Here is a 57,671-nt window from a genome sequence, read left to right on the forward strand (position 1 = left end):
TGTTGCCATCAGTAAAGTCTCCGTTAGTAAAATCTACGGAGGCTATTTTACGGAGTAGCACCGCAGGGAAAAGACGGTCTAAAATGATCGCTTACTTTGTAGGAAATGTCTTACAAACGCTGTAGTAAATTTGGTGTAAAGATTGGAACTGCAACAGGTGAGGTTTTGGTAGGAGTATCACATCGAATAAAAAAGCATCATTTTAGCCTGAACATTACCTCACCGTTCACATGAGAAAGGCCTAGTTGTCCTACAACCTGATAATTGTCATCGTTAAAGAAAGCGCGATGTTTTTCTATGGTCACGAACACCGAAACACCCTCACTTTTTTCATCTTCCTCTACCACACTATCAATAGCGCCAAGTAAAATATGCCCAAGCCCATGATGTTGATAATCTGGATGTACTGCGATGAAACTCAGCATGTGGAAGTTATCGGCGGGAACTAATGCTCGCACTTTTTCCTCTTTCTCTAGCATTTGCTTTGTACCGAACAAACCTGCCGTTAAAAGCATCCGCAGTCTCCAGTGCCAGTAACGTCCTGAACCAAATGCTGCATCGGGCGCGGTCAAGCATGCAACGGCAATAAGCCGCTCCTCATCGAACAGGCCAATCATCGGCTGCTCTGCAACCCAAAATGCATTGAGCTCTTCACGGATAGCTGACCGTAGACGGCTTTCATAACCTTCTTTTTCTGCTTGGAAAATGTCAATGAACAATGGGTCATCTACATACGCATTGTAAAGAATAGAGGCGGCAACTTTGAGATCATCTACAGATAAATAGATGGCTTTGACCGTGTCTTGCAAGGGGGCTATTGCATTATTAATAGCATCAGTATTCATCAGGGGCTCCTTGTACGCAAAGTTATACAGCTGCTTTTACCCATTTAAATAAAATGGGAGAAGTGGACACTACCGCACAACTTTTATCATTGCGCCAACCACCCACTTAAACTGATTAAGCTTTAGCCTACGCGAAAACCCCCTGCATGTTAACTTTTTATTAACATTTAACGATAGTAAGTAATGCCTACTTTCGTAATCAATTACCAACTAACGATTATTAGTGCATTAAGCTATAAGCACTGTCACCCCAGCCAACTAAGTTTCCATTTCTGAATACCAACGGCGTACACTCGTCTTTTGTGGTGATACCATCGCCCATCGTTTTTTGAGTTCGGTAGTAAAGTACGCGATATGTGCCGTCTTGCTTTTCGAACAGTTCGTTGAAATCCGCAACGCCCATTTTTCTCAATACACTTTCGTAAGTTGTCCCTGTTTCAAGATTCGCGATGTGTTTACGATTGTTAAACTCTCTGTCTTCCCAATCAGCACCATAGTGACTATCTGAACCGCCACCTACTGATACGACACAACCTGAAAGCAAAACTGAAGATGCCAAAGCTACTGAAAGAAGAACCGTTTTCATGTGAATTCCTTAATTATGTGTGTTGTTTTTTATTCGATACTACGCCTACTTTGTGAACCGACACTGAATAGACATAAATACGCTAACGTAAGAACCACTGCGTTTATGCGTGATAATGTAAGTTATGATTGGTAAACAAGATTAAGGCCAAAAATTAAACCATTGATTTTTATAAAAATTTTAATAACACCATTCTACGAAGACTTTGAAAAATAGTGAAATCAGTAACTTATTAGTGAAATTGACTACGTAGACAGGCTACACTGCTACTATTCATGACTTTAAACCATTTTCGTATTATGAGTAACGCTAACCTGCAGCAACTTCACGTTTTGTGCCTTCAAATGCATAAAGAAGGAAAAACACCGTCCGTAGGCATTTTACGTGCAAAAGCTCCTTTTAAGGTATCGGTAACCGAAGCTATTGAAGCGATTAAGCGATTTAACGCACACAAACCTAAGCTAGAGGTATCTAACGAAGAAAACGTAGTGCAACAAAATCCTGTCGCCACAACTGATGAGCCGGGCAATTTGCATGCACGGGTAGAGACGTTAGAAAAAGAAGTGGCGGAGTTAAAGCGGGCGCTACATAAAATTATTAACGCCCAATAGCTTTTAGTCTTGCAGGCCGGTAATTTTAGGTCTGATTGACGTCAGTCATAGCGTCAACGTCATATAGCAGGTGTAAGTTGCTCAATAAACACCGCAAGAGATGGCGCAAGAATTTTGGCAGGCTCTCTGCCAACCTGCTCGAGTGCCACTTCGCCACTTTCGTTGACAACGGTTAAAATAAAATCTTCTTCGTCGGTTAAACCAAAAAACAATGTTGGCGCTTGCCTAAGTCTTTGCTTCATCAACAAATGCCCAATCAAGTTTTGCTGTAATCTTTCAAAATCTTCGGTATTGAAAACTTGAAGCAATTCACAGCGACCTTGCGGGGCGTTAGCCTTTAAATTATCGCTGTAGTAACGAGTAAAATACTCGCAGTAGTCAGGATTTAGCTCTAGCGATAATGCCTCTTCAACATTACTGAAAGACTGCACAGGCGATTGAAGCGTAGGAGACCATCTTACAAGTTCACCGTCTTGCGCCGTCGTCTCATAGCACGGCGAGGGCCACTCGCTATCAAATGCTATCTTGAGTCCCTCGGCCTCGGCCTGTTCGACATAAGATGATACAAATTTATCTAATTGTGCTGAAATTGTTAGAGCCATTATGACGTTACCTGCGTATTTTTGGGGTACACTATACAACTAAACAGTTAAGTCAATACTAGGGTTAATTCTACTGCGCCGTAAGACTGTGTGCCGCTGTGCAGTTCAACAATTTAAATCCCGCGTAGATACATAAAAGGTTCTTATGTCGACGGACAACTCACCTCAAAAAATTACTATCTCTGCACCTGATGACCTCTCTTTGGGTAAACAGGTTGACTATGAATTTGAATATAATCCTGGCTTGTTGCAAGGCGTGCCGCGCAGTTTAAGTCGTGATACGTTAAACTTGGCTGGCTCAGGTTTACCTTTTGATGGTATCGACACTTGGACAGGATACGAACTTTCTTGGCTAAATCTAAAGGGTAAACCTAATGTGGCAATTTTAGAATGCCACGTTCCTATTACCTCAAAGAACCTAATCGAATCAAAATCATTTAAGCTATATTTGAATAGCTTCAACCAAACAAAATTCGCTTCAGCAGAAGACGTACAACAAGTGCTTCAAGCGGATTTGTCAGCGTGCGCAGGAGAGCCTGTCGAGGTAAAGCTAATTCTTCCAGAGCAGTTTTCTTCGCTACAATTCCAAGAATTTAACGGAACCTTGTTAGATAGTCTGGATGTAGAAATCGATCAATATTCCCCTAATACTCAATATTTGACTGTTATGAAAAGTGAAGCAGGAGTTCAAGAGACGCTTGTTTCTCATTTACTTAAATCTAATTGTTTAATCACAAGTCAGCCAGATTGGGCTAGTATTCAAATTAGGTATGAAGGAAAAGCCATTGAACACGAAGGGCTTTTGAAATATCTAATTAGCTTTAGGCAACACAACGAGTTTCATGAGCAATGCGTTGAGCGCATTTACAACGACATCATGCAGCATTGTCAGCCAGATAAGTTAACCGTTTGTGCGCGTTACACACGACGAGGGGGTTTAGATATCAACCCTTTCCGTTCAAATTACGAAGCGCCTTATGCTAATCATCGTCAAGCACGTCAGTAATATAACGGTGAAGTACCTACCAACGCTACCTAAGCCGCGGCAGTAATAGCGAATTAGAACAAAGACGAGATTATGGAAGCAAAACAACTACAAACCCTAAAACAAAATAACGCGCTTCTTTGTCAGTTTATTGTGAAACTCTCAGCATTTTATGAGGGCTTCTCGGATAAGATCGATACTGAACTTAAGGTGTTACGAGGCCACCTTTCTGGCACACCTAATTTTAGTCTTGCCGCTGTGAGCATAGAGAAACTCAACAAATCACTTCAGCATCAAGAAATAACGCTTAGAAAATACAGTGTTGATACTGTTTCATCGCTAGAAGATGCAATGAAACAACTACAGAAAATTGTATTTGAAGATACTGAATTAAAAGGGTTAACCACGCAGGAATTGATTAAGCTAAATCAACCTGTAGGTGATATCTTCAGTATTTACAAACTCTATTCAAAAGCCATTGCGCTTCACCGCATTGCGCTCAACAAGGAAATGGTTGGACTTGAGCCATCTGAAACCACAGAAACTAAGTCCACTAACAATGAAACCACATCGGCTCGTTCGATTAAAGATGATAACCCTCACTACCGTTCTATTTTGGTTGAGCTTAATCACCTTATTGCTTCTTATGCGCAAAAAAAACCTAACGATCAGCAACTCAATGATATAAAGCAACGTCTTGATGAAGGCATGGATGAAGACCAGCTGCTTAAAAGCTGCGTTGTAATTTTGCGCATGATCGTTCAAGACGCTATGTCAGAGGCTAGCTTAACAGGAAAAGTGATTCAGAGCCTGCACCGTTCATTAGGTGAAGTGAGTAGCGACGTCAGCAATACGATCCAAGGCAGCCAAGCCCAGTTCGAGCAGCGCCAAGCTGGTAATGAGCAACTTAAACGTGACATTATTCACATCGAAGAAGCCGTATCGGAAAGCAGTTCTCTAGAAGCACTTAAAGAGCAGACACAGTTTCGCGTAGAAAAGCTTGTGACTACGTTAAGCGAGCAACAAAGCAACGATCAGCAAGGTCAAGAAGCGCTAATGGCACTGCTCTCCTCTATGCAATCGCGAATAGATACACTTCAGCAGCAAACCAGCGTCTATAAAAAGAAGCTGGCCGAACAAGCAATGCAAAGCCGCACCGACCCCCTCACTCGGCTTCCAAACAGGCAGGCGTATAATGAGAGACTAGAAGCTGCTTTCACTAAATTTAAAGAAAATGGTGACTTGCTTGCGGTCGCCGTTGTGGATATTGATCATTTTAAGTCAATCAACGATAGATTCGGGCACGCAGCAGGCGATAAAACCCTTCAGGTAGTGAGTAAATTCTTAAAACAAAGCTTGTCCGAAAATGATTTTATTGCCAGGTGGGGAGGAGAAGAGTTTGTAATGCTACTGCCTCAGGCGCAGATGGCAGATATAGATAAAAAGCTTAATGAAGTTAGAACTAAACTTGCTGCAATGCCGTTTAAATTCAAGCAAGAAAAAGTAAAAATCACCGCATCTTTTGGCGCAACCTGTTTCAATGACAATGATACTACTGAAACTGTGTTTGAACGCGCCGATGAGTACCTCTATAAAGCAAAACGAAACGGCCGCAACCTCGTAGTCACTGATTTAAGCACTGACTTATAGGAAGTAAAAATATGAAGAAAGTGCAGCTTAACCCTGTTGGCTGGATGAGCCAGCTATCACAAGTAGAAGTTTCTCGTCTTCAAGACGCCACCAACAGCGAGCTCTTTGCTATGTTCAGAAACTGTTGCCTAGCAGTATTGAACAGCGGCGTTGACGAAGACAATTTCGAAGCACTTTTTGCTCCTTATGAAAATTTTGAAATAAAACTCATTCGTCGTGAACGGGGCGTAAAAATAGAACTCGTGAACCCTCCTGAAGTGGCTTTCGTTGACGAAAAACTCGTTCGTGGTGTACACGAACATCTATTTGCGGTCCTTCGCGACCTGCTTTACATGGGTAACAAGTACGCATTTCTTCATCAAACCGCACCGGCTGAAGGTAACGACATCACAGACATGGTGTTTGACATGCTACGCCACGCTAAAGCGCTTGAAGGGAACGATGGCGTAAACACAATTGTCTGCTGGGGCGGCCATTCCATTAATCAAGTTGAGTACAAATACACGAAAGAAGTGGGCTATCAGCTCGGCTTGCGCGACATGAATATTTGCACAGGATGTGGGCCTGGAGCGATGAAGGGTCCAATGAAGGGCGCCACCATCGGCCATGCAAAGCAACGCCACAAGACAGGCCGTTACATTGGCATCTCTGAGCCGAGTATTATTGCCGCCGAGCCGCCCAACGCCATTGTCAACGAGCTCATTATCATGCCTGATATTGAAAAGCGTTTAGAAGCGTTTGTTAGACTCGGACATGGCATTATCGTGTTTCCAGGCGGTGTAGGCACTGCCGAAGAATTACTTTATCTGCTTGGCATTTTGATGAATGAACGCAATGCGCAGCAACCTTTTCCTTTCATTCTAACAGGGCCAGCTGGTAGCGAAGAATACTTTGAAGCCATAGACGCCTTTGTTGGTGCAACACTGGGTCCAGAAGCACAGTCAAAATATCAAATCATTGTGGATGACCCAGAAGAAGTAGCACGCACCATGAATAAACACCTTGAAAAAGTGAAGAAGTTCAGAGGTGCGATGGGTGACGCATTCAGCTTTAATTGGTCATTAAAAATTGAACAAGACTTTCAACAGCCCTTTATTCCAACGCATGCGAGTATGGCCGACCTTCAACTGCACTTAGATCAAAGTAAAAGTGATCTAGCGGCCAATTTGCGCAAAGCGTTTTCAGGCATTGTTGCGGGTAACGTAAAAGCAGAAGGCATTGCTCAGATCAAAAAACATGGTCCGTTTGAGCTCACCGGTGATAGTACACTGATGGAGAAGGTTGATACACTACTCGAGTCGTTTGTAAAACAGCATAGAATGAAGCTGCCTGGTAGCGCGTACGAACCATGTTACGTTGTAAAGAACGATAAGAGAAACAGCGAATAACACGAGACCGTGGCAAGACGCATTTGCTTACGTTTACTACTTATGTTTAGTAGTCGTTTTGCGGTACACTATTAGAGAGTATTGTTTAACGAATGAATGTAGTGCACATTTAGCCTATGCTCGGCTCCCGAACAATGTCGGGCTTTGGCTTGCAGTAGCATTCAAGTAAAGAAAAACGAGAAGTAACGGTCATGAATACCAAGGTTATTCGTCTAATTTTAGCTGGCATCGCCCTTTATGCGGTGTTTGTTTTTATGGTTATCGCGTTCTATCCCGATAAGCCTGAGAATATGGATTGGAAAGACCGTGAAGAATATAACCGTGTCCAAATAACCAAGTTAAAGTTAGGCAGTACAAGAGAAGAAGTTTTGGCGTTACTAGGCTCACCTGACATTACAGAAGCCAAGCGACAGGGTGCCACAGCTATTCAAGTTATGTTTTTTAGGACACAACATGTGCGCGCTGACGGCTTAACCACGCAAGATGAATGTACACCGTTGCTTTTTGAAAACGACAAACTTATTGCATGGGGTGAAGGGGCTTACTCCAGTTACCAAAAAAGTTAGAAGGATGGGGAGTGAGCGACATCATTTCCACGCTTAAGCGCCTGGTTCAGTTAGGTAACACTGAACTTTCTGTCGAGCAGCGTATAAACCATTGGTTGAAAATCGCTAAACGGATCCTGACCTTAGTAAACGCCAATCCAGCGCTTGCTGCAGCAACGTTACACATCGATAATGACCTTCCCAAAGATACTCAACATCTTTTATTATTGGCGCTGTTTGGCAAGCTTTGCCGATTAAACGACCACTATTTACAACATGTGCTTGCGTCTTTACTCGCATCCCTCTGGCTTTCAAGTAAAGGAACACCAAGCGACCAAACGGCCAATATCATTCGCTTTTTGCGTAAACACAATCTCTCGATTTGGCTGGATATCATTAAACTTCAAAAAGCATTTCGGTCAGACAAGCCAATTAACTACGTTGCAGACATTCGGCTTAATATGGTTCAAAGGCTTTGTCTCCTAGCAAATGTTTTCGCTACTAAAACAAAAAAAGCAGGTTATCGTGAGGTTTTCACTCAGATTGTTTTACGCCTTCCAGCACATCATCGTCACCTTATTGCACCACTTATCAACCTATTTAATGGTGTGCTACCTGGCGCAAAGGTTTACGCAAACGGCGTACCGGGCGCGCTAGTCGACATTCAGCAAAATCACGGCTACGTATTTATGCTTAGCCAAGGCGATGAAGATGGAAAGTGGCTGCCTCTATCGTCAATACGCTCTCCCATTTCACTATCAATGCCGTTTGAGCACTTTGTTGCTCTTTACACTGATACCGCCACTGCGAGAGTAAATCATGGCGGCACACCATTTTTACCTTCTACATTCGCAATTCAGCATCCCCCTAAAGCTCTTATAACTATTATCGATGAGCTGCAAAAGCGCGATGTAGATATTGAACAACTTTGCGAAAAAATTGAAAGCGTGCCCACGTTTAATCACTTTTTGATGCACACTGCGAGTCAGGACAACCGTCTTCAGCTTCCGGTTAAAAGCATTAAACAGGCGGTTTTGACCTACGGCATTGAACGTGTGGGTGACATGCTTATTCAATTTGCGCTGTTAGAACGGCTAACGCAAAACCAATTTCCACTGATGGGCATGTGCAAGCAATTAACTTTATTGGCTTGTTCATTTGCAAGCTATTTCGCACAACTCGCCGATTCGAAATTTTCGCCGCAATCTGCCGCATTGACCATGACCTTTGTTTGTACTCCCTTGTTCACGCTACCAGGGTTTAAAGTGTCACGAGCATTACCCGTCGACCTCAGCAAAGCTGTGTCCATTAATAGCGCATTCAAGGTCAAATCTGACACGCCTTGGCTAGCAATCGCTTCTGAACTTGCTGGAAGTTGGCATCAAAGCTCGACGTGGCGTGCCGTTATACACCAATGCAGTAAAGTAAGTACGGACGTTCCTAAATCACTTCAAAAGGAACAAGTAATTCTGGTGTTGAGCTTCGCAATCGCCAAAGCATGCTTATTTAATCAGGATATTTATTCATTACTTCAGGATATCAATATCAAAACACTTTTAAATATCCTAGGTATTCGACGAGATGATGTGGTAAACGCACTAGACGCTAATGGGTCACTTTTGTTCTGTCCGCTCGCGCAGTAACGTCATTTACTCCTAAACATCGTACTCGGCTATTTAATTAATCTTTACGAATGGCTATAACTTGCGCCAGGTATCGTATAAAATACGGCAACTTTTGCAGTGCTTAACCCTTTTTCCCTACATTTTCCATTATAATAAGTAAGCAGGCAGAAATTGGCTCATAAACGCCAAGCTACAAATTGAATAAACCTAACGATTTTGACAACAGAATTACCAGAGGATCCCTCCACATGACTCAGCAACGTATTACAGTCATTCGCGGTGACGGCATTGGCCCGGACATTATCGATGCAACCACAAAAATTTTAGATAAGGTTGGCTGTGACTTTGCCTATGACTATGCCGATGCTGGCCTAGTCGCACTGGAAGAACATGGCGAGCTTCTACCTCAAGAAACTTTAGACCTAATCGCAAAAAACAAAGTTGCGCTTAAAGGTCCTTTAACGACCCCCGTTGGTGAAGGTTTTACTTCAATCAACGTTAGTCTTCGCAAGCAGTTCAAACTGTACGCAAACCTTCGTCCTGTGATGTCATTCAAAGGCACAAAAGCACGTTACGAAGACATCGATATCATTACCGTTCGTGAAAACACGCAAGGTATGTACTCTGGTCTTGGCCAAGTTGTATCAGAAGACGGTAACGAAGCTGAAGCAATGAGTAAGATCACTCGTGACGGCGCTGAAAAAATCGTTGTTTTTGCTTATGAATTAGCGCGCCGTGAAGGTCGTAAGAAAGTAACAGCTGTTCACAAAGCTAACATCCTTAAGTCAACATCAGGTCTTTTCCTTAAAGTAGCCCGTGAAGTTGGTGAGCGTTATCCTGACATCGAGTCAGCTGAAATGATCGTTGATAACTGCTGTATGCAGCTTGTGATGAACCCGCATCAGTTTGACGTTATCGTTACGACTAACCTTTTCGGTGACATTCTATCTGACCTATGTGCTGGTCTTGTTGGTGGTCTTGGTATGGCACCAGGTGCAAACATCGGTGAAGATTGTGCAATCTTCGAAGCCGTTCACGGTTCTGCACCAGACATTGCTGGTAAGAACTTAGCTAACCCGACGTCAGTAATCTTGGCAGCAGCGCAAATGCTTGAGTACCTAAACATGGGCGATAAAGCAGAGAAAATTCGCGCAGCACTAAAAGACGTTATCGAGTCTGGCGATCGCACAACACGTGACCTTGGTGGTGAAGCAGGTACAACCGAGTTCACTCAGGCGCTTCTTGACCGCCTATAAGCGTTTGAGCTTACACCTTTCAATTATTTCAAAACGGGCTTAATAGCCCGTTTTTTTATGCCTCTATTAATCACTCTCCTGCTTTAAACTGTACTAAAACTGGACTACCGCTTTTCTCGTTCACCTTTATTATTTCCTTTGTACACGTTGAAGTGTGCTGAGCTTTGTAACTTGGTCACAACAGAAGACAGGAAATTTTTAAAGAGGCCTGCTCCGCTTGCATCTAGGTTACAAAAGTCAGCGCGCTTTGGTACATGACTTAAACCCATTTACTTAAATATTGCGCCGATAACGCTTTATGGCGCGCTTAGCAACATACAAGGAAAGATGATGAAAAAATTAATCTCAGGTTTACTCGTACTATCTGCACTAGCCATTCAAACGCCAGCGGTTCACGCTCAACCAGCGGATAGCGAAAATGCGCAAGCTAATGAAGGTACAAGCCAACAACAACGTATCGATTTAAACTCGGCGACCGTAGAGCAATTAATTACCCTACCCGGCGTTGGACAATCTAAAGCGAAAGCTATTATTAAATATCGTGAAGAAGTAGGCCCGTTTCTTGAGGTCGCACAATTAACTCAAGTGAAAGGTATCGGCGAAAAGATGCTTAATAAAATTGAAGGCTATGTACAGGTAAGATAGAAGGACTAAAGCGAATAGGCGGTACGCTGGCTCCACACACAAAAAATGCGCCGCAAGGGCGCATTTTTAATCGTTTAAAGCTATTTAATTGCCTTAGGCCTGCTGTTCTTTCATCTACACTAAAGATCAACAAGCCCTAGTAAGACTATTTAACAACAGAAGCTAAGTATTCTTTAAATTCGTCGCCTAACGATGGGTGACGTAACGCATATTCAACGTTAGCTTTCATGTAACCCAACTTACTACCGCAATCGTGACTCTTACCTTTCATGTAGTAAGCATCAACTTGTTCAAGTTTCATCAATGCATCAATAGCATCAGTAAGCTGAACTTCACCACCGGCTCCTGGAGGCGTGAACTCTAACAGATCCCAGATTTTTTCTGACAGAACGTATCGGCCTACAACGGCAAGGTCAGAAGGTGCTTCGTCGCGAGGCGGCTTCTCAACCATTTTGTGAATCTTCGCTGACTCACCTGGCGCAATTGCCGCGCCGTCTAGGTCTGCGATACCAAATTTAGAGATATCTTCGTCTGGAACCTGCTCAACCATGACCTGGCTTACTCGGCTGGTGTTAAATTTGGCAACCATGTCTGCAAGGTTATCCTTCTTAGGATTACTTGCTGCATCATCAATAATGACGTCAGGTAGTACTACCGCAAATGGCGCATCGCCAATCAGAGGTCGAGCACAAAGTACTGCGTGACCAAGTCCATTCGCAACGCCTTGGCGAATATGCATGATAGTTACATCTTTTGGACAGATTGACTGAACTTCTTCTAACAGTTGGCGTTTTACACGCTTTTCTAGTGTGGCTTCTAGCTCAAAAGAGGTATCAAAGTGGTTTTCAATACTGTTTTTACTCGCGTGCGTTACTAGGATAATTTCTTTTAGTCCTGCAGCAACACATTCGCTTACCACGTATTGGATCAATGGCTTATCAACCACTGGCAACATCTCTTTTGGAATAGCTTTCGTTGCTGGGAGCATTCTCGTCCCAAGGCCCGCTACAGGGATTACCGCTTTTTTTACCTGACTCATAGTTAATATCCTTTTTTAAAATCCTAAATACACGCCTAAGACGACTTTCAGCCGTTTGTTATTCCTTAAGCTGAGATATATTCACTGTTGTTCGCAAGACTAATGCAATCGATGTTCCAATTACCTTTTTAGAGCGTCTGTGTATTGAAAATGGGCAAAACAGCTCAAAACCACCGATAAAAGCACAAAATTAGGGATAAATAATATCTAATGCACCATTATAGTGAAAGCGTTTATTGTTTGTCTTTCTTTTCCTACACATCAAGTGTCGCTTTTTTTCACACTACTTTTTGGAATTAGTGCATGCTCTATGGGGCCGGTTTTGCGTTTTAATCCATCTCTGAGTCCTGCCCACATGAAAGCGCCTCGCGTTTTGCCTTGCTCAAAGCAATATCTGTTTACAAGATACCTCAGAGGTATTGCACAAACATGACGAAGTTTCCAATAAAGAGGTACGTAATGGCGGCGCGCTAAAATGAGTACGTTACGAAACTGATAGTAAAGCCTTATCGGTGCGCCCTGCTTGAATGTCACACCGCAAACTTTCACTCTATCGTCGCCTTGTCGATGAGGCATACATGCACTGAGCGATTGATAGATAACCATGCCCTTGGCTCGAGCACGCCAGCACCATTCGTGATCAACGCCATCGATAAAGAGCTCATTTTCTTTTTCACCCACGCGTTCAAAAGCACGTTTGGAGATTAACATGCCTGAGGCAATGATTTGCTTTACTGTTTTTAACTTTTCGGAAACCTGCTTTCCTTTTTGCAGAACACCCTGATCGACACACTCTGAAAATTGGCAATAGATAGAAGGGCCTATGGCTGCAATTGGGGAACGTTGCTCAAGCTCTTGGAATTGCCTCACTAACTCAACGGCAATATCGGGAGAGAACAAGCTATCTTGATCAAGCAAAAAGGCGTAGTCGCTTCCCTCATTAAAGAGCACTTTCAAGCCGACGTTCTGAGCGTGGGCGATACCAATATTTGAGGGGTAATGAAGATAAGTAACATCAGTTGTTAAAAGAGCCTGCTGAGGACTTGGAGAATTATCAACTAAGATGACGTTCCAGTCAGGGGCAAAAAACGCATCGATGAGACTACGCACGTGCTCAACATCAGGATTAAATAGTATAACAACAACGCCGACGCTCAATGTTTACCAAACCTTTCCAGTAAATGTCTATCAAGTTTATAGGCAAGTTTAACCACTTTTCCAGGCATTAACCTCAATGCTAAAACACCACAAGCGTAAAAAAAGTTATAGGGTGAAAGTTGCTTTAATTTACGTATGGCATATAAACGTGCTCTGAACTCGTTGAGCGACTTACTTAAGCCTCGACGTTTATAAAAGTTATTAACTCGTCTGAACTTCAAAAGTCGATCTTTTAAGTTCCTAAAGATATACCCCTTAGACGCTAAGGTTATCCAGAAAAAATAGTCTTGTGTGTTTAACAAGTCACTGTCGTAACGATGCCCATCATTAAATACATTGTAACGAATAACTACTGTTGGATGGTTTAGCGAGCATCGTCTCGGCAAGATACGAACGATCTGCCTGTGCGAAGCGGGCATTACTCGCGCGCCAACTTTAACACCACTTTCGTTAACTTCTGTTAGCGCTGATCCTAGTACAGAAATATTGCTGTGCTTTTTAAGGTACGTGATTTGACGAAGAAGGCGGTTTTCTTCAGAAATATCATCCGCATCCATTCTTATGAAAAACGATGGGTTAAACTGCATACCGAACTCAGCAACTGAGTTCATGCTACTTGCTAGTCCCACATTGTGACTATTCGACGCTATTATTACCCTGTCGTCTTTACTTGCTACATCCTCTAGTACGCGAGTTATTTTTTGAGGTACAGGTCCGTCGGCGACAATAACGAAAAGAAAATCTGTGTAAGACTGCTCAGTCATGCTTTCAATAGCTTCGCGAAGCCACTTCGCATTGTCAGCTTGGTAAACCGCCATAGCAATTATCGATTCGACATGCTGTTTTTTATTGTTATTTTGAAGAATAGAGAATTGATTTATCAAGAAATTTTACCAACGTAAAAAAGTAACAAAGAAAATAAAAGCGCCTTAATTGTGCGCTTTTATTTGTTGGCATGTTACAGAGATTTTACTAAGCCTGCCACGATTTTACTCAACTATGTGGTTAATCGCTTCACAAAGCGCAGTACACTCCAAATATGTTGGATAACAAGACTGTACACGACGAGTAGCCCAATAAAGCCCCAGAACATGACGGCTTCAGCTACCTGATAGACTTCTCCTAATATACCGATTAAGCAATAACATGCTCCGAGCAAAAGGATAGCAACAAGTGACTTTCTACTGCTAAGCCCTGCACGCATAAAGATATTGTGAAGGTGCTGACGGTCAGGTTTGAGCATTGATTGCCCCTTCCGTGCACGGCGATACATGATCGCGGCCATGTCCATTAATGGAAGGCCGACTAACCACACCGCAGTAATGGGCCTAAATGCGGCAGCTTCACCTTGAGTGTGATCAACAAGCAACCATACGATAGTGAGCCCAACGAACATACTGCCCGCATCACCCATAAATATCTTATTGCCTTTAAACCCTTTCCAACTCAAATTAAAAGCAAGAAACGGAACAATAGCTGCAACGATGATAAGCGGCTCCATGATGGAGGCTCCGTTACCAGTAAAGATCAAAAAGCCCGCAACTGTTAATAGAATAACAAGGCTCATACCGCCGGCTAATCCATCAATACCATCTATCATGTTAAACGCATTGATGACACCGACCACACAAATGATCGTAAAGAAATACCCACCTAGGTCGAGAAATACCTCACCTGTTCCGAAGATATTACCCAAAGATGTAATATAGTTTTGCGCGCTCCATGCCATGATCGCTGCAACACCAAATTGGCACATAAGGCGGCCTTTGGCACTCAGGTCAAAACGGTCATCCAACATACCAAGCAAGACAACAAATGCTGATGCGGTGAAAAACAGAGGATTGTTTTTCATCCACACATCTGTCGCGACGCTGGCAACAAGCACGGCCATAAAAATAGCCACACCACCTGTTAGAGGTACAATTCCGGCATGACGTTTTCGCGCTGATGGTTGGTCAACTAAGCCAAATTGATGCGCTAAAGGCGTCATGACCACCAAAAGGATAAGGGCGACGAAAAATGCAGTAAAAAGCGGGACAAACTGCAAATAAGCTAGCATAAAACACACAACCTCGCGTTACCGACAAAAACACAGCTATTTGTAGTAGTTTCTGTCAATACACATGCAAATTTTGATAAAAAACTAAATGTTGCTTCCATTTATTTACAACTTCCATTTCTTCCAGCGCGATGAGGGCATCTTGTTATGAGTATGCGGATAGAAAACTTCGATATAATATAAAACATTTGTCTAAGTAACCACCCTTCATGCATAAATAACGTATCAAAACGTGTCAAAAACTCATTTGATGCGAGAATAACCTCAATCACCGCTAAAAAGAGAACCTGTTGTGCGTCTTCTCGCCGCCTCTCTCGAACTATCTCAGCTTCCTTTGTAACGATTGAATAACTTTCTTATTCCTTTAACCTGTTAACTTACTCGTCTATTTCCAGTCTTTGCAATGCCAAAAACATATCGAGTTACACTATTGATATGAACTTGTCTTCTATATTGCGGTCTTGGTGAAGACTCAGACAATTCAGCAACTGCGATAGCGAACATGCTTTTTTTAAAACTTATGTTATCCTAGCGCGAAATTGCTATATGGATATGAAAGCTAATGTTCAAACAATTATCTCGTCTAATTTTACCTATCGTAGTTACGGTAGGCGTAGCTGGGTGTTCTAACACTCCTACCGCCACTAAGGCTGACATTCCTTTGGTGCATTCTTCTCTTGCTTATTCCCTTGCACCGGACAAAGAGCTTGCAATAAATATTCCAAAAGCCAACATTTATCATGATACGCAGGAATCATTTTCAATACGCTTCAATGGCCATCAATACGAGTCCTTGAAGCACTATATATCCGCCACAGGCAATAAATGTATCCGATTTTCTTTACAAGACGGTGAAACAGCGTCTTCTGATATTCAGCGTAAAATGACGACATGTCAGCGAAACGGTCAATGGCGAGTTATTACTCCCTTAGTAGCTTCGGCAACAGTGCAAGGTGAATAGATAAATGCAGTCAACCAGCATCAAAAAAACTTTAAAGCGCCTGACGCTAGCGGCTTGTGCAACGTCACTTCTTTTCGCTTATGTGGGCACTGCAAGCGCGCAAAGCGTGGAACAATTGCAGCAATTAAGAGAAAGAGCTCAGCAGAGCCAGAGTAGCGGCATTGCTAATCAGTCCGTATCGCCACTGAGTATTTCAACCCAGCGAACGCTTCCAGGCGCTAGCGGTTCTGCGAATACCATGGGACAGTTTTCAACCCAGCCTCGTAATGGCGTAAACTTACCTGGCGAGCCAACTATTGATACTGTTTTTCCTGCGCAAGCGCCTATGGAAAACCCACCTTTTGCAGCCAACTTATTTATTGGTGGATTTGAGTCAGAACGCAGCACAGGTCTTAATGATAACTATCTCGTTGCACCGGGAGATAAAATTTCAATATGGCTGTGGGGGGCGGTTAACTTTTCTGACGTAGTAACCGTTGATAATCAAGGCAATATTTTTATTCCTAACATTGGTCCTATCCGTGTTGCAAATACACCTGCTGGCAGTGTAAATCAAACCGTTACTGCAAAAATCAGACAGGTTTATACAAACGATGTAAATGTTTACGTTAACCTTCTTACATCAACGCCCGTGTCAATTTTCGTTTCTGGCCCGGTGCTAAGACCTGGTCAATATGCAGGCCTCGCCTCAGATAGCGTGCTGTATTACCTAAAACGCGCTGGTGGTATTGATTTTCAGCGCGGAAGTTTTAGGCAGATAGACGTAGTGCGCAATGGTAAAGTAGTCGCTACTGCCGATTTATATGCATTTTTCAGAAATGGTAAGTTGCCTCAGATGTCGTTTAAAGATGGCGATACCATATTAGTGCACCCAATTGGCAACACTATTGTCGTTGAAACAGGCGCTCGAAATAGCTTCACCTTTGAGTTTCTTAACGAAGAATTGAACGGCGGCGTGGTGAATTACTTTGCGCGACCAGGTGAGTTTTCCTCCCATGCTTCGGTATCTGGTATTCGAAATAACAAACAGTTCGCTCGCTACTTGAGTTTGGATGAATTTGCTTCACTTGAACTAAGTGCAGGCGACACGGTTGAATACCTTGCTGACCACGAACCCCAAATCTATCGCATTAATGTGGCTGGCGCATTTGCTGGCGCATCTCAGATTATGGTTGATAAAGGCACACGCCTTATCGATGTACTAGATCACATCGAAGCAGATACAGCCCTTTCTGATACCCAGAACATTTATCTGTTAAGAGAAAGCGTTGCTGTAAAGCAAAAAGAAATCATCGAAGAAGGTCTTCAGCGTCTTGAGCGGAGCATGTATACCGCTCCCATTAGCTCGACGGGTGAAGGAGCCATCCGTGCCCAAGAAGCTCAGCTTGTCGCTGACTTTATCGCACGTGCTCGCCAAATTGAGCCTCAAGGTAGAGTCGTAGTTTCTGAAAATGGTGATATCGCAAATATTCTGCTAGAACCGAATGACACTATTGTCATCCCAGAGGTAACTGACTTAGTGCACGTAGGTGGTGAAGTGTTACTTCCTCAGTCAGTAGTCTTTAACCCAGAAGCCACGACTGAAGATTATGTTGCTTGGGCCGGCGGATTCACTGAACGTGCTGAAGACGAACGAATCCTTATTGTTCGTAAGAATGGTAATGTTACCTTTACTAGCATCAACAGCTCATTCCTAGCTAGCAACGATAGTAAGTTAGAACCAGGTGATCAGATCATCGTATTGCCTGCTATCGATACCAAGCTATTGCAAGCGGTTAAAGACATTACTCAGATTGTTTATCAGATTGCTATTGCAGCCAACGTAGCTACTAACTAAACATGGTAACGTTTAAAGACCAACTCTACGCATGGAGAGGCGTGATATTCGCGCTTTTCCTGCGCGAGCTTCAAAGTAAATTTAACGATAAATTTGGCTTAGGCTGGGCATTTTTAGAGCCTTTTGCCTTTATCTTCGCGCTGTCATACCTTCGTGGACTGATCAGCGGCGATGATATCCACTCTATTCCTCTTTTTCTGTTTATGATGATCGGAATGGTCGGGCTGCAGTCTTTGACTACATGCCTCCAGTCAGTATCAACTTCTGTGCGCAGAAATAAGCCGCTCTATGCGTTCAGACAGGTTCAACCTATTTCAGCGATACTCACAGCGGGCTTCCTCGAGTTTTCAGTAAAGGTAGTGGTTGTCGCATTACTATGTCTTGCGCTTTACCTGATGGGCGAGACCTTTACGGTAAATGACCCGTTGCTGCTGATATCTCTGTTTCTTCTTTTGTGGGTATTTTCAATATCCATAGGGATGATTTTTGCTATCGCTGCCGCATTCGTGCCGGAAGTGGATAAGATAAAATCAATGCTTACCCGCCCATTAATGTTTATTTCATGCGTTTTTTTCAGTCTTCAAGATCTGCCTGAAGAGTATTGGCCTTACTTAACGTGGAATCCTCTTGTTCATTTCAATGAACTCGCCCGTTACGCCTGTTTCGAATCCTATGGAACAAAGGGCGTATCCCTTGGCTTTCTAGTTGAGATTACCATAATTTTTCTCTTCCTAAGCCTTTCGATGTATCACATCACATGGAAGAAGGTGTTGTCTCGATGATAAGAATTGAGAATCTAACAAAGAGTTACCCCAGTAAAATGGGCCCTCAATATATCTTCAAAAATTTGAATTTTGATTTTCCTACGGAAAACAACGTCGCAATTTTGGGTAAAAATGGCGCGGGTAAGTCGACTCTTTTCCGTATGCTAGCAAAAAGCGAATACCCTGACAGAGGCCGAGTTTTAACGAATAAATCCATGTCGTGGCCGGTTGCCCTTCAAACAGGTGTACACCCGCAAATGACAGGGCGAGAAAATACGCGGTTTGTGGGCCGAATTAACAACGTCAAATCGCTTCCAGAATACGAAGAGCGAGTGCAAGAGTTTGCCGAGTTAGGTAAACGCTTCGACCTTCCCGTGCGCACATACTCCTCAGGTATGCGCGCCAAACTCGTGTTTGCGTGCTGTATGAATATCAATTTTGATATTTACCTTATCGATGAAGCGACATCTGTAGGCGATCCTCTTTTTAGAAAAAAAGCGCGTTTATCGCTAAAAGAAAAAAGTGAACAAGCGGGCGTTATTATGGTTAGCCATGAACTTGACCAAATCCGCGAGTTCTGTACGTCTGCCGTTATCATAGATGAAGGCAAACTTACTTATTATCACGATCTCGAAGAAGGCATCGACGTTTATACGCAGGATGCAGACAATAAGAAATCACTTAAATAGGTTCAAATCACAGTGGAAAAATCTCTTACACAGCTCAATGCCCTTCTCAGCAAACACAAAATGCTGTTGCTTGTTCTTCCATGGGTGCTTTACGCCCTATATCTTGTTTTATGGGCTGCACCTCAATACGAAAGTAAAAGCCAACTTATTGTAAAATCAAGTGACGGCGGCAGTAGCTTCGACCCCTCATCTCTCTTGATGGCAGCTGGTGTTTCTGGTGCATCCGGCGGCACGGAAAGTCAGCTTGTAGAAGCGTATATTCAGTCTGCAGATATGATTAAGTATCTCGATGAGACTATTGGCCTTCGAGATCATTACATGTCAGACAAAGCCGATTTGTTTAGCGGCCTGTCATCTTCACACAAGCAAGAGGACTTTTATCAGTTTTATCTGAACCATATTGAAGTTAGCGTGGACTCGGCATCTTCTGTCATCAGTTTGCGAACCCGCGCTTTTGACGCTGAATATGCCCAAATAATAAACCAAGCTATAGTTGATAAAGCGGAAGAGTTTATCAATAACATCAACAACAACTTAGCTAAATCAAAGCTTACGTTTGCCAAGGGTGAACACGAGATTGTTGAACAAAAACTTCAACAAGCAAAAACTGAAATTTTAGGCTTCCAATCCAAGTACAACGTGCTCGACCCTACTGCTGAAGGTGCAGCGTTTCAGCAAATCGCTTTTTCATTGGAAGCGACCCTTGCCCAGAAAAAAGCTGAGCTAAGCACAATGTCGACCATGATGTCTAACGTCGCACCAGAAGTGATAAACATTAAGCGTGAAATAGCTGCACTACAAAAAGAAGTAGAAAAGCAAAAAGAGCGTATCAGTACCGCTGAAGGAGAAAGTGAAGCCCTGTCAGTCAGTGAATTAATGGCGCAATACAGTAACCTTCAGGTGCAGCTTCAATTGGCTATTCAAGCGTACTCTTCATCGCTTATTACACTAGAAAACGCGCGCGTAGAGGCATACCAAAAACTGCAACATTTGGTAACCGTAGAATCACCTACCCTTCCAGATGATAATGCTTACCCCACGGTTATCTATAACCTTGTTCTTTTTGGTGTGTCATTGCTGCTTATTTATGGAATAGTACGAATTGTAGTAGCTACTATCCGCGAGCTTTAGTGCCTCCATCTATTTAGCAAGCCAACTCTTCAATCGGCTAAGTCGTACAAGACTTAGCCGATTGACACCGCTTTGATGAAGTTTGTCGCCCAAATCTTGTGTCTTTAAGCAAGCTCTAGTATAAGAAGCTATCCGCCTTACGGACGACTATCAAAGAGCCTATCCTATAAGTGCTCTACAATAACAACCATAAGCAATATGGAATTAAAATATAATTATGAAACCATCTAACGATACTAGCTTTTTCGGCCATCCAGGGGGCCTAAGAACGCTATTCTTTACAGAAATGTGGGAGCGCATGAGTTACTACGGTATGCGCGCGCTACTTGTTCTTTTCATGACCGCGAGCTTACAGACACAAGGCTTGGGCTTTACCGTTGCAACCGCTGGCGCAATCTACGGCCTATACACAGGTGCGGTATATTTCCTAGGCTTACCGGGCGGGTGGTTAGCAGACCGCTTAATTGGTGGTAAGAACGCCGTATGGTATGGCGGTATTATTATCTTCGCAGGCCACGTGGTACTTGCCATAGACTTGCAAAACCTTTTCTTTGTCGGCCTTATCCTTGTTGCTTCGGGAACCGGCTTACTAAAACCTAACATTTCTGCGATGGTTGGCCAGCAATATGGTGACGACGACGGCCGTCGTGACAGTGGTTATGCGCTGTATTACATGGGCATTAACATAGGTTCACTCATCGCCTATCTAGTTACCGGTTATTTACAGGAAAACTGGGGCTGGCACTATGCATTTGGTGCAGCTGCCATCGGTATGGCAATCGGCCTAATTCAATATTACTTCAGCAATCGTTCGTTATCGGCTGATTCTGTTGCTCCCGCAAACCCATATCAAGGTGCGGCTAAACAGCGCGCATGGATGGGCGTATGGGCAGTAATTGCACTTGCTGTTGTGGTAATTGTGCTTGCACACATGGGCACTATCGTTATTGAACCAGTTGCCCTTGCTCAACAAGTTGCCATCGTATTTACCGCAATCTTCTTCCTTTACTTCGGTTTTATTTATTTCAAAGGCCAGCTAAGCGACAATGAGAAAAAGCGCATGTGGGCGCTGTTCCTAGTGTGTGTTGCTTCAGCGTGTTTCTGGTCTGGTTTCGAACAGGCTGGTTCTTCACTAAACCTATTCGCACAGAACTATACCGACCGCGTACTTGAAAGCGGCTCGCTACTTACATCTTGGTTCGGGATGGACGCTATCCCAACAGTATGGTTCCAGCTTTCAAACTCGCTATTTATCATTATTTTGTCGCCTTTCTTCGCTGCTCTTTGGATTAACCTTGCTAAGAGAATGATCGACCCGTCGTACACGATTAAGTGTGCCGTAGGTATCGTTATTATGGCGTCGGGCTTCTTGGTAATGTTTATGGCGTCTCAATATGCTGCACAAGGCCTTAAAGTTGCGCCTATGTGGCTCGTCACTACCTACTTCTTACACACTGTTGGTGAGCTGTGCCTAAGCCCTGTTGCACTAAGTGCAGTAAGTAAGCTATCGCCTAAGCGTTTCGCAGGGCAAATGATGGGGGTATTCGTACTGACTTACTCTATTGGTAACATCATTGCTGGCTTACTTTCAGGTAACTTCGACCCAGAAAACGTAGAGCAAATGCCAGACCTGTATCTTCAGATTGCCCTATTTAGCATCGCCATTGCCATCGTGATTGGTTTAATGAGCTTTAAATCTCGTTTCTGGGAAAAAGCAGGTATTGAACAAAAAGCGTAATTTATTGTTAGCATGTTTTAAGTGCTGACCAATTACCCTACAATAGCCGCCGCAACGTAACGTTCCGGCGGTTTTTTATTAAGGGCATTTGCATAAACCTATGAAGTTTTATTTTTCTACCAGAGACATTCCTGCCTTAAAAGGTCTTCCACTGACAGAGCGCGTTAAGTTGCTTGATCAGGCCGCAAAGCGGCTATCTGTCCCTGAGAAGACTTTACTGAATGTGCTAAAGTTACTCGTCATTGTCCCCGTATTCGCATTTATTCTTCAAACCGCGTCAAATTGGACCTCGCTACTGTGGGCTTTTGTGGTATTTTTAGTTTATCCATTGGTTGTTAAACCTATTCAATATTCCATCTGCGCTAAATACATTGCGCAACCGTCTAGCAAGGAGAATGCATGAAGACCATCTTAGTCACTGGTGGTGCAGGCTATATAGGTAGTCACACAGTTTTACAGTTACTTGAACAAAACTACGGTGTTGTAGTGCTGGATAATCTTGCAAACGCAAGTGCTGAATCACTTCGTCGCGTAGAAGCGTTAACAGGCAAGTCGGTTACTTTTGTTCAAGGTGACATTCGCGATACCGCCGTGTTAGATGACATATTCAGCGAGCATAACATTTATGCCGTTATTCACTTTGCCGGTTTAAAAGCCGTCGGCGAGTCTGTGCAAAAGCCACTTTCATACTATGAAAACAACGTGTACGGCACGCTAACGCTATGTAAAGCTATGCAGAAGCACAATGTAAAGAATATTGTGTTTAGCTCATCTGCAACGGTTTACGGCGATCCAGCATCGCTACCGCTACGTGAAGATATGGCCACAGGCCACCCGACAAACCCTTATGGTATGTCGAAGCTTATGGTTGAGCATATGCTTAGCGATCTTTACGTATCGGACAACGAGTGGAACATTGTATTGCTTCGCTACTTCAATCCCGTTGGCGCACACGAATCTGGCCAGATCGGTGAAGATCCGAACGGTATTCCGAACAACTTAATGCCTTATATCTCTCAGGTTGCTACCGGTAAGCTAGAGCAGCTAAGCGTGTTCGGTGACGACTACGATACCGTTGATGGCACAGGCGTTCGCGACTATATCCATGTTGTTGACCTTGCCAATGGTCACTTGAAAGCACTTGATCGTTTAAACCTTAACATGGGCTTAGACAAATACAATCTGGGTACAGGTCAGGGTTATTCAGTCATCGAAATGATCAAAGCTTTCGAAAAAGGCTCGGGTAAAACCGTATCCTATAAGATTGCACCGCGTAGAAGCGGCGATGTAGCAGCCTGTTATGCCGACTCAACAAAAGCTGCTACAGAGCTTAACTGGCATGCAGAAAAAGGCTTGGAAGACATGTGTGCCGACACATGGAACTGGCAGTCACAAAACCCGATGGGCTATCCAAAGGATTAGCTTGTCGTTTGAACGCTGCCGATAGGCCTGTTCAAATTACCAGAACTAAAAAGCCATGCTGTTGAGCATGGCTTTTTTTGTGCAGGCATTTATAGCTTGAGTGACGTTGAAGTTGAGGTTAGATAACAATAACTAAACCCTGCCCCGAACTTTATCCAACATCGTTTTAATTATTACTCTTGCTCTATTTGCCGTCTTTCGACTTGGCGTCTTTTTCTTTTAGCTTAGCTTTCTCACTGACATCAACTGACGAATCTTCTGAATCTGTCGACTCATCAACACCTTCTTCCGACGTTTCTTCATAGCTATCAAAGTCATTGTCTTCCAGCATTGCTTCAAAATCAGCAAAGTCATCTAGCTGCTCATCATCAATGGCTTTATCGCCGCTTTTACCGTCGGTAACGCGAAACTCCAAGTTTTCAAAGTAAGCATTTTTCACAAAAGCATAGTCATCAACAGACTGCTCAAGCTGCGCCTCTTGATCAAGTAATTGAGCTCGTGTTTCAAGTACCGAAATGCCAATACGCGCTAAGTTTACAGACCCTTCGAGTAACGACATTGGAAACGCAAAACCGTCAACATAATCACCGGTGAAGCTTCGCGGATCGCTTGGGCCTAAAAACGGCAGCATTAAGAAAGGCCCAGTATCTAATCCCCATACAGCTAGAGTTTCACCAAACTGCTCGCGTTTACGCTCAATGCCAATTTTTGACGCGACATCAAACGTGCCAACTAACCCTACTGTGGTGTTAATCAAAAAACGAGCCAAGCTATCTAAGCCATCATCAACCTTGCCTTGAAACATATTATTCAAAAAGTTCGCAGGCTCTTGTAGGTTGTCCGTGATGTTCACCAAACCAGTTCGCGCAGGCTGAGGCATCACAGTCACGTAGGTAACGGTTATTGGGCGTAAGATGTAGGCATCCAACACATCCCAGTTAAAATCCCAGATTTCACGGTTAACTGGCTCGAACGGGTCACGGGGGTCTGAAGTATCCACTACAGCCTGGTTCGACCCAGTGTCTTGAGAATACGCTTGAGCCTGATCTTGCGTATGGTTACTCGCACAGCCACCTAAAAGACTTGCAGCAATAATCAACCCGGTTGCGAGTGATTTAGACAGTTCCATACTTATAATTCCTTATCAATAATAACGCTTAGTGAAGATGTTTCGTTGGCAGTAACGCTTGCGCTCACACTGCCTTGCCATTCGCCTTTTGAAACTGCCACATTACCATCTTTAGATAGTCTTGCGGTAACCACCACATCAGAAAGTGTTGCTAGCGTGAATTGTGGCATCATTGCGTTCTCTGTGGTTAGAGTAACGGAAACAGGGAAGTCTTCTATCGGCAGTTTAACCACAGCAGCAGGCATTTTGTTGTCAGAGTTCGCATCTTGAGCGAACACTATCAAGAAACCGTCTTTAGGCGCTTTTATATTAGCGTCGTCAGATAAATTCACCGTAATATTAAAGCCGGTTTGCGCTTCGCTGCTATAACTTTGAGCTTCGCTACTAGCATTTTGCGCTGTTGGTGTATCAGTAATTTCAGCACCTGTATTTTGTAGCGCTGCCATCTCACTGGTATTCCCTTGTAGCTCTTTTATACGCGCCACTAAACGTTGCGCCATATCGCTATCAGCTGGTAACTTACCTTCAACTTGCTTATAAAAACGCTGGGTATTTTCAAGGTCGCCAAGTTGAGCAGAGACCACCGCCATCATCAGCGCAAGGTTATCATTCGCTGGATTGTCGTTAAGCAAGCCTAATAAGATAGATTGCGCTCGTTCCAGGTTGTTTACATCCCCTGTGGTCATCAAAGCTTGAGCAAGCGTAATGCGATTAGCAGAGTTAGATGGCGCCAAACTCACCGCTTTATCAATAGCTTCAATGGCCTGTACTTCTTGGCCAATACTCAGCATCAATCTGCCAAAATACATCCATCCTGTGTCGTCTTCGGGCTCTTCTCTCAAACGCTGGCGTATAGCAAGAGCAAGGCTAGCAATGTCTTGTTGAGTCAGGTTATTCGCATTACCGCTAGCAAGCTGTTGACTCAACTGGGGCAGCGCTTCAATAGCTTGGGCTGCCTGGGCAACACGACCCATTTGATTTACCTGCGCATATACAATCACTCCGCAGGCTATCGAAAGCACGGCGCCAATCGCGAGCGGAAGTTTTGCATTACCCGTTTTATGAGATTGGAACGCGCTTTCATCTACCAGCGCAAGCTTGAGTTCATCAACGGCTTGGCGCTTATCGTGCTCGCTAATGAGCCCTTCTTGCACTTCACGGTCGAGCTCTGCAAGGCGCTGCTTAACAATTTGCGTATTGCTTAAACTATCTTGTTTTGCGTGATTTTTATTACGCAGCCATGGGAAAGCGACAATTAGTAGAACAAGCGTAATTAAGCCTGAAACAATAATATAAAACTCAGACCAACTCATTCTTTCTCTCGCTCCAACATTTCATCTGCTTTAGCTAACTTAGCAGCCATATCTTCTGGTGGTGTTACCGATTTGCGGCGAACCACCACAATTAGGGCAATAAAAATAAACAAAACAGGGCCAGCCCAAAGCCACAAGGTCGCAGCCGTTACCGGCGGTTGATAGTGCACAAAATCGCCATAGCGCGACTTCATAAAATCAATCACCTCCTGCTCTGTTTTGCCTTGTTTTAACAACGCGTAAACTTTTCGGCGCATGTCATGGGCAATCATAGCGTCGCTATCAGCAATATTCTGGTTTTGACACATAGGACATCGTAATTCAGCGGTAAGCTTTAAAAAGCTTTCACGCTGGGCTGGCGTGTCGAAAGAAAACTTATCTTCAGCCGCACTTACTGAAAAAGCGCTAAACACAAACAGCAGTGCTAAAACGTTTAGGGCAATGGCTTTCAAACTCGCGAAACTAAGGGAGGAAGTTTTTGATAACATCATTATTCCCCTCCCTGTGTAATTGCAGTGCTTTGATTATTCTTTTCATTAAGCGTGTTCGACAATGTAGGCTCTGAGGCCATCACTGCATCTACATCTACCTTTTTGTCATTACCTGTTTTGCCAGACGCTTCTGCCACCAGCTTGGTATATAACGGGCCAACTTTGGAGTTCCACACCCGCTCGTTAATATCGCCTATGTGGTGCATACGAATAATGCCTTCAGCGTCGATAACAAAGTGTTCTGGCGCTCCTGTGACTCCAAGGTCGAGCGACGTATCGCGATAGACATCAAAAATATTATACGCGTAAGGGTTACCGTAACGGCTGAGCATGTCGGTAACTTCTTGCTGAACGCGGCTCAGTGTTTTTGTGCCAAAGTCTGGGTCTAAGTCCTGATCAAAATACAATCCTACAATGTGGACGTTTTGTTCGTTCTTTAGCTGAGTAAGGTACGGCATCTCAACAGCGCAGGTCACGCACCATACACCCCATACATTTAATATGGTTACCTTGCCTTTTAAATCTTCAGGTGTATAGGTCACCTCTGGTTTCATCAGGTCTGGCAGTGAGAATGCAGGTAACGTCTTATCCTGAACCTGAGAATCTAACTCTCTGGGGTCAGAAAAAAGCCCTTTAAACAGAAAAATGACCAGCAAAGAAAATAACACTAACGGAATAGCAACGAGTGGTGCTTTTTTCATTATGCGCCTCCTTTCACTGACGTATTTGATGGAGTGGATACTTGACCATGAGATTGCTCAGCGTCGCTTTCACCTTTCCCACCAAATACACGTTTTATCTTTTTTACTTTAGCCATACGGTAACGTTTGTCGCTAATAGAGAAGATACCGCCTATAGCCATAACCACTGCGCCCGCCCATAGCCAGATTACAAATGGCTTAATATAAATACGGATGGCCCATGCGCCATTGTCTAAAGGCTCGCCCATAGCGATAAATAAATCTCTTATAGGATTTGAGTGAATAGCGGCTTCAGTCATCGGCATACGCTGTACGATATACAAACGCTTTTCTGGCTCTAGATGCGCGATCAATTCACCGTCTTGATAAACGTCGAATACGCCTTTGTCCGCCTCAAAGTTCGGACCTTGAACTTTGACGACATCTCTAAAGCTAAAGTCATAACCGCCAAGAGAAACGGTATCGCCGATGTCCATGCGCACATCCCGCTCCATTTCGTAGTTTGAAACAAGGGTAATACCGATAATGCAGATAGCAAAACCCACATGGCCCAGCACCATTCCCCAGTGGCTTGGAGTAAGCTTGCGAAGTTTAGCTAGCACCGATGCATTGTCACTGTTACTTGATGGCATTGCCGATAGACGCTGCATCACCTCTTGCACTGTAGTGACTAAGATCCAAAACACTAACACCATGCCTAAAACGCCCATATAGGTTGGTTCATCATAGGCAAAGTTCACTAACACACCTGCACTTAGCGCAATACCGCCAGCGATTAATAGCTGTTTTTGTAATTCACTGGCTTTTTGCTGTTTCCAGCGCGTAAGCGGGCCAAGACCTAGCATTAGTACGAATGGCACAATCAATAACGTGAACATTTGATTGAAGAACGGAGCGCCTACCGAAATACTGCCTAGACCTAACTCTTTATGTACAAGAGGCAGTAGTGTACCCAACAATACAACCAGTGTTGCTGCGCACAAAAATACATTGTTACCCATTAACAACACTTCACGGGAAAACGCTTGATAGCGGCCAGGGCTTTTAAGTGAAGCAGCACGCATAGCGTAAAGCAGCAAGCCAAAGCCACTAAGAACAATCAATATTCCCAGTATAAATAAGCCTCGGGTAGGATCGCTTGCAAACGAGTGTACCGAAACAATCACTCCAGAACGTACTAAGAAGGTGCCAAGTAAACTCAAACTAAATGCGGCAATAGCCAGCAGTACGGTCCACGACTTAAACGCCTTTCGCTTTTCGGTTACGGCTAGCGAGTGCATTAGCGCAGTACCGACCAACCAAGGCATGAAAGAGGCGTTCTCGACTGGATCCCAGAACCACCAGCCACCCCAGCCAAGTTCGTAATACGCCCACCAGCTACCCAGCGCAATGCCTACGGTAAGAAACGCCCAGGCAGAGATAACCCAAGGCCTTGACCAGCGTGCCCAGGTTGAGTCTAGCTGGCCTGAAATTAATGCTGAAATTGCAAAGGCAAACGCGACAGAAAAGCCAACATAGCCCATGTACAGCATAGGCGGGTGAATGATCATGCCAAAATCTTGCAGCAGCGGATTAAGATCTCGCCCATCGACCGGGAAAAACGGCAGCATGCTGTTGAACGGGTTTGAGGTAAGCAGCATGAATAAGTAAAAACCGATGCCCACCATTCCCAACACCGACAGCACTCTTGCAACCATAGCAAGAGGAATACCCTTGCTGAATATCGCCACTGCTACTGTCCATATGGAAAGCATCAGCACCCACAGCAGAAATGAGCCTTCGTGGCCGCCCCACACAGCGGTAATTTTATAATAGATAGGAAGTCGACTATTTGAGTGCTGGGCAACATAGGCCACACTAAAGTCGTCGGTTACAAAGGCATAGGTTAAGCATACATAGGCAATAAGCGTGAAGGTAAATAAGCCTATCGCCAGCGGTTTGGCCGTTGCCATTAACGCTTCGTGCTGACGGTGAGCGCCCCATAGCGGATAAACGGCCAATAATATAGAGAGCACTAGCGCAAGCGTCAGCGCAATATTTCCAATCTCGGGCACCATTATTTACTTGCCTCCGCTGCCGGTAGTCGACTCGTAGGATGGCATATTTTCAGGTTTAACGTGATTAATGCCCTTCATTTTTTCAGCTAGCTCAGGCGGCATGTATTCTTCATCGTGCTTAGCCAGCACTTCCTGCGCTTTAATGTTGCTCGCGCCAGTGAGTACACCCGTTGCTACAATGCCCTGACCTTCGCGGAATAAATCAGGAAGGATGCCGGTGTAAGTCACGGTAACCGTTGGGCCCGTATCGATAAGGTCAAAGCTCACCGCTAAGCTTTCTTGATCCCTTATCACACTACCAGGCACTACCATACCGCCTATACGAAGACGCTGGCCAACCTGCGGTTTCTGGCCGTTTTTACCTTCAATGATTTCGCTTGGCGTATAGAAAAGGTCAATACTGTCGTTAAGCGCGTAAAGCATCAGTCCAATTGCACTTACTATTAAAAAACCGATAATTCCCACTACGGCTAGTCGCTGCTTTCGTCTCGGGTTCATGCAACTCTCACTTCGAAAAAACTAATAAACAATAAAAACGCAAATGAATGCTAAGTTCACTTTTCACATTAACACTAGGTGTTGTCTTGCTGTTGCTGTCGCGCTTTTTTAATACGCGCTTTGCGTTCTTTTTCCACCACCACCTGCTTTAAAAGGTCGCGATGTTTACTAAAACTCTGAATAGCGATAATGCCCATTGCTAAGAACGTAACGCCAAACGAAAGCCATACATAAAATGCATAGCCTCCCATATTTAAAAAATCGGCAAAGGATTCAAACTGCATCTTAACTGCCCTCTTTTAAACTTGCAGTAGTCGCATCACCAGGTTGTTGATTTAATGCTTTATTCATTGCTAGCGCTTGTACCCAAGGTCGGTGCATTTCTCTAAGCACAATCTCATTACGTAATCGTACCGTGGTCACAGCCCCAATAAAAAAAGCGAAGCCCAGCAGGTTAATTAACAACGGCCACAGCATTTCAGGGGCAATTGAAGGGTTGTCGAATTTACTAATGGTCGCGCCTTGATGTAACGTGTTCCACCATTCTACCGAGTAGTGAATAATGGGGATATTTACTACGCCTACAAGCGCCATTACGCCTGCGGCTTTACCCGCCTGTTGCTTATCTTCAAAAGCACCGTAGAGCGCAATCACGCCCATGTACAAAAAAAGCAGAATAAGTTCTGATGTTAGGCGTGCGTCCCACACCCACCAAGCACCCCACATTGGTTTACCCCAAGCGGCGCCGGTGAACAGAGCAATAAACGTCATTACTGCGCCGATAGGCGCCATAGCAATCATGCTCATATAAGCGGTGCGCCACTGCCAAACCATACCCACCAAGGCCGCAATCGCCATGGCCACATAGGTGCCCATAGACAAAATGGCGCTAGGTACATGGATATAGATGATTCTAAATGAATCGCCCTGCTGATAATCTTGAGGCGCAAAGGCCAGCCCCCATACAGTTCCAATGCTCAGACACACTAAAGCACCAACCCAAAACCAAGGCTGTAAAGTTAAACAAAGCTGATAGGCTCGCTCTGTTTTTGCGTAGGGATGTAACCACTTCCACATTAGTTTTGACTCACTTTTAAAGAATACGCGATGGCAAACGGTGCCAATGCCGCAGCCAATAAAAGAATGGCGGCAATAATAGCAAGTTGCGCATGATAAGGTAATTGCAGTGCGGCAGAATCCACAGCCGACGTGGCAAAAATCAGTAACGGAATAAAGACAGGGATAAGTAGCAGTGCCAACAGCACTCCGCCTTTTTGCAATCCAACGGTAAGCCCTACTGCGATGGCACCAATTAAGGAAAGTAATGGCGTGCCCAATAACAAGGTTAAGACAAGGGCGATATACATATCGACCGTTAAATTCAAAAACATGGCTAGTAGCGGAGACAACAGCAATAATGGTACAAAGCTAACCAGCCAATGGGCAGCCACTTTTACCGCACTCACCGCTGGTAATGGCATACCAGATAACATGTACTGCTCTAGCGCCCCGTCTTGAAAGTCATCGCGAAAAAGCCTTTCCATCGCCATGAGCGATGACAAAATTGCCGCAATCCATATTACCCCTGGTCCAATGCGCTGAAGGGTGTCGGGAGACGGGCTTACACCTAAAGGAAATAAGGTCACCACCATTAGTAAAAACATCAGTGGCTGCACCAATTCCGCTTTTTGCTTGAACGCAATGTGCATATCGCGTTTAAAAATACCTTGATAAAGTGACATTAAAAGCGGTACTCCAAATCGAATACACGGTGTTCCCCAGCAGTTTCTGACAGTGGTTGATGCGAAGTAGTAATGATGAGACCGCCGCGACTTACGTGCTCTTTCATACTTGTTTCAAGTAAGTGAACCCCTTTTACATCAAGCGCAGTAAACGGTTCATCTAATATCCATACCTTTGCTGGCTTAAGCCATAATCTTGATAGCGCCACACGACGCTGTTGACCGGCCGATAAATACCTAACAGGCACATCTTCAAGTCCAACTAATCCCACTTTCTCTAATACATCAAAAAGCGTGTTAACAGGCACCGATACATTATGTTGAGCTAGCCAGAACGATAGATTATCTAGGGCAGAGAGACTGCCGTTAGTTCCGCTTTTATGGCCAAGATAAAAAAGGTCTTGGTAGTAACCTGTCTTGTCCTCTGAAATGTCCATGCCGTTGTACAATACTGCACCTGAATCAGGTGAACTCAGCCCTGTTAAAATGCGCAACAAGCTGGTTTTCCCTGCACCGTTAGGACCGCGTAAATACAGCAACTCACCGGGTTCGACAACCAGTGAAAGCCCTTCAAAAAGGGTTCTGTCTCGTTTGCTGCAGGTTAATTCGCGCGCCTCTAACACTACCTGGCTACTCCAACCTTAAAAAGAGGTTCTAAAAAATGGCGCTAGTCTACCACATGAACGCTTTTTCGCAGTCGCGAATTCCAATTAAATATGATTTACTTCAATGACAAAGGTATTTTTCCTAAGAGCCATCCGTCGTGAGTAAGTGTTATCCCTCCGCCTTAAGGATGAATTCTTTTGCTTGATCTTATCAACTGGTCAATAACGAAACTGCCAAACAGAGCTTTGCTATACTTAAATAAGTAAGGAAAAGCGCGACATTGCCGATATCTCAACTATGACAACACCACTATCATCTCTATTGGCAGCCGCTCTAAATCAAACAACTGGCCCGACGTCGCCTGTCTCGGCCGCTTTATCGTCTACAGATGCCGCTACTCAAGGATCGAGTCGAGGAGCAACGCCTGTGATTGCCAACGCTGCGCTTTCGCAAGCTACCGTTTTAGACAATGCGGCGAAAGTGATAGTTGAACGCTTGCCTGAACGAGTGCTATCGATAACGATGACATCGAGTAATGCATCGTCAAATTTAGCGCCGTCGGTCGCCCAAGTATTGCACGTTGTCTTACCCGCAGAAGTTAGCGCTAAACTCTCCAAACACGCTATTCATAATGCGCAAATTGCTCTTCTGCCCCAAACTTCAGACCAGGTCTCAAACCCAGAAACGAAAAGTGTTCAAAATGCTTTTCAAAGTCAGTTAAGCGCTCAGTCTGCAATACTCCTTTCTACAAGTTTGTCTCAACAAGGCGCGTCATTGTCAGCGCCCGATAAAGCTGTATTACTGAAAGCTGTGGCACAAGCGCTTGCTGCAAATAACGCCGCCGTTACGCTTAAGGGTCAGCTTGCTATTTCTACAAAGAGCGAAAACTTTGGGCAACTCATTCTCACCACGGCTAAAAACGAGGATGTTCCCCTTACAGACATAAACACTGAAAAGCTGGATAGCACGGCGAAAGCAGCGCTTCAAAAGCTGGTCGGCCAGCAGGTCGTTATAGGACTAAGCCGAGCTCGCAACGGTGGAATCGCTCTGCAAATCTCTCAAGGTTTTTCCAATGGAAGCGCTGCCCCAAGAGCCAACCACAATAATTTCGCCGCTATAACCCATAAAAATGTAAGTACCAACTTACAGCAACAGCTAATTTCCAGCGCTCTTAAGCAAGGCGGCGTTGCTGTTGAGCATAACTTGAGCAACCCGCCTCGCCTAAGCGCGCTGTTACAAAGTTCAGGTGCAGACACCAGCGCGTTAAAAGTGCTTTCTGCGTTAACCTTAACGGGTAGCAAACTCTCAATTCGCACTGCTCAACAAAGCGCGTTATTACAAATAAGTTTACCGCAGAGCAAGGCCCCTTCCCTTTCGGCTCCAACTTTGAATCTGGAGCAGGTAAATAAACTTAACCTTACACAATTATCAAAAGTAACGGCGAAAGGGCTCAATGCCGTCACGGGAAATAGCTCGCTCGAAGCCTCTTCATCCATTACAAACCTAAAAGCAGCGGCTCCCACATCGCTTAAAGGAACGGACGTACACAACGCGATTAATACACTTTCTCGGGTATTACTGAGCCAAACAGGCAGTACCAGCCAAGCATTAAGCCAGCTTGTAGCTATTGTTGAGAATGGAAAGTTACCGCCCGGCAGCGGCGCTCCTCAAGTACATGGAGCCCAGCATTTCGATAAAATTTTGCAGCACCTAAAAGGTCTTGATGCACTCAACGCGAAACCTTCGCAAGTCAAAATATCTAATGGAGAGTTTATCGGACCGCCTAAGCCTTCCAGCGAACAACTGCTAGCAACAGCAAAAGCTATATTGACGGAAGGGAAAGAAACCGCTTCAGCAGAGAATTATGGCATGCGAGGAAAAGACGGTGGGAGTAAATCTTCTCTTGTATCACTTGCCTCTATCGCACAAGCGTTAAGCTCACAGGCAAAAGGCTTATCAAATAGCTTACTGAGCAACATCGCTGCTCAACTTGCGGCTACACAAAGTAAAGGCGCAGAGATACCACCAGTGGTTTCAGATAGTCACGTCACTATAGCGGGTTCAAAATCAAACGAAAGTGTAGCTGGCGAGAACGTAGGCGCTGTCGGCGATTTAAAAAACGGCGCGAAAAAACTAACGCCCGATATGAACGAGCAAGGATTGTCGCAACGCTTGCAGCAGCTTATATCCTCACAGGCGCTGGTTACCACACCAATAAACTTATCCTCACCCGTAAACGCTTCCAGCTTCGTTCAAGGGCTGGTCGCCTTAGTTCAATTAGCACTAGCGGGGCGTGCCATGCAGCGTCAGCCTGGCTTAAAAACGCAAATAGATGCGCCTGACTCTATCGTTTCAAAAACGTTAGCGAATATGGGGGTAACGACTCAACCAAGTCGCGTTAGCCAAGACATGAACCAGCTAGACGGCCGACAACAGCTGCTTTCTCAACTTAAAACTCTGCTAAGTAGCCACCAGCAAAACAAAATTGCTAATGTAGATAGCCGTATTCAAGGGCAAGATAGTTTCTATTATGTATTGCCATCACTTTCACAACATCAAAGTCCACCAGAACTCTTGATAAAACGAGAGCAGAGTGGCCAAAACAATAAGCACGCACAAGCAGGGCAGCGTTCTCTTTGGAATATCACGATGAAACTGGATATTGGTGACAGCGGACAAGTGTTGGCAAAATCAAAAATTGATAAAAGCACCATTACTTTAGACTTATATGCATCGAACGATGAAGTACTTAAGCGTATTGGCGATACCCTACCCTATTTACACAATCGTCTTACTTCCCTCGGATTAGTTGTAGAAAATACCAGTTACCAACGGGGACACATACCGGAGTCATTAAATTCGCGCCCTCATCAAATCTTTGAAACTAGGGTTTAGGTAAAGCGTTTATGACTGATTCGCAAAAGACAAAACGCGCCATCGGCCTAAAATATGACGGCGGCGATAAGAAAAACGCACCTAAAGTGGTTGCGAAAGGCTATGGAGATTTGGCGGAAGCCATCATAGCCATGGCTGAAGAAACCGGGATATTAATTCACGAAGACCCATACTTAAGCGAAGTCCTTGCTACCCTTGACGTGGGGCAAGATATCCCTGAATCGCTTTATTATGTGATCGCCGAATTGCTGGCCTACTCTTATGTACTTCAAGGAAAAATCCCTCCCGGTTGGGAGGGAATTATCAAGCGTATCGACTTTGAAGTGTAGCAAACGCTTTAGTTAAACCACTTGCGCTATTTCAGTACGGCCCGTCGATTGGGGGCTCTTGCTGCCATAGAGCATGATAGACCTTATTTCCTCTAAGGTAGTAAACATGGTCGTTATGTAAAACACTTCGGTCATCGTAACTGCCGTAGTAGTTTTCATTGCCTTGCTGATGATCAATGCTTCCTACCAGCGACAGTGTTCTGTCTTCACTATCTACTTCAAGCATTTGTAAAGCATAGTGCAAAGAGAAAGTGCCTTCGTCACTTATCCATGATTCAGAAGGCAGTGCGAACCGGTACCCCGTCTGCGTCTTTAACACAGATAACGCCCTATAATCATACTCAGCTCCTGTATAGGTATCAGACCATACATATTCATTCAGTAAAATGGGGTTCTCAGGGTCTAATACGTCAAATAAACTAACCTTCATTCCATCCTCCACAGGTGTGGTCATTGGCTGCTCACCAGCCTCTGGAATATTAGCCCCAATCACTTGCTGACCTATCCCTAAAAGCAGCCCATTCTCCATGGGATGCAGGTAACTCGAAAAACCAGGTATAGTAAGCTCCCCGCTAATAAAAGGTGCTTCTGCATCGGAAAGGTCGATGACGTAAAGTGGGTCGACTTGCTCAAAGGTAACAACATACGCTTTGTCTTCAAAAAAACGCACCGCATAAACATCTTCTCCCGGCTTTCCTATTGGTGACGGCTCGTTGTCGTTTGGTAGCGAAGCCACTTCCTCAAGCTTTCGCCCTTGCTGCGTTAGAACATGTAGAAAGTGTTCAGGGTTATCAGCAAGAAGGCCTTCCGTTGTTACCGCCATAAAATAGCCATCGCGTTCAGACATCTTCAGCTGTGGAGAGCTATTCCAACCGAATGAACCTCGTACCTTTCCCGTCGCTTGATATTCAATACCATTCTCTAAAGATACTTTGTGAATGACAGTGTCATTTCCCTGTGTTGCGTGTAAATACATATTATTGTGGGTCATGAACAAGCCCTCGGCTTCAACAATAGTGCATAACGCCGAATAGGTAGACGGAGATGACATATTAATCTTTACCACGCTAAGCATCTGCACGTGCCCATTCTTGCTACTCGCATTTTCAGGTACTAGGCAGTCATCTAAATGATAAAGCGGTGACGATTGTTCATTAATGGTGATATTTGGAACTAATAAGCTGTTGTCCAACTCTAGAAGGCGTCGATAGTACGCCTCGCGACTGCTGTTGCTATCACCAACGGCTGGCAAATTGTCAGCCGTTGGCACATATTGCATAGCTAAATATAAGTCGTTTCCTACACGCCTTGAGCTAATCAGTCGCCCATCAATTTTGAGTTTATAAGGGATGGCGGGGGTCTCTGGTGTGGCAACGTCAATAAACTGAATCTTCGTATCGTTGTCAGGGCTGTTCCATGGGCTTGTAATAGCAACGGCGTCTACCAGTGGATAGTAACCAAATTTACGGGTAATAACGCCTAGACGTTCATCGTGAAGGTACATACCCGTCATTTCATGCTCAGACTCTAGGGGAATGTTTGCGACGACATCAAGGGAAGAGTCGTCCTGACGCTTTAGTATCCGTACTCGATTTTCCGTTCCCGGTTGTGAATCCCACGTTGGTAAGTTTGCAACATATAAATACTCACCGTCATACTCAATACGATCAGCTTCGTCCACACCTTCAATTTGTGTTGTTGTTGTCGAAAATTCAGGTGCTGCAGCCGGTGAATCAGCGCCGTCTCCACTCGTGGAGCTCCTTTGTTGAACGTTTATTATATAAAGTCCGTTTTTAACATACTGACTGGCTGATATATTTGGACTCTGCCCCAACGGAACGTCAGAGGTGGAAGTAAGGGAAAGCTGCATTACATTTTCGTCATCCCCACCATCACCGCTACTACATGCAGTAATCACGCACGTAGAGAAAATCAGTACTGCCATGCATTTTGAAATACCGTCTATCCCGCTTTTAGATTTCATGTTTCATGTCCTTTTTAGTTGAAACGTTGAAATCCATAATAGATTCGTATTACATATCATTCAGATCCAAACTGAATATAAATGTGACAATTTGTAATCGGGTACTGCTTCATACTGAGCAGTTTGGTAATCTTGATACCTCGATTTCGATAAAGGGACTTTGTGTGTTGTCGCGCTTTTTACTTATTTTGTTTTTCGCGAGCGCTTATCACGCCTCAGTAGCGGCCTGTGAAAACAAGCTCGTTTGTATTGAAGAAGACAACTGGTCAATTGGCGTGGCCTTCGGTGCTGGGGCTCGCACTAACCCATTAGTAGATGGCGACGCTATTCCCCTAATAATATTGCCAGACGTTGCTTGGTATGGTGAACATGCATACTTCGACAACGGCGAGTTTGGTTATCAATGGCAGCCCAAACAAGATTTAACAACCGAAGTTTTCCTACGTGCCAACACCGAACGCGCCTATTTCGCATTTTGGCAACCCAGTAATATCTTTTTACCCACAAATAGTGCAACCGATGGTGCAGGTACGCCAAGCCCAGGGAATGGTGAGGAAGATCCTCCTCGTTATATTTCAATAAACGATATCGCACAACGCGATTGGTCACTGGATGCAGGATTGCGCACGAATTGGTTTAACGATAATGATAGGTGGTCGTTTACTTTCATTCATGATGCTCTTGGTGTTCATAATGGCTTTAGTGCAACAGGGCGATATCAGCACAATTTTAATTGGCAAGATTGGGCTCTAACTACTCACTTTTCTGTTACCTATAAAAGTAGTGACTTAATTGACTACTACTACGGTATAAGCCAGCGGGATACTAATGATGAAACACTGTGGTATGGCGCAAGTAGCACAATTCAATTTACCGGGGGAATTCTCTTCAACAAACCGATAAACCAACAGTGGTTTTGGCTTGGTAGAATTCAATTTACGACATTGGGCAGTGGGATGACTGATAGCCCATTGGTATCAAGGCGCCATGTTACCAATATGTTCTTTGGCGTTGGCTACCGGTTTTAGGGTGACGTGATGCGTATTCTGCTGCTAACCGCCCTTTTACTGCCATGCCTACCTACGTTCTCAGTAGAAAAAAGCCCCGCGTTTTTTTCTGTATTTCCAAGCGAGTGTATTGCCTCTCAAAAAGGTGAAGTTTGCATATTACCTATCACTCTGACCTACCCGGAAATGAGTTCGAGTGAGCAATGTTTGCACATAAACAATCGCCTATTAGGTTGTTGGTTACCCGATCAGCTTCCCACTAAGTATAGGTTAGAATTGGAGGCAGACTCTACACTCACTCTTAAAAGTGGAGATGACGGAAAAGCCCCCTCAGTTATGCTTAAGGTGAAATATCGAAAAGCCTCTACACACCGGCGGCGTGTAAGAAACCCGTGGAGTTTGTTCTAATGAAAAACTTAGTATTAGTAGAAGATGACGAACGTTTAGCGGCATTGGTCGTTGAGTACCTCGAACGCAACGGCTTTAACGTTTCTAGACTAGCATGCGGTGAAGGTCTTGTTGAGTTAGTAAAAACTGTTATACCAGATATAGTCATACTTGATGTCATGCTGCCAGGTGAAGACGGCTTTGCTCTGTGTAGCCAGTTAAGACAATTCTATACGGGTCCGCTTCTTTTTATGACTGCAAAAAATGAAGACTTTGACCAAGTGATAGGGCTTGAAATTGGTGCAGATGACTACGTTGTAAAACCCGTAGAGCCACGCGTGCTGTTGGCGCGAATCAATGCATTATTAAGACGAACAATATCGGCGTTACCACAAGAAAGTAATAGCGATGTGTTGCGTTTTGGTTCGCTTTCTATTGATAAAGCCTCACGTCGAGTGACGCTTGCAGATAACGTTATTACGCTGACAAGTCATGAATTCGATTTACTCTGCTTACTTGCTGACAATGCTTCACAGCTAGTCGACCGAACTACCCTTTATAGAAAACTGATTGGTCGTGAGTACGATGGTCTTGATAGGTCAGCTGACGTACGTGTATCTCGCCTTAGAAAAAAGCTCTCCGATGATCCTCAAAACCCTTATCGCATCAAGACAATATGGGGCAAAGGCTTCTTTTTTGTAAGCGATGCTTGGGGAGAGAAATGACGCGCTTGTTTGTCAGTTTTTACCTTTTTGTAGCTATCGCGCTGGTACTGATTAGCAGCACATTAGAGCTAGTATTACCTAACGAAAATTACGAACAAACCAAAGAAGCACAAATTTTAGAGGCAATGTTGCCTCTCGTTGTCTCAGATAGATCATCACTAAAAGAAAGGTTACACTCGACAGGCGTAAACTATGAAATCAAGCCCATTGGCTCGGTTGGCTGGTCAGACGCCGAGCGAGCCGCAATATCCAATAACCGATCGATAACGCTGTTCGACGAACAAGCCAAATATATTTACGCGCCCATCGGCAATAAGGAGTTTATAGCACTTACGTTGCCCTACGAAAAAGTATCAACGCCTTACCTGATTGTTTACCTTTTTGTCTTTCTAGTTTTACTTGGTTTAGCAATGGCGGTCTGGTTATGGCCATTATGGCGTGATCTCTCACATATTACCCGCGAAGTCAGTCATCTAGGACATGAGACAGAGCAACTTTCTATTTCACTCAAAAAACGTTCGATTATGCAGCCTATCGCCAACAGGCTTAACTTACTGAGTGAGCGCGTGCACGGTTTGCTTCGAGATCAAAGAGAATTGACCGGCGCTGTGGCACATGAATTTAGAACCCCTATCGCTAGATTAAAGTTTGCACTGGAAATGAACCCCGATCCAAGTAGTGAAGCCTGGAATGGGATCCTTGCTGATATCGATGAGCTAGAAGGCTTAGTACAAGAAATGCTGGACTACACTCAGTACGATGCCATTACACCTGAGCTTAGCATCTCAGATATTCCTGCCAAGGAACTCTGCGAAAACCTAATCGAGCGTCTATCTTTGACAACTGACAAGGCGTTAGCGGTCATAGGAGAAAACGTAGTACTACGAGGGGATGGCCATTTTGTGGAGCGAGCTGTGTCTAACCTCCTTACCAATGCCATTCGACATGCGCACAGTAAAGTAGCAATCGAAATTCAGTCAACTCCAGATACCATTACTATTTCAGTGAGTGATGACGGCGACGGTGTAGCTCCGAGTTTAGCAGAGCGTATATTCGAACCTTTTTACCGACCCGACAATAGCCGTGTCCGCTACTCTGGTGGTGCAGGTTTGGGGCTTGCCATTGTACAGCGAATTCAATACTGGCATAAAGGCACCGCAAGCGTAAAGCCAAGTGCTTTAGGTGGAGCGAGCTTTATTTTGACTTATCCAAAATAGACGTTAAAAAAGCCGTTTGGGTTGTTTGAACTTCCCCGAACAGGTGGGTAATCCGACTGTTCGGGGAGCCTTAACAAACACCAAACGGCTTTCGTCATAGCATTGATATGTTTGAGAAAATACTCAAATCACAGCTGTTATCTGAACAACACTTTTTCTTTGTTAAACCAATGGATACAGAAGAAAATTAATCCGGTTGCAATCACTGCGGTAGACGTAAATATGCCAAAGAGCGCAAAGTAGTCCATGGTACCTTTGAACAGCTCTTTCATCGCTAGGGCAACGTTAGTCAGCGGTACCCAAACCCAGCCGCCTTTAAGCTCTACACCCGGCATCATGGCTATAATTACAGGGAAAATAACCACCATAATTAACGACCCCATGTAGCTTTGCGCCTCTTTAAACGAGCGAGCATAAATTGAAAGTGATAGTAGAATAGCGGCGAAAACTGCCACCACTGGCACCAACATTAGAAAGATCAGCAGGAAGTCCACAAGACCAATCATCGACATGATCTTAACCACAAACTCAACGGCCATGCCTTGCGATAACACCAGTCCCCATATAGCCATGGAAGAAACGGTAATAAGCGCAGTAATTATCCCCGCAGTAGCGATAGTAAAGAATTTACCCAGTACCAGCTTATGACGGTCCATCGGCGATATAAGTAGTGTTTCTAATGTACCCCGCTCTTTCTCACCGGCGCCTAAGTCAGCCGCTGGGGCCATAGCGCCTTGAAGGCACAAGATGAAGATGAAATATGGCAGCATACCGCCTAAGCGTTCACCCCACACTTCGCGATCGTCGGCGACATTTTGCTTTTCTATCTTGATTGGCTTTAGCAAGGCCTCTTGCTGAGTTTCATCTAGATTAAGCTGCGCAAAAGCGGTTTGTTGGAATGCATCGGTATATTCATCAATGATGTCGGATACGCGCCCCATCACCTTATTTAGACCAGCATCGTTGAGATAAAGCTCAATCTTATGCTGACCTGAACGCAAAACATCGCTATCAAAGGTTTCTGGAATAACCAAAACAAAATCCAACGTTTCGTTTTTGATGAGTTTGGCGTAGTCAGTCTCATCGCCAATCGCAACCGGTTCGAATTTATCTGATGCGTCGTTAAAAGACTGTACAATTGCTGGCGCGTAAGCTTCACCAACTATCGCGTATTTCAGTATTTTATTTTCCGCTTTATCCGCCGCTGAACTCATGAAAAAGAACGCGACACCGAAAATAGCTGGGAATAATAAAAGCGGTAGACCAATCATGAATATGATGGTTTTCTTATCCCGTAATAGTTCTTTGAATTCCTTTTTAAAGATTAACCACATTACCCATCTCCTCAGAATCCATTGATAGTGTTTTTAGGAAGCTCTTATGCATTTGCCCGCCAGCCCCGTCATTACCAGACAAAGCGCTAAAGGCGGCTAGCGAATCGTTAAATACCGTTTCACCTTGGTTAATCACGGTCACCTTGTCGCAAAGGGTTTGCACCTCATCAAGGTGGTGAGTAGAGAAAATAACCGGGGTACCTTTATCTTTAAGGCGCTGAATAAATTCCATCACGGTACTCGTTGCCATAATATCAAGGCCGGTAGTAGGTTCATCAAGCACCACTAGTTCAGGCTCGTGTATAACAGCGCGAGCAATAGAAACTTTTTGCTTCATCCCTGATGAGAAATTCTCGGCACGTCTATCAAGGAAGGTTTGCATATCGAGTAAATCAGCTAACTCTTCAATACGCGCGTTAATCACATTTTTTGGAATACCGTGCAACTCACCGAAGTAGCTAATATTCTCTCGGCCACTCAAACGACCATAAAGGCCCGTTGAGCTAGATAAAAAGCCAATTTTTTTACGGGCAATATTAGGGTTAGAAAGCACATCCTCACCACCAATGATAACTTTTCCGCTATCAGGCTTTAGTGCTGTTGAAAGCATGCGAAGTGTGGTTGTTTTGCCAGCTCCATTTGGCCCTAACAGCCCAAGCACCTGTCCTTTTTCGCAAGTAAACGACACATCCCTTACCGACTGGAAATAGCGCCCTTTTAATCGCGGGTCCTTTTTTTCCTGTTCGCTAAGCTTTTTTGGGTTCTCCACCTCAAAACGCTTAGCAAGGCCTGATATTTCAATCATTTCCCTTCCCTCTTCTCACGTGTGAACAGTAGCACCGTTCATTATTGTTGTAGGCTTGCTTTGCTGTAGCCGCAAATTATGCCGTTCTATTTGTTTAAAGTTGTTTTAGCGTACTAACCAGCTTTGGCAGTAATGGCCATTGCACCCTAGTAGTCTGAACTTACAAATATTTATTACAGCATTCCTTGTTTTTATTTGTTGTACAAGTTTCAGCCTTGCATTAAGTGTTAGTAAATATTTCTTAATATACCCTTTGATGAAGCCATAAAAAAACCCACCTAGCGGTGGGTTCTTAATATGCGGTTAAGCGCTAATTTTACTCAGGAAGCACATCGTCTTCTTGCTGAGGTACCGCTTCCTCTGCTTTCATTGTTTTAGAAAGCAAAAGTTCTTGGCGGATCTTAGTTTCAATCTCGTTTGCGATCTCAGGGTTCTCTTTCAAGAACTTCATTACGTTCGCTTTACCTTGACCAATGCGGTCGCCCTTGTAGCTATACCAAGCACCCGCTTTATCAACTAGCTTTTGCTTAACACCAAGGTCGATAAGCTCAGCTTCTTTGCTGATACCTTCGCCGTAGCGGATCATAAATTCAGCTTGCTTAAACGGAGGTGCAACTTTGTTCTTCACTACCTTAACGCGAGTTTCGTTACCAACTACCTCGTCGCCTTCTTTCACTGCACCAATACGGCGAATGTCTAGACGAACAGAAGAGTAGAACTTAAGCGCGTTACCACCGGTTGTAGTTTCTGGGTTACCAAACATAACACCAATCTTCATACGAATTTGGTTAATGAAGATACACAGTGTATTTGAACGCTTGATGTTTGCAGTAAGCTTACGCAACGCTTGCGACATTAGACGCGCCTGAAGACCAACGTGAGAATCACCCATGTCACCTTCAATTTCAGCTTTGGGTGTAAGCGCCGCTACCGAGTCAACAATAACAACATCTACCGCACCTGAACGTACAAGCATGTCGCAAATTTCTAGCGCTTGCTCACCAGTATCAGGCTGAGATACCAATAGTTCGTCGATGTTTACGCCTAGTTTTTCAGCATATACCGGGTCTAGTGCGTGTTCAGCATCAACGAAAGCACAGGTTTTACCCTTGCGCTGCGCTTCAGCAATAACTTGAAGTGTTAGCGTGGTTTTACCTGATGATTCTGGCCCGTAGATTTCAACAACACGTCCACATGGCAAACCGCCTATACCTAGAGCGATATCAATGGTAAGAGAGCCAGTAGAAATCGCTTCAATATCCATGGCTTGGTTATCGCCTAAGCGCATAATTGCGCCTTTACCAAATTGCTTTTCAATTTGGCCAACTGCGGCGGTTAAAGCTTTTGATTTGTTATCGTCCACGTATGTATCCTCTAGGATTTGCGGTTAAATTCCGTATTGGTGTTTTCCATATCTTGTATGAAATTACCAAATAATGATCACATTCTATACTGTACAAGCATACAGTTTCAACCAGTGTTTTTAATTTTCACTCAACATTTTAACTAAGTGAGTAATCGCAAAGCTAATAGCGTGTTGACGTACTTCGTCGCGATTGCCGCTAAACACCTGTTTAATTTGCGCTTCGTGTTCTCCACATAAAAAGCCGAACCATACCGTGCCCACTGGTTTTTCTTTGCTACCACCGCCAGGACCGGCAATGCCACTAACCGTTACAACAAGTTGCGCTCCGCTATTACGGCGCACGCCGTCTGCCATTTCAATTACCGTTTGCTTCGACACCGCGCCGTACTCTTTTAGCGTCTGCTCTGTTACGCCCAGTATGCTTTGCTTTGCGTCGTTTGAGTACGTCACCCAGGATTGGTTAAACCAATCAGAGCTGCCAGCCACACTGGTAAAAGCAAAAGCGATTCCTCCGCCTGTGCAGGATTCAGCGCTTGATACAGTCCAACCTTTTTCCCTTAGTGCGTCGCCTAACACCTGAACTTGCGCAGATAATGCGCTATCAAGCGTTAAAGGGGTGGCGTTTGCTGTCGAATCAGTTGAAAATGTTGTGCTCATTTGGATATACCTAATTACACCTGTTGTGCTTTATCAGATCTTCGCTTGATCTTAGTGGGCGTGAGTTTATCATTTATTCCCCTCAACAGGCATTAAACCCAGCAACAAATTCGCAGAGGCATTTTTTGGAATCACATACTCCTATGATGCGCCAATACCTGACTATTAAGGCGCAGCATCCGAATATTTTACTGTTTTATCGCATGGGCGACTTTTATGAGTTGTTTTACGACGATGCCAAAAAAGCTGCTGAATTACTGGATATTTCATTAACAGCCAGAGGAAAATCTGGTGGTGAACCTATTCCTATGGCTGGTGTGCCTTATCATGCGGTAGAAAGTTATCTGTCACGCTTAGTGAAAATGGGCGAGTCAGTAGCCATTTGTGAACAGGTAGGCGACCCAGCCACCAGTAAAGGCCCTGTTGAACGCGCAGTACAGCGTATTGTTACACCCGGTACAGTCACCGACGAAGCATTGCTTGAAGAACGTCGCGATAATATATTGGCCGCCGTTTGTGGTCACAGTATGCACTATGGTCTGGCAACCCTAGATGTTACAAGCGGTCGTTTTGTTGTGTTTGAATGTGACAGCGATGAAAGCCTACTTGCTGAAATTCAGCGCATTAACCCAGCAGAACTGCTCTATCCTGAAGGATTTGAAAGCTTGTCTCTTGTTGAAAACCGCAAAGGACTTAGACGCCGTCCTGAATGGGAATTCGACATTGATACCGCCACAGAGCAATTAAACGCACAGTTTGAAACCAAAACATTAGATGGCTTTGGAATAAAAGGCGTCACTAAAGGCTTAGGCGCAGCGGGCTGCGTTTTACAATATGTAAAGGATACCCAGCGCACTGCTCTGCCTCACATTCGCCGCATTCAGACCGAACAGCAAGACAGCCGCGTGCAGCTGGATGCTGCCACCCGCAGAAACCTAGAACTTACCCATAATTTGTCGGGCGGACAGGAAAATACGCTGTTCAGCGTGATGGATACCACCACTACGGCCATGGGTAGTCGTATGCTACAGCGTGTTATTCACTCGCCTTTAACTGATCAGCATGAACTGCACAGCCGCTTGGATGCTGTTGAAACGTTCATTAATGACGACCCTGAAGATATTCGCGCAGCGCTCAAACACATTGGTGACATTGAGCGTATTATGGCGCGCTTAGCCCTTCGTTCAGCGAGACCACGGGACTTCGCTCGCCTAAAAAATGCCTTTAACGCCCTGCCTGACTTACAAGATGCTCTAGCTCGGTTCGACACAGGCCAAATCAGAAGTATCTGCGAAACCATTGGCACTTACCCTGAGCTTCAAGCCCTGTTAAACGATGCCATTATTGATAACCCGCCAGTGGTAATACGGGATGGTGGCGTGATTGCCGAGGGCTACAACGCCGAACTTGATGAATTGCGCAAGCTATCACAAGGTGCTACCGACTACTTAGACGCTATGGAACAGCGTGAGCGCGAGCGCACCGGCATTTCTACGCTAAAAGTGGGCTATAACAAAGTTCATGGCTTCTTTATTGAAATTAGCCGGGCCAACAGTGCATTAGCGCCTGCTGAATATATTCGAAGGCAAACCCTTAAAAACACTGAACGTTATATAACGCCAGAACTTAAAGAGCACGAAGATAAAGTGCTAAGCAGTCAGGGTGCTGCACTAGCTCTTGAAAAGCAGCTTTACGAAGCCTTATTCGACAACTTTGCGCCACACTTAAACAACTTAATTGAAACTGCCGCGGCGCTAGCCAAGCTCGACGTTCTGTGCTGTTTTGCCGAACGCGCAGTCTCCCTTGATTGGTATCGACCTCACTTGAGTCAAGAATGTGCGCTTACTTATGATGCCGGCCGCCACCCTGTGGTTGAGAATGTAATGAAAGACCCCTTCATTGCCAACCCGCTACAGCTAGATACCGAGCGCCGCATGCTAATTATTACTGGCCCGAACATGGGCGGTAAATCAACTTACATGCGCCAAACAGCGCTGATTGCGTTACTAGCCTGTATCGGCAGTTTTGTGCCTGCAGAAAATGCACACATTGGAAAACTTGATCGCATCTTTACCCGTATTGGTGCATCAGATGATTTAGCCTCAGGTCGCTCTACCTTTATGGTTGAGATGACAGAAACGGCGAACATTCTAAACAATGCTACAGAAAACTCTCTGGTATTAATGGATGAAATAGGCCGAGGTACCAGTACCTATGACGGATTGTCACTGGCTTGGGCATGCGCAAGTTATTTAGCAAAGCAGCTGAATGCTTATACGCTTTTTGCCACGCATTACTTTGAACTAACTGAACTTCCGGAAACGCAAAGTGGCGTAGTGAATGTGCACTTAGACGCGATGGAGTTTGAAGATACTATACGCTTCATGCATACCGTATCAGAAGGCGCGGCGAGCAAAAGCTTTGGTTTACAAGTTGCCCAACTTGCAGGCGTACCTAAGGCGGTAATAAAAGCGGCGCAACAGAAGCTTGCGGTGTTGGAATCATCACACCTTATGACCAGCACGGAAGATGGATCAGAGAAAGCCAACGATGAGGCTTTTGTAGCGAAGAGCTCGGTAAAAGGTGCAAATAAAACAAGCGCATCAGTTAAAGCTACATCAAATACCAAAGACCAAGCTGAAATGCTGTTCCCTGATAAGCCGCACCCGGTAGTAGAAGCCCTTGAAAACTTGTCACCCGATGAGCTATCACCGCGCCAAGCGCTAGACCTTATCTACACACTTAAGCGCCTGAGCCAATCTTAAAGCAAGCTAAAGCGCGTATAAATTGCGCATCATGTGGGCAAATTGATTGTCTGCCCACATGAATTTGCGTATACTATCGCCCCGTCCAAAGTGTAGCTGGTTTTGTTCTAAACTCAGCCTATATTTACCATACAACCCAAACGTTCTAGGTTTCGCATGACAAATTATATTTTCGTCACCGGTGGTGTAGTTTCATCGCTAGGTAAAGGTATTGCTGCAGCATCGTTGGCCGCAATTCTGGAAGCTCGCGGTCTCACCGTAACCATGTTAAAACTCGACCCTTACATCAATGTCGACCCGGGCACTATGAGCCCTATCCAGCATGGTGAAGTATTTGTTACCGATGACGGCGCTGAGACCGACCTTGATCTTGGTCACTATGAGCGTTTTATTCGCACCCGCATGACTAAGCGCAACAACTTCACTACCGGCCGTGTATATGAAGAAGTGTTAAAGCGCGAGCGTCGCGGTGATTACCTTGGTGCAACTATTCAGGTTATCCCTCATATCACCAATGAAATTAAGCGCCGCGTAATTGAAGGTGCTGAAGGTCATGATGTAGCTATTGTTGAAGTGGGCGGAACCGTAGGTGACATCGAGTCACAACCTTTCTTGGAAGCAATTCGTCAGCTAGGTACCGAAGTAGGCCGTGAACGCGCTATGTTCATGCACCTAACGCTTGTACCTTATATGCCAGCATCAGGTGAAGTAAAAACTAAGCCTACGCAGCACTCGGTAAAAGAGCTTCGCTCGATTGGTATTCAACCAGACATTCTCGTTTGTCGTTCAGTAGGTGCATTGCCGGCTAGTGAGCGCTCGAAAATCGCTCTATTCACAAACGTTGCTGACAAAGCCGTTATTTCTTTGAAAGACGTAGACAGCATTTACCGCATCCCTGCTGCACTTAAAGCACAAGGCATGGATCAGCTAGTTGTAGACCGCTTCGGTCTTGAGTGTGAAGAAGCCGACTTATCTGAGTGGGAACAAGTACTTTACGCAGAGTCAAACCCTACTGCAGAAGTTAACATTGGCATGGTAGGCAAGTATGTTGAATTACCTGACGCTTATAAGTCTGTTAATGAAGCGCTTAAGCATGCTGGCCTTAAAAACCGTCTGACTGTGAACATCCACCACATTGACTCACAAGACGTGGAAAGCAAAGGTACCCAAATTCTAGAACAACTTGATGCTATCTTAGTACCTGGTGGCTTTGGTGAGCGCGGTATAGAAGGCAAAATTGCTGCTGCGCGTTATGCTCGTGAAAACAAAGTCCCTTATCTTGGCATTTGCTTAGGTATGCAGGTAGCACTTATCGAATTCGCTCGTAATGTTGCGGGTATGGAAAACGCGAACAGCACAGAGTTCGACTCTGAAACCCCTTACCCTGTAGTCGGCCTAATCACTGAGTGGTTAGATGCTGCAGGAACAACTGAAACTCGCACAGAAAACTCAGATCTTGGCGGTACCATGCGTCTAGGTAGTCAGCTATGTCACCTTATTGAAGGTACAAAAGTTCATGAGATGTATGGTAATGCCGAAATTTATGAGCGTCACCGTCACCGTTACGAAGTGAACAACAACCTGCGTGACCAAATCGAAGCCGCTGGATTAAAGGTAAGTGGTTTGTCCACTGACAAGCGACTTGTAGAAGTGGTGGAAATCCCTGATCATCCTTGGTTCATTGCGGGCCAATTCCACCCTGAGTTCACATCAACTCCTCGGGATGGACACCCATTATTCACTGGTTTCGTTGCTGCGGCAGGAAAATACCAGAAAGAAAATCACTAATTTCTAATAAAAGGGGTGCTCTCTCCCGTTGCACCCCATTCAATTGTTGAGGAAAAAACATGGCGAAAATTAGTCGCATTATCGGACGCGAAATCTTAGATTCACGCGGAAACCCTACCGTAGAAGCAGATGTATACTTAGAATCAGGCGTAATGGGCCGTGCTGCAGCACCATCTGGTGCATCTACTGGTAGCCGCGAAGCACTAGAGCTACGCGACGGCGACAAGTCTCGTTACCTAGGTAAAGGTGTAACAAAGGCAGTTGCAGCAGTTAACGATACCATCGCGCCAGCGCTTATCGGTAAAGACGCATTAGCGCAAGCTGATATCGACGGCATCATGATTGACCTTGATGGCACAGAAAACAAAGAAACCCTTGGTGCGAACGCAATTCTTGCAGTTTCTCTTGCTGTAGCTAAAGCGGCTGCGGCGGAAAAAGGCGTAGCGCTTTACGAGCACATTGCAGACCTAAACGGTACATCTGGCCAATACTCTATGCCAGTACCTATGATGAACATCATCAACGGTGGTGAGCACGCTGACAACAACGTAGACATTCAAGAATTCATGGTACAGCCAGTTGGCGCGAAGAGCTTCAAAGAAGCACTACGTATGGGTGCAGAAATCTTCCACGCTCTTAAGAAAGTACTGTCTGCTAAAGGTCTTAATACAGCAGTTGGTGACGAAGGTGGTTTTGCCCCTAATCTTAGCTCAAACGCTGAAGCGCTTGCAGTAATCGTAGAAGCCGTTGAAAACGCTGGCTATAAAATGAATGAAGACATCACCCTTGCACTAGACTGCGCGGCGTCTGAATTCTATAAAGAAGGCAAATACGTACTATCTGGTGAAGACAAGAGCTTCGATTCAGAAGCGTTTGGCGATTACCTTGCTGACCTTTCTTCACAATACCCAATTGTATCTATTGAAGACGGCCTGGACGAAAGCGACTGGGACGGCTGGGCAAGCCTAACTAAGAAGATTGGCGACAAAGTACAGCTAGTTGGTGACGACTTGTTTGTAACTAACACTAAAATTCTTAAGCGCGGTATTGATAACGGTATTGGTAACTCAATCCTTATCAAGTTCAACCAAATCGGTTCACTAACTGAAACCCTTAACGCTATTAAGATGGCGAAAGATGCGGGCTTCACAGCGGTTATTTCTCATCGTTCAGGTGAAACTGAAGACGCCACTATTGCCGACCTAGCAGTAGGTACAGCAGCGGGCCAAATCAAAACGGGTTCACTATGCCGTTCTGACCGTGTTGCTAAGTACAACCAGCTACTTCGTATTGAAGAAGCACTAGGTGACGCTGCTACATACAAAGGCCGTAGCGAAATCAAAGGTCAATAAAAAAGGCTCATTGAAAAGCCTTTATTGTGGACTGTTAACAGAACACTGTTGTTAACCATCGTTTTTTTAAAAGCCAGTTAGCATTGCTATCTGGCTTTTTTATTACCCCTTAATCTAAATCTACTAGCAAACCCACCCAAAACTTACCAATAGCCATAAAATGTAAAACCAAATTGAACGCATTGGTAAACCAATAGCAATATTGTTACTATGAAGTTGCGGAAACATTAACCTATGCTATGCGACCGCAGCCCTACGTATACAGCATTAATTACATAATAAGGCCTGTTTATGAAAGCAATTTTGCCAACCCAGAAGCGCTGGCTTGTTATCTCTAGTACATTCTCTACTGTACTCGCCACTGCATTAGCAACCACAAGTCCAGTATGGGCAGAAGACCTCGCGCTGCCTGCACAAAAGTACGATTTAAGTGAGTGGTATTTAACGTTACCTGCTGACGATAACAACGATGGAAAAGCTGACAACATTTCTGTTGAAGACCTTCAGTCTTTTACGCATCCTTCGTTTTTCTATTTGAATAACGAAGGTGGATTGGTGTTCACCAGTCCTAACAAAGCATTAACTACAAAGAACTCTACAAATACGCGAAGCGAACTGCGCCACATGCTGCGTGGCAACAATAAGTCAGTTAAAACACAGTCAGCAGAAAATAGCTTTACCGTTGCCAGTAACCCCATAGCGCGACGCTTTGCCCGTGTGGGTGGAAAAATGCAGGCCACATTGAAAGTGAATCATGTAGCGCTAAGAGCTAAGTATCCCGAGAAACCACCAGCATATTCTGTGGTTGTAGGCCAAATTCACGCAACTAAATGGAAAAAGAAAGTAAAAGGCTTTGGCTGGGGCAATGAACCGCTAAAAATATATTTTAAAAAATGGCCTGAACACGAAACCGGCTCGGTATTTTGGACCTATGAGCGAAACCTTCCTAAAAGCGACCCAAAGCGCAAAGACATTGCCTATCCTGTTTGGGGTAACCTGTGGACTGACAGTACCGACCCTGGCGCTCAAGGCATTAAGCTTGATGAGACGTTCAGCTACACCGTGAACGTTCATGGCGATATCATGCACCTTAGGTTCGAGTCAAAAAATCATGAAACCATTGAGTATTCCATTAACCTTGCCAATGCCGTTGATGCGTATGGACAGGTAGATAAATACGATCATCCCTACGGTTATACCCTTGATTGGAACTACTTCAAAGCTGGCGCCTATAACCAGTGCAGCACAAAAGACGACCCCGCATTCTGGTATCCGGCCTGTTTAGGCACGGGTAATTGGGAAGAAGATGAAAAAAATGGTGACTACACGCGAGTAACCTTTACTGAACTTACGGTGACAGAAAGTACACCAGAAGAGAACTAGAAGAGCCTTTGTTATTGACTGCGATTGTGAATATATAAAAAATGCCCCATTTATTGGGGCATTTTTGTTTATCTTACCGACAAAAATACTTGTTGGCGAAAAGGCTACAGCTTCAATACTCGCTTAACTGATATACCAAACTGCCTTGCCTAGTTAATTTGTTTAGTTGATTTTTTTAGTTACTCTGAGCCGGTGCTTCCCACGTTGAATAAGGCCCAACCATATTTTCTTCAATAAAGATAAGGTCGTCCAGCGCTGCACCAATACCGGCATCGCTACCCGTACCTTCCACTAACTTATTCGCAGTGGGTTCACTCAAGCTTGCACCGTCTTCTGAAGTGTCAGCCAATATGTTGCCATCAACACCATCAACCAAAGATGTGTTATCGCGCTTTGGCATTATCGGTGTTAAATCAGCAACGGTTTGAGCATAAATATGGTTATTATCATAGTCAGAATCGTTATCTAATGCACAACCATGAGCAGGATATTCATCTTGCTTAATCGCTGTAGCACCAGCACCAGAAGCCGTGCCGAAGATGTTGTTGTCTGCGCTTTGATTAGCAATAAGGTTACTGTCGAAGTCCAAGGTGTAATCAAGATTAGTACAGTTTTCTGCGCCGTCGCGAGAAGAATCATCTTCAAACTGAATGGCGTTAGTTGTATTTAATATCGTGTTACGAGCAATAACCGTATTTAAATCAAGGCCTGCATCAATCAGTGTTTGCGTAGATGAGTTACCGCTGTCGATATAATCAGAATCGATATGCAGTGCTGCGCGGTCTGAAGAATTAGTAATGATGTTAGCAACAAAGTTGTCGGTAATTGCATGGCCTAAAGGCGTGAAAGCAATACCACCGTCTTTATTATTAGTACCTTCTACTCCGCCAACGGTTGCCGTATAAGGTTCTCCGCTTGAGATAATGATATTTTGCGACACGGTATTACCATAGCCATTTCGCAACTCGACATTCCCCCAAGAGTTTACAATCGTGTTGGCATGAATACTATTACCGCCACCTTGAACAATAATAAGACCACGATCCACAAGTACGCGATCGAAACGGTTATATTGAACCACATGTTCGCCGCGACCCGCGCCATCGCCACTACCAGAGCGACCAACCTGAACAGCGTGGCTACCTGAGTCCGTATCAAATTCTCCATCACCGTCAATAGTGGTAGGTAGGAAGTCTTTGAACAGATTGTATTGAACAATGTTACGCTGATGATCGCCCAATGAGTTAGGCGTGTCACCGACACCTAGGAACATGCTAATAGCAGAGCCTTCTTCAGCTTCGTTGACGCTTTTACCAGTAAATAGGTTACGTTCAATAATATTGTCGGTACCACTAACCGTGATGTAGTGAGACTCGTCACTTGAACCTAAATTAGGTCGCGTAGCACCTGAGTCGCTCAAGAAACTAGAGTTTTTAATGGTATTGCCAGAGCCGTTTAGGTCAATTGAGCCTCGGCCTTCGCCGCAGCTCCCCGCAACGGGTATCACTAGCTCTTCGAACACAAGACCGTCTAATACTACACCGCTGACTGACGAACTGAATGCAATACACGTAGTGCCTGAAATGACCGCGTTAGTCTCAGCTACCCGTTTAATAAGAAGATTATTTTGTGCGATAGAAAGCTCCGCCATATCTTCATAATCATCTGCAGTATCACTTGTATTTAATACATCCGCGATACCAATTGAATCGCCTTCTTGCGCGTTAGCTAGCGCTGCAGTGAGCGACACTTCACCTTGCACATAAAACGTAAATATTTGGTCATCTGCACTTTTCGACAGGTTTTCTTCATAGTTTGCATCATCGATATAAGATACGTTAACTGAAAGCACTTTGCCTAAGTCAGCTTCTGTTACGACTAATGTTGCTTCTGTTGCACCATCGATATTGACCGCTGCAGACAAATCTTCGCCAACGTTACGCGATTGCCACTGGTAACTAATTTCACCTGAAACGCCATTGGCATCAACAGGGGTAGGTGCAGTAAGCGTGGCACCTACTGTTAGCTCACCAGTAATTGGGTCATCAAGCGAGCCAGTTTCATTATCAGCCGGTACTGGTGCAATAGCTTCAGTAGGCTCAGAGGTAATTGATTCGTCAAATCCACTATCGTCAACATATGAAGCCATAGCCGTAATGACAGTTCCTTCGTAAGCCTCAACAAGCTCAAGCGAATTAGATACTGCTCCTTCAATAACAGCGCCGTCTGAGGCCCAGCTGTAAGTTACGGTGCCAGACAAACCATTATCGTCTGTTATGTCTGCCGTTAAGGTTTGCCCTACCGTTGTAGAGCCTGAAACGGTAATAACACCCTCAAAGTTAACAGGCAACGTTTCTACCACCTCGGTTTCTTCTGTAGTAAAACCTTCACGCGTGTTGCCCAGATCGACGTATGTAACCGCTACTCGAATACGTGTACCAGCTTCATTTACCGTAAGCGTGTAAGAAGCATCGGTTGCATCTGCTATTGGTGTACCATCTGCAAACCACGTAAACACCACTGTGTTTTGATCAATACCGTCAGGGTCACTGACTGATGCAGTTAACGTCTCTCCTTCCTTTGCCGTTCCAGAAAGAGATAAGGCACCAGGCTGGTTTGTAGCACCATCATCACCACCGCAACCCGCAAGCCCTAGGCTTAAGGCGCTAAGCGTTAAAATACTTATTTTTTTCATTATTACTCTCGCTGCTTATTTTCTTTGATGCTGATAAACCCCACTGCCAAAAACTTACCAATAGAGAAAACCAACCTTACCAATACATACAACCAAAATAGTTATTGGTATGTAACCACAAAGAATTTATTATTACCACCAGAAAAACAAACTGATAACATTTTTTTGACATCGAGAACCAGTAACCACTGAACACCAAAACACTAATGAATTGATTTATATATATTTAATAGCCTTTTAGCAGATAAAAGCACGATCTACATCTTTTGGCTATCCGTCTCATAGATAAGCGAAATAATGACAATTTTAATTATTTTCTTGTAAATTTGTTGCCAATACGTAAACAAACCCTTAGCATTGGCTTTACACCATGAAACAAATTGGTAATAACAGATATGCGTTTTGGTTAGATTTAATAACCAAATAAATTGCTGAAAGCCCTACAAAACAAAAGACACAGCATTATGGAAGCCACGATGATAAATCAGAGAAAACCAAATCCGTTCGTACACGCCATTCGCGCCAAATACTTCAGCCCAGCTCTGGTTTATGCTGCGTGCTCTGCAGGTCTGCTTATGAGCGCCCCAGTTTCAGCGCAAGAAGCAGATGCTGCCGATGAAGAAACAACCGAAATTATCGAAGTTAAAGGTATTCGAGGTACTATTCAAAGCTCTATCTCGATAAAGCGTGAATCAACTGAAATTGTTGATGGTATCTCTGCTGACGACATTGGCGACCTGCCTGCTTTGTCTATTGGTGAGGCATTAGAAACCCTTACTGGCGCGTCTTCTCACAGAGAGCAAGGCGGTGCAACGGAAATTTCAATTCGAGGCCTTGGCCCTTATCTAGGCAGTACGGTAATGAACGGTCGTGAAGCAGCGAACGGCAGTGGTGACCGCTCTGTAAACTTCTCTCAATTTCCATCAGAGCTTTTTAATAAAGTTGCGATTTATAAAACACAGTCTGCTGAGCTGATTGAAGGCGGTGTTTCAGGTCAAATACATTTAGATACCATCAAACCATTAGATTTCGGTAAACGCCGCTTTCAGTTTGAATATAAAGGTAACTGGAATCCAGACAATACAGATTTAGAAGACCCTATTCGCGACTTTGGCCAGCGTATTACCAGTAGCTTTGTGGACCAATTTGAAACTGATCGATTCGGCGACATAGGTATATCTGTAGGCTATCAAAAGAATGTAACGACCAACCCCGAACAGGAAGCGCGAACAGGAACGAGTTGGGATGCATGCAGAGTTTCACCGGCATTTGGTGACGGAATTAACAGCAGCCGCACAGACTGTGAAGATAACGGTGGCGCGCTAAATTTAATTACTGATGGTACCGGCGCTGCGCCTGATGCTTCGGAGCCGTTTATCTTTTCTCGCTCACAAAACTCGTTTAGACAAAACGTTACCGACGACGATAGAGAATCATTCTTCGGTGCTATCCAGTGGCGCCCTAATAACAAGCTAGAGGTAAATGCCGACGTACAGCTTTCAGATAGAACCTTTAGTGAAGTAAGAAACGACCTCGTCTTTGCCGAAGTCAACCACATTGATGGCTATACCACGCCAGCGTCAGAAAGACTGCCCTTTGACCTTGTGGCTACCTCTAACGGTGCACTAAGACAATTTACAGCTACGCAAAACATTGAAACAAACAGCCAATTTGCAGAACGCCTTGAAGAGTACACTGGAGGAGGCTTACGTTTCGACTATACGGTAAACGATAGACTAAGCATATCTCTTGACCTATCTACCTCTGAAACTGAACGACGCGAAAATATTATTCAAACCAGACTGCAGTCGGAAGATGTAGACATCTACGGTAATGATGTACTGGGAGCCGATGGTAACGGTGAAGTAAGAACTGCAGCACAGATATTTGCCAACGGTTCTCTTGTACCTACATGGACACTTCAAGACTTCGACGTTAACTACCACGGTGCTTTTGCTGATGAAGCAAGAACACGCCTAGATCTAAACCAATTTAGAAATAACAAGATTTCAGCGGTACGCGCTGACTTCGACTACATACCAGACTCTGAATTTATCATTGGTGTAAAAGGTGGTGTTAGATTATCTAAGTTAGAATATGACAGCGTACCTGGTGGCAGTGGTACCAACAACCGAACAGAGGTAACATTCAGTGATGAAGCGGCAGCTATGGCTAATGATGCTTGCCGAAACAACGCATTTCCTGAATCAGGCTTCTTTGACGATGAAACCGGAGGCGCGCCGCTTTTCACCAACGTTGATAGCGAAGGTAACGTAATAAGCGCAGGAACAGGTAACTCTTTCGCTACGTTCGATCCAATCTGTTTAGCAGAGACATTGCTAGGCACAGTGACTAATGATGCGGGAGAGGTGCTAACGATAGCTAACGCCTTCCCAACGGTTGATGATTCAGATAGACAAGATATTGCAGCTGTTGACGTTGAAGAGAAAACCATCGCGGCCTATCTGCAGGCAGACTACGACACTTTCATAAATGATTATGGTGTACGCGGCAACTTTGGTCTTCGGATTGTAAGAACAGAAGTATCGTCTCTGTCATATCGAGGCCCCTTACAGGCTACACGCGATGAAAACGGCCTAATTACAGGTATTGCCCCTATTACTGACGAACTCATTCAAGTAGAAGGCGGCGGTGATTACACTGAGTTACTTCCAAGCTTCAATTTAATCGTAGACCTCTCGGATGAGGTTATGTTTCGCGGCGCTATTTATCGCGGCCTGTCACGCCCAGATCCATCAGACCTAGGCTTTGGCCGAAACTTCTTAGGCCTAGACGAAGACAGCGACACTGGCGAGATATCTGATGCGCTTGCGCGCGCAGTGGCAGTAGGTAACCCGGTACTTGAACCTTTCCTATCTTGGAATGTAGACACCGCTATTGAGTGGTAT

General features: G+C 44.5%; 50 protein-coding genes (1 of these 50 running past the window's edge). 27 read left to right on the plus strand and 23 right to left on the minus strand.

What is annotated here, in order from left to right; genetic code table 11:
• Positions 1-197 precede the first annotated feature (197 nt).
• Both BZA03_RS06940 and BZA03_RS06945 read right to left on the minus strand, forming a co-directional pair.
• The gene (locus BZA03_RS06940) at positions 198-845 is read right to left on the minus strand and encodes a GNAT family N-acetyltransferase (RefSeq protein ID WP_110288362.1); all 648 of its coding nucleotides are present in this window, start codon (positions 843-845) and stop codon (positions 198-200) included.
• Between the two features lie 220 nt (positions 846-1,065).
• Positions 1,066-1,431, minus strand: coding sequence for a DUF3192 domain-containing protein (locus BZA03_RS06945; RefSeq protein WP_014948542.1), 366 nt, complete (start codon positions 1,429-1,431; stop codon positions 1,066-1,068).
• Positions 1,432-1,775: 344 nt separating this feature from the next.
• On the opposite strand from BZA03_RS06945, the gene BZA03_RS06950 reads away from it, so the two are divergent.
• A complete protein-coding gene (locus tag BZA03_RS06950; RefSeq protein ID WP_258364604.1) occupies positions 1,776-2,042 on the plus strand; it encodes a hypothetical protein in 267 nt (88 codons plus the stop codon).
• A gap of 59 nt (positions 2,043-2,101) precedes the next feature.
• On the opposite strand, the gene syd is transcribed toward BZA03_RS06950, so the two are convergent.
• On the minus strand, positions 2,102-2,644 hold the full coding sequence (syd, locus tag BZA03_RS06955; protein WP_110288364.1) for a SecY-interacting protein: 543 nt from the start codon (positions 2,642-2,644) through the stop codon (positions 2,102-2,104).
• A 145-nt stretch (positions 2,645-2,789) separates the two neighbouring features.
• Here syd and queF point away from each other — a divergent pair, with 145 nt between their 5' ends.
• The 7 genes from queF to BZA03_RS06990 all read left to right on the plus strand — a co-directional run bounded on the left by queF (position 2,790) and on the right by BZA03_RS06990 (position 10,738).
• A complete protein-coding gene (queF, locus tag BZA03_RS06960; RefSeq protein WP_110288365.1) occupies positions 2,790-3,650 on the plus strand; it encodes an NADPH-dependent 7-cyano-7-deazaguanine reductase QueF in 861 nt (286 codons plus the stop codon).
• Positions 3,651-3,722: 72 nt separating this feature from the next.
• Entirely contained in the window at positions 3,723-5,279 is a 1,557-nt protein-coding gene (locus BZA03_RS06965) for a diguanylate cyclase (RefSeq protein ID WP_110288366.1), read from the plus strand.
• 11 nt (positions 5,280-5,290) lie between these two features.
• Complete coding sequence (gene ppnN, locus BZA03_RS06970) at positions 5,291-6,667, plus strand: nucleotide 5'-monophosphate nucleosidase PpnN (RefSeq protein ID WP_110288367.1); 1,377 nt, start codon at positions 5,291-5,293, stop codon at positions 6,665-6,667.
• Between the two features lie 191 nt (positions 6,668-6,858).
• Entirely contained in the window at positions 6,859-7,233 is a 375-nt protein-coding gene (locus BZA03_RS06975; protein WP_014948536.1) for a DUF3192 domain-containing protein, read from the plus strand.
• Positions 7,234-7,244: 11 nt separating this feature from the next.
• Positions 7,245-8,855 (plus strand): histidine kinase, encoded by a 1,611-nt coding sequence (locus BZA03_RS06980; RefSeq protein ID WP_110288368.1) that lies wholly within the window; start codon positions 7,245-7,247, stop codon positions 8,853-8,855.
• Positions 8,856-9,085: 230 nt separating this feature from the next.
• Positions 9,086-10,093 carry an isocitrate dehydrogenase gene (locus BZA03_RS06985; protein ID WP_014948534.1) on the plus strand — a complete coding sequence of 336 codons (1,008 nt, stop codon included), beginning with the start codon at positions 9,086-9,088 and terminating at the stop codon, positions 10,091-10,093.
• A gap of 330 nt (positions 10,094-10,423) precedes the next feature.
• Positions 10,424-10,738 carry a helix-hairpin-helix domain-containing protein gene (locus tag BZA03_RS06990; protein WP_014978538.1) on the plus strand — a complete coding sequence of 105 codons (315 nt, stop codon included), beginning with the start codon at positions 10,424-10,426 and terminating at the stop codon, positions 10,736-10,738.
• A 145-nt stretch (positions 10,739-10,883) separates the two neighbouring features.
• Here BZA03_RS06990 and galU read toward each other — a convergent pair whose 3' ends face one another.
• The 4 genes from galU to wecA all read right to left on the minus strand — a co-directional run bounded on the left by galU (position 10,884) and on the right by wecA (position 14,994).
• Positions 10,884-11,777, minus strand: coding sequence for a UTP--glucose-1-phosphate uridylyltransferase GalU (gene galU, locus BZA03_RS06995; RefSeq protein WP_014975843.1), 894 nt, complete (start codon positions 11,775-11,777; stop codon positions 10,884-10,886).
• Positions 11,778-12,038: 261 nt separating this feature from the next.
• Positions 12,039-12,935, minus strand: a complete 897-nt coding sequence (locus tag BZA03_RS07000; RefSeq protein WP_110288369.1) for a glycosyltransferase family 2 protein — start codon at positions 12,933-12,935, stop codon at positions 12,039-12,041.
• Entirely contained in the window at positions 12,932-13,819 is an 888-nt protein-coding gene (locus BZA03_RS07005) for a glycosyltransferase (protein ID WP_061486941.1), read from the minus strand. Before BZA03_RS07005 ends, BZA03_RS07000 begins: the two co-directional genes overlap by 4 nt.
• 113 nt (positions 13,820-13,932) lie before the next feature.
• On the minus strand, positions 13,933-14,994 hold the full coding sequence (wecA, locus tag BZA03_RS07010) for a UDP-N-acetylglucosamine--undecaprenyl-phosphate N-acetylglucosaminephosphotransferase (RefSeq protein ID WP_110288370.1): 1,062 nt from the start codon (positions 14,992-14,994) through the stop codon (positions 13,933-13,935).
• A 562-nt stretch (positions 14,995-15,556) separates the two neighbouring features.
• Between wecA and BZA03_RS07015 the strand changes: the two genes are divergently transcribed.
• The 8 genes from BZA03_RS07015 to galE all read left to right on the plus strand — a co-directional run bounded on the left by BZA03_RS07015 (position 15,557) and on the right by galE (position 23,536).
• Positions 15,557-15,955, plus strand: coding sequence for a hypothetical protein (locus BZA03_RS07015; RefSeq protein ID WP_014948528.1), 399 nt, complete (start codon positions 15,557-15,559; stop codon positions 15,953-15,955).
• A 4-nt stretch (positions 15,956-15,959) separates the two neighbouring features.
• Entirely contained in the window at positions 15,960-17,792 is a 1,833-nt protein-coding gene (locus BZA03_RS07020; RefSeq protein WP_110288371.1) for a polysaccharide biosynthesis/export family protein, read from the plus strand.
• 2 nt (positions 17,793-17,794) lie between these two features.
• On the plus strand, positions 17,795-18,574 hold the full coding sequence (locus BZA03_RS07025) for an ABC transporter permease (protein ID WP_110288372.1): 780 nt from the start codon (positions 17,795-17,797) through the stop codon (positions 18,572-18,574).
• Positions 18,571-19,245, plus strand: coding sequence for an ABC transporter ATP-binding protein (locus tag BZA03_RS07030; protein ID WP_061484965.1), 675 nt, complete (start codon positions 18,571-18,573; stop codon positions 19,243-19,245). Before BZA03_RS07025 ends, BZA03_RS07030 begins: the two co-directional genes overlap by 4 nt.
• A 12-nt stretch (positions 19,246-19,257) precedes the next feature.
• Entirely contained in the window at positions 19,258-20,376 is a 1,119-nt protein-coding gene (locus tag BZA03_RS07035) for a capsule biosynthesis protein (RefSeq protein WP_069943856.1), read from the plus strand.
• A gap of 217 nt (positions 20,377-20,593) precedes the next feature.
• A complete protein-coding gene (locus BZA03_RS07040; RefSeq protein ID WP_014975839.1) occupies positions 20,594-22,114 on the plus strand; it encodes a peptide MFS transporter in 1,521 nt (506 codons plus the stop codon).
• A gap of 100 nt (positions 22,115-22,214) precedes the next feature.
• Positions 22,215-22,517, plus strand: coding sequence for a DUF6170 family protein (locus BZA03_RS07045; RefSeq protein ID WP_014978531.1), 303 nt, complete (start codon positions 22,215-22,217; stop codon positions 22,515-22,517).
• Positions 22,514-23,536 (plus strand): UDP-glucose 4-epimerase GalE, encoded by a 1,023-nt coding sequence (gene galE / locus BZA03_RS07050; protein ID WP_110288373.1) that lies wholly within the window; start codon positions 22,514-22,516, stop codon positions 23,534-23,536. Before BZA03_RS07045 ends, galE begins: the two co-directional genes overlap by 4 nt.
• A 184-nt stretch (positions 23,537-23,720) precedes the next feature.
• Here the strand turns inward: galE and BZA03_RS07055 are convergent, their stop codons facing one another.
• The 10 genes from BZA03_RS07055 to ccmA all read right to left on the minus strand — a co-directional run bounded on the left by BZA03_RS07055 (position 23,721) and on the right by ccmA (position 32,090).
• On the minus strand, positions 23,721-24,665 hold the full coding sequence (locus tag BZA03_RS07055; protein WP_110288374.1) for a VacJ family lipoprotein: 945 nt from the start codon (positions 24,663-24,665) through the stop codon (positions 23,721-23,723).
• 2 nt (positions 24,666-24,667) lie between these two features.
• Positions 24,668-25,978, minus strand: coding sequence for a c-type cytochrome biogenesis protein CcmI (gene ccmI / locus BZA03_RS07060; RefSeq protein ID WP_110288375.1), 1,311 nt, complete (start codon positions 25,976-25,978; stop codon positions 24,668-24,670).
• Positions 25,975-26,466: a cytochrome c-type biogenesis protein gene (locus tag BZA03_RS07065; protein ID WP_110288557.1), complete on the minus strand. Its 492-nt coding sequence runs from the start codon at positions 26,464-26,466 to the stop codon at positions 25,975-25,977. Before BZA03_RS07065 ends, ccmI begins: the two co-directional genes overlap by 4 nt.
• 2 nt (positions 26,467-26,468) lie before the next feature.
• Positions 26,469-27,170, minus strand: a complete 702-nt coding sequence (locus BZA03_RS07070; protein WP_110288376.1) for a redoxin family protein — start codon at positions 27,168-27,170, stop codon at positions 26,469-26,471.
• A complete protein-coding gene (locus BZA03_RS07075) occupies positions 27,170-29,227 on the minus strand; it encodes a heme lyase CcmF/NrfE family subunit (RefSeq protein ID WP_075176085.1) in 2,058 nt (685 codons plus the stop codon). The genes BZA03_RS07070 and BZA03_RS07075 overlap by 1 nt, the downstream gene beginning before the upstream one ends.
• A 3-nt stretch (positions 29,228-29,230) precedes the next feature.
• Complete coding sequence (gene ccmE, locus BZA03_RS07080; RefSeq protein WP_110288377.1) at positions 29,231-29,725, minus strand: cytochrome c maturation protein CcmE; 495 nt, start codon at positions 29,723-29,725, stop codon at positions 29,231-29,233.
• 74 nt (positions 29,726-29,799) lie between these two features.
• On the minus strand, positions 29,800-30,009 hold the full coding sequence (ccmD, locus tag BZA03_RS07085; protein WP_014975830.1) for a heme exporter protein CcmD: 210 nt from the start codon (positions 30,007-30,009) through the stop codon (positions 29,800-29,802).
• A gap of 1 nt (position 30,010) precedes the next feature.
• A complete protein-coding gene (locus BZA03_RS07090) occupies positions 30,011-30,802 on the minus strand; it encodes a heme ABC transporter permease (protein ID WP_110288378.1) in 792 nt (263 codons plus the stop codon).
• Entirely contained in the window at positions 30,802-31,467 is a 666-nt protein-coding gene (gene ccmB / locus BZA03_RS07095) for a heme exporter protein CcmB (protein WP_110288379.1), read from the minus strand. Before ccmB ends, BZA03_RS07090 begins: the two co-directional genes overlap by 1 nt.
• Positions 31,467-32,090 carry a cytochrome c biogenesis heme-transporting ATPase CcmA gene (gene ccmA, locus BZA03_RS07100; protein WP_075176082.1) on the minus strand — a complete coding sequence of 208 codons (624 nt, stop codon included), beginning with the start codon at positions 32,088-32,090 and terminating at the stop codon, positions 31,467-31,469. The genes ccmB and ccmA overlap by 1 nt, the downstream gene beginning before the upstream one ends.
• A 280-nt stretch (positions 32,091-32,370) precedes the next feature.
• On the opposite strand from ccmA, the gene BZA03_RS07105 reads away from it, so the two are divergent.
• Together BZA03_RS07105 and BZA03_RS07110 are read left to right on the plus strand one after the other, a co-directional pair.
• Positions 32,371-34,968, plus strand: a complete 2,598-nt coding sequence (locus tag BZA03_RS07105) for a flagellar hook-length control protein FliK (protein ID WP_181417282.1) — start codon at positions 32,371-32,373, stop codon at positions 34,966-34,968.
• An 11-nt stretch (positions 34,969-34,979) separates the two neighbouring features.
• A complete protein-coding gene (locus BZA03_RS07110; protein WP_014948509.1) occupies positions 34,980-35,297 on the plus strand; it encodes an EscU/YscU/HrcU family type III secretion system export apparatus switch protein in 318 nt (105 codons plus the stop codon).
• Positions 35,298-35,328: 31 nt separating this feature from the next.
• On the opposite strand, the gene BZA03_RS07115 is transcribed toward BZA03_RS07110, so the two are convergent.
• Positions 35,329-37,281, minus strand: coding sequence for a beta-propeller domain-containing protein (locus BZA03_RS07115; RefSeq protein ID WP_110288380.1), 1,953 nt, complete (start codon positions 37,279-37,281; stop codon positions 35,329-35,331).
• Positions 37,282-37,364: 83 nt separating this feature from the next.
• Here BZA03_RS07115 and BZA03_RS07120 point away from each other — a divergent pair, with 83 nt between their 5' ends.
• The 4 genes from BZA03_RS07120 to BZA03_RS07135 are packed head-to-tail and all read left to right on the plus strand — an operon-like array spanning position 37,365 to position 40,617.
• On the plus strand, positions 37,365-38,309 hold the full coding sequence (locus BZA03_RS07120) for a MipA/OmpV family protein (RefSeq protein WP_181417283.1): 945 nt from the start codon (positions 37,365-37,367) through the stop codon (positions 38,307-38,309).
• A gap of 9 nt (positions 38,310-38,318) precedes the next feature.
• Positions 38,319-38,696: a DUF3019 domain-containing protein gene (locus tag BZA03_RS20685; RefSeq protein WP_110288382.1), complete on the plus strand. Its 378-nt coding sequence runs from the start codon at positions 38,319-38,321 to the stop codon at positions 38,694-38,696.
• The gene (locus tag BZA03_RS07130) at positions 38,696-39,400 is read left to right on the plus strand and encodes a response regulator (RefSeq protein ID WP_069943844.1); all 705 of its coding nucleotides are present in this window, start codon (positions 38,696-38,698) and stop codon (positions 39,398-39,400) included. The genes BZA03_RS20685 and BZA03_RS07130 overlap by 1 nt, the downstream gene beginning before the upstream one ends.
• The gene (locus tag BZA03_RS07135) at positions 39,397-40,617 is read left to right on the plus strand and encodes an ATP-binding protein (protein WP_181417284.1); all 1,221 of its coding nucleotides are present in this window, start codon (positions 39,397-39,399) and stop codon (positions 40,615-40,617) included. Before BZA03_RS07130 ends, BZA03_RS07135 begins: the two co-directional genes overlap by 4 nt.
• Positions 40,618-40,754: 137 nt before the next feature.
• Here BZA03_RS07135 and BZA03_RS07140 read toward each other — a convergent pair whose 3' ends face one another.
• From BZA03_RS07140 to BZA03_RS07155, 4 genes are all read right to left on the minus strand, one after another.
• Positions 40,755-41,951 (minus strand): ABC transporter permease, encoded by a 1,197-nt coding sequence (locus BZA03_RS07140; protein WP_110288384.1) that lies wholly within the window; start codon positions 41,949-41,951, stop codon positions 40,755-40,757.
• Entirely contained in the window at positions 41,935-42,756 is an 822-nt protein-coding gene (locus BZA03_RS07145) for an ABC transporter ATP-binding protein (RefSeq protein ID WP_014978519.1), read from the minus strand. Before BZA03_RS07145 ends, BZA03_RS07140 begins: the two co-directional genes overlap by 17 nt.
• A 316-nt stretch (positions 42,757-43,072) precedes the next feature.
• Positions 43,073-44,119 carry a recombinase RecA gene (gene recA / locus BZA03_RS07150; protein ID WP_014948506.1) on the minus strand — a complete coding sequence of 349 codons (1,047 nt, stop codon included), beginning with the start codon at positions 44,117-44,119 and terminating at the stop codon, positions 43,073-43,075.
• Between the two features lie 120 nt (positions 44,120-44,239).
• Complete coding sequence (locus tag BZA03_RS07155; protein WP_110288385.1) at positions 44,240-44,779, minus strand: CinA family protein; 540 nt, start codon at positions 44,777-44,779, stop codon at positions 44,240-44,242.
• A 143-nt stretch (positions 44,780-44,922) separates the two neighbouring features.
• On the opposite strand from BZA03_RS07155, the gene mutS reads away from it, so the two are divergent.
• The 4 genes from mutS to BZA03_RS07175 all read left to right on the plus strand — a co-directional run bounded on the left by mutS (position 44,923) and on the right by BZA03_RS07175 (position 52,067).
• Positions 44,923-47,544 carry a DNA mismatch repair protein MutS gene (gene mutS / locus BZA03_RS07160; protein ID WP_110288386.1) on the plus strand — a complete coding sequence of 874 codons (2,622 nt, stop codon included), beginning with the start codon at positions 44,923-44,925 and terminating at the stop codon, positions 47,542-47,544.
• Between the two features lie 156 nt (positions 47,545-47,700).
• A complete protein-coding gene (locus tag BZA03_RS07165; RefSeq protein WP_014978516.1) occupies positions 47,701-49,332 on the plus strand; it encodes a CTP synthase in 1,632 nt (543 codons plus the stop codon).
• Between the two features lie 59 nt (positions 49,333-49,391).
• Positions 49,392-50,684, plus strand: coding sequence for a phosphopyruvate hydratase (gene eno, locus BZA03_RS07170; RefSeq protein WP_014975823.1), 1,293 nt, complete (start codon positions 49,392-49,394; stop codon positions 50,682-50,684).
• Positions 50,685-50,975: 291 nt separating this feature from the next.
• Complete coding sequence (locus BZA03_RS07175; RefSeq protein ID WP_110288387.1) at positions 50,976-52,067, plus strand: polysaccharide lyase family 7 protein; 1,092 nt, start codon at positions 50,976-50,978, stop codon at positions 52,065-52,067.
• Positions 52,068-52,242: 175 nt separating this feature from the next.
• Here the strand turns inward: BZA03_RS07175 and BZA03_RS07180 are convergent, their stop codons facing one another.
• Positions 52,243-54,762: a poly(beta-D-mannuronate) lyase gene (locus BZA03_RS07180; RefSeq protein ID WP_110288388.1), complete on the minus strand. Its 2,520-nt coding sequence runs from the start codon at positions 54,760-54,762 to the stop codon at positions 52,243-52,245.
• Between the two features lie 476 nt (positions 54,763-55,238).
• Between BZA03_RS07180 and BZA03_RS07185 the strand changes: the two genes are divergently transcribed.
• Positions 55,239-57,671, plus strand: the 5' portion of a protein-coding gene (locus tag BZA03_RS07185; protein ID WP_014948499.1) for a TonB-dependent receptor. It continues 672 nt past the right edge of the window; the window shows 2,433 of its 3,105 coding nt (coding positions 1-2,433); it begins with the start codon at positions 55,239-55,241; the stop codon falls past the right edge of the window.

Source organism: Alteromonas sp. I10, from assembly GCF_003201515.1.
Classification (GTDB): Bacteria; Pseudomonadota; Gammaproteobacteria; order Enterobacterales; family Alteromonadaceae; genus Alteromonas; species Alteromonas macleodii.

Excerpts from the sequence above, each read along its gene's own strand:
- BZA03_RS07090 (WP_110288378.1), bottom strand. The coding sequence starts at position 30,802 with ATGTGGAAGTGGTTACATCCCTACGCAAAAACAGAGCGAGCCTATCAG.
- eno (WP_014975823.1), top strand. The coding sequence starts at position 49,392 with ATGGCGAAAATTAGTCGCATTATCGGACGCGAAATCTTAGATTCACGC.
- galU (WP_014975843.1), bottom strand. The coding sequence starts at position 11,777 with ATGAGTCAGGTAAAAAAAGCGGTAATCCCTGTAGCGGGCCTTGGGACG.
- BZA03_RS07065 (WP_110288557.1), bottom strand. The coding sequence starts at position 26,466 with ATGTTATCAAAAACTTCCTCCCTTAGTTTCGCGAGTTTGAAAGCCATT.
- BZA03_RS07055 (WP_110288374.1), bottom strand. The coding sequence starts at position 24,665 with ATGGAACTGTCTAAATCACTCGCAACCGGGTTGATTATTGCTGCAAGT.
- BZA03_RS06975 (WP_014948536.1), top strand. The coding sequence starts at position 6,859 with ATGAATACCAAGGTTATTCGTCTAATTTTAGCTGGCATCGCCCTTTAT.
- BZA03_RS20685 (WP_110288382.1), top strand. The coding sequence starts at position 38,319 with ATGCGTATTCTGCTGCTAACCGCCCTTTTACTGCCATGCCTACCTACG.
- BZA03_RS06950 (WP_258364604.1), top strand. The coding sequence starts at position 1,776 with ATGCATAAAGAAGGAAAAACACCGTCCGTAGGCATTTTACGTGCAAAA.
- BZA03_RS06985 (WP_014948534.1), top strand. The coding sequence starts at position 9,086 with ATGACTCAGCAACGTATTACAGTCATTCGCGGTGACGGCATTGGCCCG.
- galE (WP_110288373.1), top strand. The coding sequence starts at position 22,514 with ATGAAGACCATCTTAGTCACTGGTGGTGCAGGCTATATAGGTAGTCAC.
- ccmD (WP_014975830.1), bottom strand. The coding sequence starts at position 30,009 with ATGCAGTTTGAATCCTTTGCCGATTTTTTAAATATGGGAGGCTATGCA.
- BZA03_RS06990 (WP_014978538.1), top strand. The coding sequence starts at position 10,424 with ATGAAAAAATTAATCTCAGGTTTACTCGTACTATCTGCACTAGCCATT.
- BZA03_RS07175 (WP_110288387.1), top strand. The coding sequence starts at position 50,976 with ATGAAAGCAATTTTGCCAACCCAGAAGCGCTGGCTTGTTATCTCTAGT.
- BZA03_RS07145 (WP_014978519.1), bottom strand. The coding sequence starts at position 42,756 with ATGATTGAAATATCAGGCCTTGCTAAGCGTTTTGAGGTGGAGAACCCA.
- BZA03_RS07165 (WP_014978516.1), top strand. The coding sequence starts at position 47,701 with ATGACAAATTATATTTTCGTCACCGGTGGTGTAGTTTCATCGCTAGGT.
- syd (WP_110288364.1), bottom strand. The coding sequence starts at position 2,644 with ATGGCTCTAACAATTTCAGCACAATTAGATAAATTTGTATCATCTTAT.
- BZA03_RS07030 (WP_061484965.1), top strand. The coding sequence starts at position 18,571 with ATGATAAGAATTGAGAATCTAACAAAGAGTTACCCCAGTAAAATGGGC.
- wecA (WP_110288370.1), bottom strand. The coding sequence starts at position 14,994 with ATGCTAGCTTATTTGCAGTTTGTCCCGCTTTTTACTGCATTTTTCGTC.
- BZA03_RS07025 (WP_110288372.1), top strand. The coding sequence starts at position 17,795 with ATGGTAACGTTTAAAGACCAACTCTACGCATGGAGAGGCGTGATATTC.
- ppnN (WP_110288367.1), top strand. The coding sequence starts at position 5,291 with ATGAAGAAAGTGCAGCTTAACCCTGTTGGCTGGATGAGCCAGCTATCA.
- BZA03_RS07045 (WP_014978531.1), top strand. The coding sequence starts at position 22,215 with ATGAAGTTTTATTTTTCTACCAGAGACATTCCTGCCTTAAAAGGTCTT.
- BZA03_RS07180 (WP_110288388.1), bottom strand. The coding sequence starts at position 54,762 with ATGAAAAAAATAAGTATTTTAACGCTTAGCGCCTTAAGCCTAGGGCTT.
- BZA03_RS07020 (WP_110288371.1), top strand. The coding sequence starts at position 15,960 with ATGCAGTCAACCAGCATCAAAAAAACTTTAAAGCGCCTGACGCTAGCG.
- BZA03_RS07105 (WP_181417282.1), top strand. The coding sequence starts at position 32,371 with ATGACAACACCACTATCATCTCTATTGGCAGCCGCTCTAAATCAAACA.
- BZA03_RS07070 (WP_110288376.1), bottom strand. The coding sequence starts at position 27,170 with ATGAAAAAAGCACCACTCGTTGCTATTCCGTTAGTGTTATTTTCTTTG.
- ccmE (WP_110288377.1), bottom strand. The coding sequence starts at position 29,725 with ATGAACCCGAGACGAAAGCAGCGACTAGCCGTAGTGGGAATTATCGGT.
- BZA03_RS07155 (WP_110288385.1), bottom strand. The coding sequence starts at position 44,779 with ATGAGCACAACATTTTCAACTGATTCGACAGCAAACGCCACCCCTTTA.
- BZA03_RS07140 (WP_110288384.1), bottom strand. The coding sequence starts at position 41,951 with ATGTGGTTAATCTTTAAAAAGGAATTCAAAGAACTATTACGGGATAAG.
- BZA03_RS07110 (WP_014948509.1), top strand. The coding sequence starts at position 34,980 with ATGACTGATTCGCAAAAGACAAAACGCGCCATCGGCCTAAAATATGAC.
- BZA03_RS07075 (WP_075176085.1), bottom strand. The coding sequence starts at position 29,227 with ATGGTGCCCGAGATTGGAAATATTGCGCTGACGCTTGCGCTAGTGCTC.
- BZA03_RS06965 (WP_110288366.1), top strand. The coding sequence starts at position 3,723 with ATGGAAGCAAAACAACTACAAACCCTAAAACAAAATAACGCGCTTCTT.
- BZA03_RS07015 (WP_014948528.1), top strand. The coding sequence starts at position 15,557 with ATGTTCAAACAATTATCTCGTCTAATTTTACCTATCGTAGTTACGGTA.
- BZA03_RS07130 (WP_069943844.1), top strand. The coding sequence starts at position 38,696 with ATGAAAAACTTAGTATTAGTAGAAGATGACGAACGTTTAGCGGCATTG.
- BZA03_RS06940 (WP_110288362.1), bottom strand. The coding sequence starts at position 845 with ATGAATACTGATGCTATTAATAATGCAATAGCCCCCTTGCAAGACACG.
- ccmB (WP_110288379.1), bottom strand. The coding sequence starts at position 31,467 with ATGTCACTTTATCAAGGTATTTTTAAACGCGATATGCACATTGCGTTC.
- queF (WP_110288365.1), top strand. The coding sequence starts at position 2,790 with ATGTCGACGGACAACTCACCTCAAAAAATTACTATCTCTGCACCTGAT.
- BZA03_RS07040 (WP_014975839.1), top strand. The coding sequence starts at position 20,594 with ATGAAACCATCTAACGATACTAGCTTTTTCGGCCATCCAGGGGGCCTA.
- mutS (WP_110288386.1), top strand. The coding sequence starts at position 44,923 with ATGATGCGCCAATACCTGACTATTAAGGCGCAGCATCCGAATATTTTA.
- BZA03_RS07115 (WP_110288380.1), bottom strand. The coding sequence starts at position 37,281 with ATGAAATCTAAAAGCGGGATAGACGGTATTTCAAAATGCATGGCAGTA.
- BZA03_RS07135 (WP_181417284.1), top strand. The coding sequence starts at position 39,397 with ATGACGCGCTTGTTTGTCAGTTTTTACCTTTTTGTAGCTATCGCGCTG.
- BZA03_RS06945 (WP_014948542.1), bottom strand. The coding sequence starts at position 1,431 with ATGAAAACGGTTCTTCTTTCAGTAGCTTTGGCATCTTCAGTTTTGCTT.
- ccmI (WP_110288375.1), bottom strand. The coding sequence starts at position 25,978 with ATGAGTTGGTCTGAGTTTTATATTATTGTTTCAGGCTTAATTACGCTT.